Source organism: Blastococcus colisei, from assembly GCF_006717095.1.
Taxonomy (GTDB): Bacteria; Actinomycetota; Actinomycetes; order Mycobacteriales; family Geodermatophilaceae; genus Blastococcus_B; species Blastococcus_B colisei.
Window position 1 is genome coordinate 1,142,784 of sequence record NZ_VFQE01000001.1, and the last position, 57,671, is coordinate 1,200,454.

48 protein-coding genes (2 of these 48 cut by a window edge) are annotated in these 57,671 nt (G+C 72.7%); 26 read left to right on the top strand and 22 right to left on the bottom strand.

The window, feature by feature from the left end; genetic code table 11:
- On the top strand, positions 1-576 hold the 3' portion of the coding sequence (murA, locus tag FHU33_RS05475; RefSeq protein WP_142024444.1) for a UDP-N-acetylglucosamine 1-carboxyvinyltransferase. The gene continues 705 nt to the left of window position 1, outside the view; 576 of the gene's 1,281 nt are visible here — the last part of the coding sequence; its start codon lies beyond the left edge, outside the window; the stop codon is at positions 574-576.
- A gap of 4 nt (positions 577-580) precedes the next feature.
- On the opposite strand, the gene FHU33_RS05480 is transcribed toward murA, so the two are convergent.
- Complete coding sequence (locus tag FHU33_RS05480; protein WP_142024445.1) at positions 581-910, bottom strand: hypothetical protein; 330 nt, start codon at positions 908-910, stop codon at positions 581-583.
- A 97-nt stretch (positions 911-1,007) separates the two neighbouring features.
- Between FHU33_RS05480 and FHU33_RS05485 the strand changes: the two genes are divergently transcribed.
- The 3 genes from FHU33_RS05485 (at position 1,008) to FHU33_RS05495 (ending at position 5,379) form a co-directional block, all read left to right on the top strand.
- Complete coding sequence (locus FHU33_RS05485) at positions 1,008-3,038, top strand: protein meaA (protein ID WP_142024446.1); 2,031 nt, start codon at positions 1,008-1,010, stop codon at positions 3,036-3,038.
- A 19-nt stretch (positions 3,039-3,057) separates the two neighbouring features.
- On the top strand, positions 3,058-3,828 hold the full coding sequence (locus FHU33_RS05490) for an enoyl-CoA hydratase-related protein (RefSeq protein WP_142024447.1): 771 nt from the start codon (positions 3,058-3,060) through the stop codon (positions 3,826-3,828).
- A 198-nt stretch (positions 3,829-4,026) separates the two neighbouring features.
- On the top strand, positions 4,027-5,379 hold the full coding sequence (locus tag FHU33_RS05495; RefSeq protein ID WP_142024448.1) for a dicarboxylate/amino acid:cation symporter: 1,353 nt from the start codon (positions 4,027-4,029) through the stop codon (positions 5,377-5,379).
- A 69-nt stretch (positions 5,380-5,448) separates the two neighbouring features.
- Here the strand turns inward: FHU33_RS05495 and FHU33_RS05500 are convergent, their stop codons facing one another.
- A complete protein-coding gene (locus FHU33_RS05500; protein WP_211355006.1) occupies positions 5,449-6,402 on the bottom strand; it encodes a hypothetical protein in 954 nt (317 codons plus the stop codon).
- Here FHU33_RS05500 and nucS point away from each other — a divergent pair.
- Positions 6,389-7,060, top strand: a complete 672-nt coding sequence (gene nucS / locus FHU33_RS05505; RefSeq protein ID WP_142024449.1) for an endonuclease NucS — start codon at positions 6,389-6,391, stop codon at positions 7,058-7,060. The two genes, FHU33_RS05500 and nucS, sit on opposite strands and share 14 nt — an antisense overlap.
- Here nucS and FHU33_RS05510 read toward each other — a convergent pair.
- From FHU33_RS05510 to FHU33_RS05515, 3 genes are read right to left on the bottom strand one after another with little or no spacing between them, the layout of a single operon-like run.
- A complete protein-coding gene (locus FHU33_RS05510; RefSeq protein ID WP_211355007.1) occupies positions 7,012-8,202 on the bottom strand; it encodes a M28 family metallopeptidase in 1,191 nt (396 codons plus the stop codon). The genes nucS and FHU33_RS05510 overlap by 49 nt on opposite strands.
- 10 nt (positions 8,203-8,212) lie before the next feature.
- The gene (locus FHU33_RS24835) at positions 8,213-8,533 is read right to left on the bottom strand and encodes a hypothetical protein (RefSeq protein WP_170182332.1); all 321 of its coding nucleotides are present in this window, start codon (positions 8,531-8,533) and stop codon (positions 8,213-8,215) included.
- A gap of 8 nt (positions 8,534-8,541) precedes the next feature.
- Positions 8,542-9,552 carry a zinc metalloprotease gene (locus tag FHU33_RS05515; protein WP_211355008.1) on the bottom strand — a complete coding sequence of 337 codons (1,011 nt, stop codon included), beginning with the start codon at positions 9,550-9,552 and terminating at the stop codon, positions 8,542-8,544.
- A gap of 346 nt (positions 9,553-9,898) precedes the next feature.
- Between FHU33_RS05515 and FHU33_RS05520 the strand changes: the two genes are divergently transcribed.
- Entirely contained in the window at positions 9,899-11,680 is a 1,782-nt protein-coding gene (locus FHU33_RS05520) for a 3-hydroxyacyl-CoA dehydrogenase family protein (RefSeq protein ID WP_142024450.1), read from the top strand.
- A 99-nt stretch (positions 11,681-11,779) separates the two neighbouring features.
- Positions 11,780-11,989 (top strand): hypothetical protein, encoded by a 210-nt coding sequence (locus tag FHU33_RS05525; RefSeq protein ID WP_246063285.1) that lies wholly within the window; start codon positions 11,780-11,782, stop codon positions 11,987-11,989.
- Positions 11,990-12,100: 111 nt separating this feature from the next.
- Here the strand turns inward: FHU33_RS05525 and FHU33_RS05530 are convergent, their stop codons facing one another.
- From FHU33_RS05530 to mce, 6 genes are all read right to left on the bottom strand, one after another.
- The gene (locus FHU33_RS05530) at positions 12,101-12,691 is read right to left on the bottom strand and encodes a class F sortase (RefSeq protein WP_142024452.1); all 591 of its coding nucleotides are present in this window, start codon (positions 12,689-12,691) and stop codon (positions 12,101-12,103) included.
- Positions 12,692-12,731: 40 nt separating this feature from the next.
- Positions 12,732-13,589 (bottom strand): DUF4397 domain-containing protein, encoded by an 858-nt coding sequence (locus FHU33_RS05535; protein ID WP_246063286.1) that lies wholly within the window; start codon positions 13,587-13,589, stop codon positions 12,732-12,734.
- Positions 13,590-13,674: 85 nt separating this feature from the next.
- Positions 13,675-14,595 carry a hypothetical protein gene (locus FHU33_RS05540; RefSeq protein WP_142024453.1) on the bottom strand — a complete coding sequence of 307 codons (921 nt, stop codon included), beginning with the start codon at positions 14,593-14,595 and terminating at the stop codon, positions 13,675-13,677.
- A 104-nt stretch (positions 14,596-14,699) separates the two neighbouring features.
- Positions 14,700-15,944: a coiled-coil domain-containing protein gene (locus FHU33_RS05545; RefSeq protein WP_142024454.1), complete on the bottom strand. Its 1,245-nt coding sequence runs from the start codon at positions 15,942-15,944 to the stop codon at positions 14,700-14,702.
- Positions 15,945-16,086: 142 nt separating this feature from the next.
- Entirely contained in the window at positions 16,087-17,418 is a 1,332-nt protein-coding gene (ccrA, locus tag FHU33_RS05550; RefSeq protein ID WP_142024455.1) for a crotonyl-CoA carboxylase/reductase, read from the bottom strand.
- A 105-nt stretch (positions 17,419-17,523) separates the two neighbouring features.
- Complete coding sequence (gene mce, locus FHU33_RS05555; RefSeq protein WP_142024456.1) at positions 17,524-17,982, bottom strand: methylmalonyl-CoA epimerase; 459 nt, start codon at positions 17,980-17,982, stop codon at positions 17,524-17,526.
- A 209-nt stretch (positions 17,983-18,191) separates the two neighbouring features.
- Between mce and FHU33_RS05560 the strand changes: the two genes are divergently transcribed.
- From FHU33_RS05560 to FHU33_RS05570, 3 genes are read left to right on the top strand one after another with little or no spacing between them, the layout of a single operon-like run.
- Entirely contained in the window at positions 18,192-19,397 is a 1,206-nt protein-coding gene (locus FHU33_RS05560) for an acetyl-CoA C-acetyltransferase (RefSeq protein WP_142024457.1), read from the top strand.
- Positions 19,398-19,432: 35 nt separating this feature from the next.
- Entirely contained in the window at positions 19,433-20,500 is a 1,068-nt protein-coding gene (gene meaB / locus FHU33_RS05565) for a methylmalonyl Co-A mutase-associated GTPase MeaB (protein WP_246063287.1), read from the top strand.
- Between the two features lie 53 nt (positions 20,501-20,553).
- Positions 20,554-22,023, top strand: coding sequence for a phytoene desaturase family protein (locus FHU33_RS05570; RefSeq protein WP_142024458.1), 1,470 nt, complete (start codon positions 20,554-20,556; stop codon positions 22,021-22,023).
- A gap of 62 nt (positions 22,024-22,085) precedes the next feature.
- Here the strand turns inward: FHU33_RS05570 and FHU33_RS05575 are convergent, their stop codons facing one another.
- Together FHU33_RS05575 and FHU33_RS05580 are read right to left on the bottom strand one after the other, a co-directional pair.
- On the bottom strand, positions 22,086-22,640 hold the full coding sequence (locus FHU33_RS05575) for a hypothetical protein (protein ID WP_142024459.1): 555 nt from the start codon (positions 22,638-22,640) through the stop codon (positions 22,086-22,088).
- The gene (locus tag FHU33_RS05580; RefSeq protein WP_142024460.1) at positions 22,637-22,861 is read right to left on the bottom strand and encodes a hypothetical protein; all 225 of its coding nucleotides are present in this window, start codon (positions 22,859-22,861) and stop codon (positions 22,637-22,639) included. The genes FHU33_RS05575 and FHU33_RS05580 overlap by 4 nt, the downstream gene beginning before the upstream one ends.
- 203 nt (positions 22,862-23,064) lie before the next feature.
- Between FHU33_RS05580 and FHU33_RS05585 the strand changes: the two genes are divergently transcribed.
- The 3 genes from FHU33_RS05585 to FHU33_RS05595 all read left to right on the top strand — a co-directional run bounded on the left by FHU33_RS05585 (position 23,065) and on the right by FHU33_RS05595 (position 26,462).
- A complete protein-coding gene (locus FHU33_RS05585; protein ID WP_142024461.1) occupies positions 23,065-23,589 on the top strand; it encodes a MarR family winged helix-turn-helix transcriptional regulator in 525 nt (174 codons plus the stop codon).
- A gap of 36 nt (positions 23,590-23,625) precedes the next feature.
- Positions 23,626-25,305, top strand: a complete 1,680-nt coding sequence (gene icmA, locus FHU33_RS05590) for a coenzyme B12-dependent isobutyryl-CoA mutase large subunit (RefSeq protein WP_142024462.1) — start codon at positions 23,626-23,628, stop codon at positions 25,303-25,305.
- A gap of 191 nt (positions 25,306-25,496) precedes the next feature.
- Complete coding sequence (locus tag FHU33_RS05595) at positions 25,497-26,462, top strand: tetratricopeptide repeat protein (protein WP_142024463.1); 966 nt, start codon at positions 25,497-25,499, stop codon at positions 26,460-26,462.
- A 12-nt stretch (positions 26,463-26,474) separates the two neighbouring features.
- Here FHU33_RS05595 and FHU33_RS05600 read toward each other — a convergent pair whose 3' ends face one another.
- From FHU33_RS05600 to FHU33_RS05635, 7 genes are all read right to left on the bottom strand, one after another.
- Positions 26,475-26,864, bottom strand: coding sequence for a hypothetical protein (locus FHU33_RS05600; protein WP_142024464.1), 390 nt, complete (start codon positions 26,862-26,864; stop codon positions 26,475-26,477).
- A 355-nt stretch (positions 26,865-27,219) separates the two neighbouring features.
- The gene (locus tag FHU33_RS05605; protein ID WP_142024465.1) at positions 27,220-28,617 is read right to left on the bottom strand and encodes a neutral zinc metallopeptidase; all 1,398 of its coding nucleotides are present in this window, start codon (positions 28,615-28,617) and stop codon (positions 27,220-27,222) included.
- Positions 28,618-28,753: 136 nt separating this feature from the next.
- Positions 28,754-31,462, bottom strand: coding sequence for a 1,4-alpha-glucan branching protein GlgB (glgB, locus tag FHU33_RS05610; RefSeq protein ID WP_211355009.1), 2,709 nt, complete (start codon positions 31,460-31,462; stop codon positions 28,754-28,756).
- Positions 31,459-31,818, bottom strand: coding sequence for a hypothetical protein (locus FHU33_RS05620; RefSeq protein WP_142024466.1), 360 nt, complete (start codon positions 31,816-31,818; stop codon positions 31,459-31,461). Before FHU33_RS05620 ends, glgB begins: the two co-directional genes overlap by 4 nt.
- Before the next feature lie 46 nt (positions 31,819-31,864).
- Positions 31,865-33,238 (bottom strand): maltokinase N-terminal cap-like domain-containing protein, encoded by a 1,374-nt coding sequence (locus FHU33_RS05625; RefSeq protein ID WP_142024467.1) that lies wholly within the window; start codon positions 33,236-33,238, stop codon positions 31,865-31,867.
- Positions 33,235-35,082 (bottom strand): maltose alpha-D-glucosyltransferase, encoded by a 1,848-nt coding sequence (treS, locus tag FHU33_RS05630; RefSeq protein ID WP_142024468.1) that lies wholly within the window; start codon positions 35,080-35,082, stop codon positions 33,235-33,237. Before treS ends, FHU33_RS05625 begins: the two co-directional genes overlap by 4 nt.
- A gap of 48 nt (positions 35,083-35,130) precedes the next feature.
- Entirely contained in the window at positions 35,131-37,164 is a 2,034-nt protein-coding gene (locus tag FHU33_RS05635) for an alpha-1,4-glucan--maltose-1-phosphate maltosyltransferase (RefSeq protein WP_142024469.1), read from the bottom strand.
- Positions 37,165-37,314: 150 nt separating this feature from the next.
- Between FHU33_RS05635 and glgP the strand changes: the two genes are divergently transcribed.
- Both glgP and FHU33_RS05645 read left to right on the top strand, forming a co-directional pair.
- Positions 37,315-39,864 (top strand): alpha-glucan family phosphorylase, encoded by a 2,550-nt coding sequence (gene glgP / locus FHU33_RS05640; RefSeq protein ID WP_142024470.1) that lies wholly within the window; start codon positions 37,315-37,317, stop codon positions 39,862-39,864.
- A gap of 135 nt (positions 39,865-39,999) precedes the next feature.
- A complete protein-coding gene (locus tag FHU33_RS05645) occupies positions 40,000-40,956 on the top strand; it encodes an FHA domain-containing protein (protein WP_142024471.1) in 957 nt (318 codons plus the stop codon).
- A 91-nt stretch (positions 40,957-41,047) separates the two neighbouring features.
- Here FHU33_RS05645 and glgX read toward each other — a convergent pair whose 3' ends face one another.
- Positions 41,048-43,207, bottom strand: coding sequence for a glycogen debranching protein GlgX (glgX, locus tag FHU33_RS05650; protein WP_142024472.1), 2,160 nt, complete (start codon positions 43,205-43,207; stop codon positions 41,048-41,050).
- Positions 43,208-43,269: 62 nt separating this feature from the next.
- Between glgX and FHU33_RS05655 the strand changes: the two genes are divergently transcribed.
- The 11 genes from FHU33_RS05655 (at position 43,270) to ligA (ending at position 57,111) form a co-directional block, all read left to right on the top strand.
- Positions 43,270-44,082 carry an ABC transporter ATP-binding protein gene (locus FHU33_RS05655; protein WP_142024473.1) on the top strand — a complete coding sequence of 271 codons (813 nt, stop codon included), beginning with the start codon at positions 43,270-43,272 and terminating at the stop codon, positions 44,080-44,082.
- A gap of 64 nt (positions 44,083-44,146) precedes the next feature.
- Positions 44,147-44,932, top strand: a complete 786-nt coding sequence (locus FHU33_RS05660) for an enoyl-CoA hydratase/isomerase family protein (RefSeq protein ID WP_142024474.1) — start codon at positions 44,147-44,149, stop codon at positions 44,930-44,932.
- A 41-nt stretch (positions 44,933-44,973) separates the two neighbouring features.
- Entirely contained in the window at positions 44,974-46,074 is a 1,101-nt protein-coding gene (gene cds1, locus FHU33_RS05665; RefSeq protein ID WP_142024475.1) for an L-cysteine desulfhydrase Cds1, read from the top strand.
- 129 nt (positions 46,075-46,203) lie between these two features.
- The gene (locus tag FHU33_RS05670) at positions 46,204-46,983 is read left to right on the top strand and encodes an electron transfer flavoprotein subunit beta/FixA family protein (protein ID WP_142024476.1); all 780 of its coding nucleotides are present in this window, start codon (positions 46,204-46,206) and stop codon (positions 46,981-46,983) included.
- A gap of 33 nt (positions 46,984-47,016) precedes the next feature.
- Positions 47,017-47,979 (top strand): electron transfer flavoprotein subunit alpha/FixB family protein, encoded by a 963-nt coding sequence (locus FHU33_RS05675; RefSeq protein WP_142024477.1) that lies wholly within the window; start codon positions 47,017-47,019, stop codon positions 47,977-47,979.
- A 126-nt stretch (positions 47,980-48,105) separates the two neighbouring features.
- Positions 48,106-49,569, top strand: a complete 1,464-nt coding sequence (locus FHU33_RS05680) for an MFS transporter (RefSeq protein WP_142024478.1) — start codon at positions 48,106-48,108, stop codon at positions 49,567-49,569.
- 37 nt (positions 49,570-49,606) lie between these two features.
- Positions 49,607-50,797 carry a cysteine desulfurase family protein gene (locus tag FHU33_RS05685; RefSeq protein ID WP_142024479.1) on the top strand — a complete coding sequence of 397 codons (1,191 nt, stop codon included), beginning with the start codon at positions 49,607-49,609 and terminating at the stop codon, positions 50,795-50,797.
- 2 nt (positions 50,798-50,799) lie between these two features.
- On the top strand, positions 50,800-51,867 hold the full coding sequence (gene mnmA / locus FHU33_RS05690) for a tRNA 2-thiouridine(34) synthase MnmA (protein ID WP_281281670.1): 1,068 nt from the start codon (positions 50,800-50,802) through the stop codon (positions 51,865-51,867).
- Positions 51,868-51,963: 96 nt separating this feature from the next.
- Positions 51,964-53,823, top strand: a complete 1,860-nt coding sequence (locus FHU33_RS05695) for a bifunctional metallophosphatase/5'-nucleotidase (RefSeq protein ID WP_142024481.1) — start codon at positions 51,964-51,966, stop codon at positions 53,821-53,823.
- A gap of 62 nt (positions 53,824-53,885) precedes the next feature.
- Entirely contained in the window at positions 53,886-54,902 is a 1,017-nt protein-coding gene (locus FHU33_RS05700; protein WP_211355010.1) for a uroporphyrinogen decarboxylase/cobalamine-independent methonine synthase family protein, read from the top strand.
- A 55-nt stretch (positions 54,903-54,957) separates the two neighbouring features.
- A complete protein-coding gene (gene ligA / locus FHU33_RS05705; protein ID WP_246063289.1) occupies positions 54,958-57,111 on the top strand; it encodes an NAD-dependent DNA ligase LigA in 2,154 nt (717 codons plus the stop codon).
- A gap of 1 nt (position 57,112) precedes the next feature.
- Here the strand turns inward: ligA and FHU33_RS05710 are convergent, their stop codons facing one another.
- On the bottom strand, positions 57,113-57,671 hold the 3' portion of the coding sequence (locus tag FHU33_RS05710; protein ID WP_142024482.1) for an ACT domain-containing protein. 125 nt of this gene lie beyond the right edge of the window; the window shows 559 of its 684 coding nt (coding positions 126-684); the start codon falls outside the window, past its right edge; the stop codon is at positions 57,113-57,115.

Below are 57,671 nucleotides of genomic sequence, written 5' to 3' on the forward strand. Positions count from 1 at the left end.
GTGCCCGACCGCATCGTGGCGGGCACCTGGGCGGTCGGCGCGGTGATGACACGTGGCGACGTCGTCATCGAACGGGCCGTCGCCGAGCACCTCGCGGTGGCGCTGGACAAGCTCGCCGACGCCGGGGCGACGGTCGAGGCGCGGTCCGACGGCCTACGGGTCGCCATGACCGAGCGGCCGCGCTGCGTCGACATCGTGACGCTGCCCTTCCCCGGCTTCCCGACCGATCTCCAGCCGATGGCGGTCGCGCTCGCCGCGGTCTCGACCGGGACGGCCCTGATCACGGAGAACGTCTTCGAGGGCCGGTTCATGTTCGTCAACGAGCTGGTGCGGCTGGGGGCCGACGTACGCATCGACGGTCACCACGCCGTCGTCCGCGGGCGGGAGCGGCTGTCCAGCGCGCCGGTCGTCGCCACCGACATCCGTGCCGGTGCCGGGCTGGTGCTGGCCGGGCTGGTCTCCGACGGCGTCACCGAGGTGCAGGAGGTGCACCACGTCGACCGTGGATACCCGGACTTCGTCCAGCAGCTGCAGGGGCTCGGGGCGCGGGTCGAGCGGACGCAGCGACCCGGCTGACCCGTCAGGGGCCGGGAAAGGTGGAGGCCAGGGAGCGGGCGCGGGCGGCGTCCTCCGGGAACACGAACACGTCGGCCCGGTGCGGAGCCGGGCACCGCACGGTCGACCGGATCCCTGCGTCGGAGAGCACCGCGCGCAGCGCGAGCGCCGACTCCCTGCGGGAGAGAGTGGCCACCAGGGTGAGCAGGCCCTCCTCCACCGGCGGCGTCGGTGCCCCTCGTCCGTACCCGGTGCCGAACGCCCAGCGCAGGAAGAGCGCGATCAGGGCCAGGACGATGAATGCGATCACCGGTCCCACGAGGTAGTGCAGGCTGCTGCCCGCGCCGATCGGCATGCCGACCTCCTGTCCGCGACCCCGTTCGAGTGTGCCACCGGTCACGCTCCCCGGCCGGAGCTGCTACCGGCGGGTAACCGCCCTACACTCCGCCGGTATGCCGTTCCCTTCGTCGCCGGAGGAGCGTGACCGTCCGTGGGTCATGCGCACCTACGCCGGACACTCCTCGCCGGCCGAGTCCAACGCCCTGTACCGGCGCAACCTGGCGAAGGGGCAGACCGGTCTCTCGGTCGCCTTCGACCTGCCCACGCAGACCGGCTACGACCCCGACGACGAGCTCGCCGTCGGTGAGGTCGGCAAGGTCGGCGTCCCGGTCACCCACATCGGCGACATGCGCGCGCTCTTCGACGGCATCCCGCTCGACGAGATGAACACGTCGATGACGATCAACGCGACCGCGATGTGGCTGCTCGCGCTCTACCAGGCGGTCGCGGAGGAGCACGGCCACGACGTCAGCACGCTCGCGGGGACGACGCAGAACGACATCATCAAGGAGTACCTGTCGCGGGGGACCTACGTCTTCCCGCCGGCTCCGTCGATGCGGCTGATCACCGACATGGTCGCCTACACGGTGACGACCATGCCGAAGTGGAACCCCATCAACATCTGCAGCTACCACCTGCAGGAGGCCGGGGCCACGCCGGAGCAGGAGATCGCCTACGCCATCAGCACGGCCATCGCCGTCCTCGACTCCGTCCGTGACTCCGGGCAGGTGCCGCAGGAGAAGTTCGGCGAGGTCGTCGCGCGCATCTCCTTCTTCGTCAACGCGGGCGTCCGCTTCGTCGAGGAGATGTGCAAGATGCGTGCCTTCACCCAGCTCTGGGACGAGCTGACGAAGGAGCGCTACGGCGTCGAGGACCCCAAGCACCGCCGCTTCCGCTACGGGGTGCAGGTCAACTCCCTGGGGCTGACGGAGGCGCAGCCGGAGAACAACGTCCAGCGGATCGTGCTCGAGATGCTCGCGGTGACGCTGTCCCGCGACGCGCGAGCCCGTGCTGTGCAGCTGCCGGCCTGGAACGAGGCGCTCGGGCTGCCCCGGCCGTGGGATCAGCAGTGGTCGCTCCGGCTCCAGCAGGTGCTGGCCTACGAGACCGACCTGCTCGAGTACGAGGACCTGTTCACCGGGTCGGTCGTCGTCGAGCGAAAGGTCGCCGGGCTCATCGAGGGCGCCAGGGCCGAGATGGCGCGTGTCGAGGAGATGGGCGGCGCCGTCGCGGCGGTCGAGTCCGGCTACATGAAGAGCGCGATGGTCGGTTCGCTGGCCGAGCGCCGCCGCCGGATCGAGAGCGGCGCGGACGTCGTCGTCGGCGTCAACAAGTTCGAGACCACCGAGCCCAATCCGCTCACCGCCGACCTCGACACGGCGATCATGGTCGTCGACCCGGCCGTGGAGGCCGCGGCGCAGGAGGCGGTGCGGACGTGGCGCGCCGAGCGCGACCAGGGAAGGTGCGACGAGGCGCTCGACGCCCTGCGAGAGGCGGCGGGCAGCGACGTCAACCTGATGGCCGCGACCCTCGACTGCGCCCGCGCCGGGGTGACGACGGGGGAGTGGGCCGGGGTGCTGCGCGAGGTGTTCGGTGAATACCGGGCGCCTACCGGCGTCGCCGCGGCGACCGGCGGCGGGGAGGCCGACGCCACCCTCACCGAGGTACGCGAGCGGGTCCGTGCCACCGGGGAGGAGATCGGTGGGCGGCTGCGCTTCCTGGTCGGCAAGCCCGGGCTCGACGGGCACTCCAACGGCGCCGAGCAGATCGCCGTGCGGGCCCGGGACGCCGGCTTCGAGGTGGTCTACCAGGGCATTCGCCTCACCCCGGCGCAGATCGTCTCCGCGGCGGTCGAGGAGGACGTGCACGTGGTCGGTCTGTCGGTGCTGTCCGGATCCCACCTCCAGGTGGTCCCGAGCGTGCTCCAGGGCCTCAAGGACGCCGGACTCGACGACGTCCCGGTCGTCGTCGGCGGGATCATCCCCGACAGCGACGCCCGCCGGCTGCGCGAGCAGGGCGTGGCCCGGGTCTTCACGCCGAAGGACTTCGGGCTGACCGAGATCATGGGTCATGTCGTCGACGTGATCCGTGAGGCCCATGACCTCCCCGCCCACCCCGACCAGAAGGTGCCGACGCCGGTCTGACGTCGGCTAGCGTCGGGCCATGACTGACGGCGCACCCCGGGTCGAGCGCAACGGCGACATCGTCTGCATCACGATGACGCGGGGAGCCCGGCGCAACGGGCTCTCGCGCGAGCACGTCGGGCAGCTGCTGGCCGCGTTCACCGACGCCGGTGCCGGCGACGCTGCTGGGATCGTGCTGGCGGCCGAGGGCCCGGTGTTCAGCGCGGGGCACGACTTCCGCGACGTCGTGGACCGTCCGCTGCCCGAGGTGCGCAGCCTGCTCGCGCTCTGCACGCAGCTCATGCAGACCATCGAGAGCGTTCCCCAGGTCGTCGTCGCGCGGGTGCAGGGGCACGCGGTCGCTGCGGGCTGCCAGCTGGTGGCCTCGTGCGACCTCGCGGTCGCCGCGGAGTCTGCCGGCTTCGCCGCTCCCGGTGGCAAGGGCGGCTGGTTCTGCCACACCCCGATGGTGCCGATCGCGCGGAACGTGGGCCGCAAGCGTGCCATGGAGCTCGCGTTGACCGGCGACATGATCGACGCCCGGACGGCGCTGGACTGGGGGCTGGTGAACCGGGTGGTGCCGGACGACGAACTGGACGGTGCCGTCACCGAGCTGATGCGTCGCGCGACGCGGGGATCCCGGACCAGCAAGGCGCTCGGCAAGCAGACGATGTACGCCCAGCTGGACCGACCGGAGCGCGACGCCTACGCGATCGCGGTCGAGGTGATGGCTGCCGCCAGCCAGCTGCCGTCGGCGTCGGAGTGGGGCGCGTCGTTCCTGGAGAAGCGCCGTCCGGTCTGGACCGACTAGCGCGGGATTCCCCCGGGAGCGTGAATCGGCGCACATCCCGGCATGACCGGGCGACGGGTTGCATTGACCCTTCCGTGCAGAACCTGTGGGGCCTCACGCAGCGGCGTGCCCTGGACTACGGACGGATGACGACCGCCGGCTGTTGACGCCGGCCGCGCTCGTCGTCCCCTCCCCATCCTTCGAAAGGCCCTCCCTCTCGTGCTCGCTCGTCTCCGCCGCGTGCCGTTCGCGGCGCAGGTACTCCTCGCCCTCGTCGTGGGCGTCGCCCTCGGCCTCGTCGCCCGTGAGATGGGCGCCGTCTCCGACGGCTCGCCCAACTGGCTGACCAGCACCCTCCAGACCATCGGCAGCACCTTCGTCACGCTGCTGAAGACTCTCGTCCCACCGCTGATCGTCACCGCGGTGATCGTCAGCATCGCCAACCTCAGGCAGGTCTCGAACGCCGCGCGCCTGGCCGGTCAGACCCTCCTGTGGTTCGCGATCACCGCCCTGATCGCGGTCGCGATCGGCATCGGCCTCGGCCTGCTCACCGAGCCGGGCCGCAACAGCTCGGTGGACGCCGCCGCGCAGACCGAGCCGGGCACCACCGGCTCCTGGTGGGGTTTCCTCAACGGGCTCGTGCCGCAGAACGTCTTCGGCCTGCAGGGCTCGGCCGAGGGCGCGCTGTCGTTCAACGTGCTCCAGTTGATCGTTCTCTCGGCCGCGATCGGCATCGCCGCGCTCAAGGTCGGCGAGGCGGCCGAGCCGTTCCTCGGCTTCGTCCGTTCCGCACTGGCCATCGTCCAGAAGGTGCTCTGGTGGGTCATCCTGCTCGCGCCGCTGGGCACCGTCGGCCTGATCGGCAACGCGGTCGCCACGTACGGCTGGGAGTCCCTCGGCTCGCTCGGTGTCTTCGCCGGCGCCGTCTACGCGGGTCTCGCGCTGGTGCTGTTCGTCGTCTACCCGGTGCTCCTGCGCGCCCACGGCCTCTCGCCGCTGCGGTACTTCGCGGGCGCATGGCCGGCCATCCAGCTGGCCTTCGTCTCCCGCTCCTCGATCGGCACGCTGCCGGTGACCGAGCGGGTCACCGAGCAGAACCTCGGCGTCCCGCGGTCCTACGCCTCGTTCGCCGTCCCGCTGGGCGCGACGACGAAGATGGACGGCTGCGCGGCGATCTACCCGGCCCTGGCCGCCATCTTCGTGGCCCAGTTCTTCGGCGTGGACCTGGCGTTCACCGACTACCTGCTGATCGTGCTGGTCTCGGTCATCGGCTCCGCGGCCACCGCGGGGACGACGGGCGCGGTCGTCATGCTCACGCTGACGCTGTCCACCCTGGGCCTCCCGCTGGCCGGCGTCGGCCTGCTGCTGGCCGTCGACCCGATCCTCGACATGGGCCGCACCGCGGTGAACGTCGCCGGTCAGGCGCTCGTGCCGACCATCGTGGCCAAGCGCGAGGGCATCCTCGACGTCGAGCGCTACCGGTCGACCTCCACCGTCGACCCGCTGTCCCGGGTCGAGGAGCGCGCAGGTGTGGACGTCGACCTGCGTCGTCCGGAGCCCGTCACGGTCTGAGCCGCAGGACCGCACGACCCGGCCGGTCCGGTCCTCCTCGCGGGGGACCGGGCCGGCCGTCGTCGTGGATCAATCGGTCAGGTCGGCGCAGCCGGACTCGCCGGGCAGGAGCGGACGGAAGGTCACCGACCAGCGCCTGCCGTCGTCGGTGACCCACGGGGTGGTCGCGTTGGCGTCCCGGGCTGCGGCGAGCAGTGTCTGCGCCCGGTCCCCGGTCGCGGTGACGCAGCTGACGTCGCCGAGGCCGCCGACCGGCTCGCCCGGCAGGTCGGGACCGGGCCAGGGCAGCTCCGGCTGCGGCAGGTCGTCGCCGGGGTCCACCCACGGGGAGACGACCGCCGCGACGGCCTCGGGCTCGTAGGCCTCCGTCGCGCGGCCCAGATCTGTCACCGAGGCGAGGAAGTCGCTGAGCTCCTCCCGGGCTGCCGCCTGCTCCGGCGTGATCCCGGTGTCGGGAGGGCCGGCGGGACCGGGAAGGTCGGAGGACGCCCCGAGCGCGTAGACCTCGCGGACGTAGGTGTCCGATGCGGTCACGAGGGTGAACCGGGTCGACGGGACATCGGCGATCGGCGGGCTGCCGAGGTCGCCGGTCTCGTCGACGCCGGCAGCCAGGGCCCGGTCCACGACGTCGGTCACCTGCCCGGGCTCGATCTCGGCCACCTGCAGATTGGGCAGCGCCGGGCCGGGATAGATCGCCGGCACGGGGCCCTCGGTGATCACCCGCCCGTCGGCGTAGACGCTCACGATCGGCAGCCGCGCGGCGAGCATCATCGGCGTCACGAAGCCACCGGTGTGCTCCACCTGGAGCACCAGGCCCTCCTCCGGCGCCGCCACCGACGACGGGGCCGCCGGGTCGCCGGGACTCGCCGTGCCGCCCCGCTCGGCGCACGCCGTCAGGGCCAGGACCAGGGCGAGTGCCGTGGCCGGCCGCGCCGCCCGCATGATCGTCATGCTCCTGTCGACGACGGGGCGGCGGGCAGGGTTCCCGCGCCCGGTACCGTCGGCGCCCGTGCGCCTGGTCATCGCCCGCTGCTCCGTCGATTACATCGGGCGGCTCACCGCCCACCTCCCCATGGCGACCCGCCTGTTGCTGGTGAAGGCCGACGGCTCGGTGTCCATCCACGCCGACGACCGCGCCTACAAGCCGCTGAACTGGATGACGCCGCCCTGCACGCTCAGGGACGAGCTGGCCGACGGGTCGGGCACCTGGACGGTCACGAACAAGGCCGGCGAGCAGCTGATCATCACGATCGAGGCGGTCGAGCACGACCACTCCCACGAACTGGGTGTCGACCCCGGCCTGCAGAAGGACGGCGTCGAGGCCGAGCTCCAGCGCCTGCTCGCCCTGCACGTGGAGACCTTCGGGGCCGGCTGGTCGCTGGTCCGCCGCGAGTACCCGACGGCGATCGGTCCGGTCGACCTGCTGTGCCGCGACGCGAGCGGGACCACCGTCGCCGTCGAGATCAAGCGGCGCGGCGAGATCGACGGCGTCGAGCAGCTCACCCGGTACCTGGAACTGCTCAACCGCGACCCGCTGCTGGCCCCGGTCAAGGGTGTGTTCGCCGCGCAGGAGATCAAGCCGCAGGCGCGGGTGCTCGCCACCGACCGCGGCATCGAGTGCGTGACCGTCGACTACGCCGTCCTCAAGGGCACCGACGACCCTTCCGCCCGGCTCTTCTGACCCGCCTCGACCGGCTGGAGCCAGCCGGCCAGGGCGGCGGCGTCCATCCGCAGGATCTGCATCGCCAGATCCGTGGTGACCGTCGCGAGGACGTCGCGGTCGCTGTGGATGTTCTTGTTCGCGCTGTCGGCGCCTTCGATGGTGAGCACCGCGGGGATGCCGCCGTCGAGGAACGGCACGTGGTCGCTGGCGAAGGGGTTCAGCGACGTCTCCACCGCGAGTCCGGTCCAGGTCGCGGCCGCCCGGGCCAGGTCGTCGATCAACGCCGCGGACAACGGCGCGCCCTCGAGCAGCACGGTCGGCGCCGCGGTGTTGAGCGAGCCGACCATGTCGAGGTTCAGCACCGCGCGGATCCGTGCCCGCTCGTGCGGGGCCAGTGCCGCGACGTACTGACGGCTGCCGTGCAGGCCCTGTTCCTCGCCGCCGAAGAGGATCACCCGCAGGTCGTGGCGCCACGACCGCCCGGCGAGCACCCGGCCCAGTTCCAGGGCGCCGGCCGAACCGCTCCCGTTGTCGTCGGCACCCGGCGCCGGCGCCGACGGTCCACCCGGGGTGTTGACGGAGTCGAGGTGCGCGGTCACGAGGACGACGGCCCGGTCACCGGTTCCCGTCCCGGGCAGCTCACCGACGACGTTCGCGCTCGACCCGGTGCCCACCGTGATCGAGTGCCGGGTGACCGCGAAGCCGGAGCCGGCCAGCCGGTCCGACGACCAGTCGGCCGCCTCGCCGAATCCGGTGCTCCACGAGTGCCGCGTCGGCAGCCCGGTGAGGAACCGCATCGACTCGTCGAAGGACTGCGGCGAGAGGCCGGCCAGCAGGCCGGCCGTGTCGTCGTCCGCCGGCCCCGCCTCGACGGACGGGCGGTCGACGACGACGACCGCGCCCGCCGGCAGGTGCTCGATCCGCCAGTCGGCGTGCTCGTCGGCCCCCTCGGGCCGCCGGGGAGCCGGCACTCCGCCGGCGACCAGGTCGACGACCAGGTGCCGCCCGTGGTCCAGGAGGACCGGGACCTCCGGGTGCTGCACCTGGAACGACCGGCCGACCTGGGTCACCAGGGCCGGCCGCACCGCTCGCCCGTCCGCCGCCCACTCGAAGACCTGGTCCCCGAGCCGGATCGACGCACCCTCGCCGGGGACGCTCATGCCACTCCTCTCAGTCATCGGCCCTCCGTCGGACCTCGAGCCGGTCCGGCCCCAGGTGCACGACCTCCAGCACCTGCTGGCCGCCCCGGTCCGTGCTCACCGCCACCGTGTCGCCCGCGGCCGTCTCCCACCGACCGGGCACCGGCTCCCGGGCATCCCCCCGGCCCACGGCCCACTCCGTGAACGAGCCGTCGTCGGAGAACTCGATCCCGTCCCGCCCTCGGGCCGGGGGGAACGCGTAGTCGGAGGGCCGGTAGACCGCGACGTCCCCGTGGTCCTCCTCGAACGAGTGCATCCAGCGCTTCGCCAGGCCCGGCAGAGGCGTCGGCATCGCTGGGCCTAGACCGGGGTGGCCATGCTGGAGGTCTGCCCCAGCGAGTTGCGGACGCCGTCGAGGCAGGCGGCCATGCGAGCGGCTTGGCCGCCGGTGAACATCACCATCCCGCGGTCATCGGTGTAGTCCATGTAGTCGTAGAACAGATCGCCGTGCGGACCGTTGCCGCAGGTGACGTGCGGGAACGACGGCACCCCGAAGTTGGGTCCGCCGGCGTTCGGGGTGTCCGCCACCTCGTCGGTGCCCGCGCACCCGGTGCCGTCGTCACCCCAGATGTGGAACAGGTTCAGGTAGTGGCCGATCTCGTGGGTCGTCGTCCGACCCAGGTCGAACGGCGCGCTGGCGGTGCCCGTGGTCCCGAAGCCGGTGTGCAGGCAGACCACGCCGTCGGTCTCCGGCGGCCCTCCCGGGAACTGCGCGTACCCGAGCAGGCCGCCCCCGAGCTGGCACACCCAGATGTTGAGGTAGCGGTCCGCCGGCCAGGGGTCGACGCCGCCGGTGGCTGCGCTCTTCACCCGGTCGTCGGAGTCGAACGCGGTCACGTCGGCGCGCGTGCGGGTGATTCCCGACGTCGGCTGCCCGTCCGGGTCGGTCGTCGCCAGCGCGAACTCGATGCGGGTGTCGGCGATCAGCCTCGAGAAGGGCTCCGGGACGATGTCCCTGTCCGCGTTGGTGGCGCGGAAGTCCTGGTTGAGCACGTCGATCTGGCTGTGCACCTGCTCGTCGGGAATGTTCTGCGCGTCGGTGTTCCAGACGACGTGCACGACGACGGGGATGCGCACGACGCCCCCGAAGCGCTCTGTGCCACCGGCCGCCAGGAAGGCCAGCGTGCCGTTCTCGATGGCCGACCGCGCGTCGCGGTAGGCGGACGACTCGTTGAGCAGCCGGCGGTGGACGGTCATCGCGCCACACCCCCGCCGCGCGGGGACGTCGCCCTGGGGCCGGCGCGGGCTGACGACGTCGGGGCCCCTGGCGGTGCTGCCCGAACCCGGCGCGGTGTTCTCGTTGTCGGTCATGCCTGTCGCCGTCCCTTCGTTCCCCACGGGGCGCCGTGCCCCCCGGGCGGCTTCGCGTCGACCGCCGACCTGCGGGCGGCAACGGTGGGACGGGCCGGGAACTCGCGCTCTGACCGGCGTGGGACCGGCTCCGGGCCGGGGATTGTCGGCCGCGAGGCGGCTCGTCCACGGCGGTCAGGATAGGGCCCGACGACCGGCTGTGGGGCCGTTCCCTGCGTCGTGTGCACGACGGCCGGACGCCGGTCCGCCGGGCGCGACGGGGTTACCGGCGGGTAGCCACCGGGCGTGCGGTGCGGCGCGGGTGAGAGACTGCCCGCGATCACCGCCGGTGGGAGGAGAGGGCAACGTGGCCAGGGAACTGAACGAGGTCGGCGTCGTGGGGCTGGGCACCATGGGTGCCGGCATCGCCGAGGTGCTCGCACGGGCGGGCCTGTCGGTCACGGCCGTGGAGGTCACCGACGAGGCACTGGCGCGCGGCCGCGGGCACGTCGAGCAGTCCACCGACCGTGCCGTGAGCCGCGGCAAGCTCGACCCCGCCGACCGGGACACCATCTTCGAGCGGATCCGCTTCAGCACGTCGCTCGAGGACCTCGCGAACGCCGAACTCGTCATCGAGGCCATCCCCGAGCGGATGGAGCTCAAGGCCGACGTCTTCGCCAAGCTCGACAAGATCTGCCCGCCGGACACCATCCTGGCGACCAACACGTCGAGCCTCTCGGTCACCGAGCTGTCGGTCGTGACCGGCCGGCCGAGCAAGGTCATCGGGATGCACTTCTTCAACCCCGCCCCGGTCATGAAGCTGGTCGAGGTGGTGCGCACCGTCGTCACGGAGCCGTCAGTGGTCGAGGACGTCGAGGCGCTGGCCGATCGGCTCGGCAAGGTCGACGTCACGATCGGCGACAAGGCCGGTTTCATCGCCAACGCGCTGCTCTTCGGCTACCTCAACCACGCCGTCTCGATGTACGAGAACCGCTACGCCAGCCGCGAGGACATCGACGCCGCCATGCGGCTGGGCTGCGGCCTGCCGATGGGCCCGCTCGCGCTGATGGACCTCATCGGCATCGACACCGCCTACGAGATCCTCGACACGATGTACAAGCAGTCGCGCAACCGGCTGCACGCGCCCAGCCCCGTCATCAAGCAGATGATGACCGCGGGGCTGCTGGGCCGGAAGTCAGGCCGCGGCTTCTACTCCTACGCCGAGCCCGGCTCCGCCGAGGTCGTGGCCGACGCGGCCACCCCTGCCGCGGGCGGGGCCGCGGAGGGCGCCCGCGACGTCGCGACCGTCGGCGTCGTCGGATCCGGCACCATGGCCACCGGCATCATCGAGGTCGTGGCCAAGGGCGGCTACGACGTGCGCTTCGTCGCCCGGTCGCCCGAGAAGGTGGACGCGGTCACCACGGCGCTCACCAAGTCCCTCGACAAGCAGGTCGTGCGCGGCCGGCTCGAGGAGACCGTCAAGGACCAGATCCTCGCCCGCGTCTCGGGGACGACGTCGCTCGACGACCTGGCCGACCGCGACCTGATCATCGAGGCCGTCGTCGAGTCGCTGGGGGTCAAGGAGGCGCTGTTCGCCAACCTCGGTGAGATCGCCAGGCCCGGCGCCGTGCTGGCCACCACCACGTCCAGCCTGCCGGTCATCGAGTGCGCCACAGCCAGCGGCCGCCCGGCCTCAGTCGTCGGCATGCACTTCTTCAACCCCGCACAGGTCATGAAGCTGGTGGAGGTCGTCAGCACGATCTCCACGGCGCCCGACGTGGCCGCCACCGCACACGCGGTGAGCGCGAAGCTCGGCAAGCACGCGGTGTCCTGCACCGACCGCGCGGGATTCATCGTCAACGCCCTGCTCTTCCCGTACCTGAACGACGCCGTGAAGATGCTCGAGGCGCACTACGCGACCGCCGACGACATCGACGCGGCCATGAAGGTCGGCTGTGGCTACCCGATGGGCCCCTTCGAGCTGCTGGACGTCGTCGGCCTCGACGTCTCCCTGGCCATCGAGAAGGAGCTCTACACCGAGTTCCGCGAGCCCGGCTTCGCCCCGGCGCCGCTCCTCGAGCACCTGGTCACCGCCGGTTACCTGGGTCGCAAGACCGGCCGCGGGTTCCGGGACTACGCCGGCCGCTGAGACGTGCCCCGCCGCCGGCCGAGCGCCGGTCCGCGATCCCCGGATCGCGGACCGGCCCGGCGGACTGAGCAGGTCGAGCAGGCGGCCGACGGCGACTGGGTGGTCCGTCCGGTCACCGGTGCCGCCACGGGGAAGGCCTACCGCTGCCCGGGGTGCGATCAGGAGATCCGGCCCGGGACGCCGCACGTGGTGACCTGGGCGGCGTACGCGCGCGACTCCGACCTCGATCCCTGGGACACCGAGTCGGCCGCCGACCTGCGTCGGCACTGGCACACCGCGTGCTGGCGGGCGCGGGACCGCCGGCGGTGAAAGAGGGCCACCCTTCCCCCCACGCCTCGCAGGCTCGGCGCGGGGACTGGCGAAGGGTGGCCGATCCAGTGCGCCACCAGACTCGCGACGGACCGTCACGACGCCGTTGCATCACCTCATCAGCACCGCGCTGACGACGACGTTGTCGCGGTAGCTGCGCCTGTCTCGGTCGAACTCACCGCCGCAGGTGATCAGTCGCAGCTCGGCCCGGGGCGTGGGCCCGTAGACGTCCTCGGTCGGGAACTCGTTCTTGGGATGACGTTCCGTGGCGGTGACGCTGAAACGGACCGTGCTCCCGTCGGCGCGGTCGACCAGCACCTCGTCGCCGACGACCAGCTCGTCGAGCCGGAAGAACACCGCGGGCCCGTCCCGTGAGTCGACGTGACCGGCGATGACGGACGGTCCCACGTCGCCGGGCACGGCACCGTCGGCGAACCAGCCGGCCCGATCGAAGTCCTCCGGTGGCACCAGCGTGCCGGTGGCGTCGGTGCGCAAGCGCAGCAGTTCGCTGTCCACCCCCATGGCCGGCACCCGCACTCGAACCGGCGGCGCCGCGGTGCCCACGGTGCCGCGCTCGGCCACCACGGGGACCGGCGTGGCGGCGGCCTCGGTCGCCGGGACGGTCGCGCCCGGATGAACCAGCGCGACCGTGCCGGCGATCAGCGCGGTGCCGGCGAGCAGCCGCCAAAGCAGCGGCTGCACGGGCCGCCGCGGCCGACGGTGGGAGCTCACCGGACGCGCCTCAGGAACGGGCGACGTGCCGGGCCCGACCGCGGCGCGACCGCCGGCCCACCAGCAGGCCGGCGAGGACCGTGAGGCCCAACGCGCCGCCCACGACGGCCGGGTCCAGCTCGCCGGCCGCAGTCCCGCCGGCTCCCGTCTCCACGCCGCCGGTGGGGACCGTGCCCGAGCCCGCGGCGTCCAGGACCGTGCGCACGGTCAATCCGCCCTCGGGCCGGTCCAGGACGAAGAGGCTGTACACCGAGCCCGGGGCCAGGTCCAGCGGCAGGTCGGTGGCCTCGCCGTCCACCGTGAGCTGGAGCGCACCGGCGTCGCCGGGCACGGCGGCGTAGTTCCCGGCCTCCGCGAAGGCCAGGTCGGTGGCCAGACCCGTGCCGCCGACGGAGGCGTCCAGGGTCGGTGCACCGGCAGCGGCGGAGATGACCCGCACTCGGGCCTGGCCGGACGGCGGCAGCGTGAGGTCGTCCTCGAGAACCTCCAGGCCGAGGTCGGCGAAGCGGCCGACCCCGGCGACGGTGCGGGCGTCCTCGGTACCGATCTCCACGGTGGTCGACAGCACGGGCGGGGCGGTCGGGTCGGCGCCGGCCTCCCGCATGCTCACCGTGTAGACCCCCGCGGGCACGCCCTGGTAGTCGGAGATGGTCCCGTAGCCGACGCCAGGCACCGTGAGCAGCGCCGTCCCGTCGCCCGGGTCGGCGACCGAGTCGACATAGACGTCGACCGCCGGGGTGTCCGGCGAGAGGTGGGCCAGGCGCAGCAGTCCGTCCTCCGCGGCGGTGGCCCCCGCCACCGCGGGGGCGACGAGCAGGAAGCCGGCACTCATCGCGACGACGGACAGCACACGGGTCGACCGGACCACAGTTCCTCCAGCAGGTTCGGGAGCGGACCGGAAGAGGCCCTGCGGTCCATTCGGCCACTCCACGCGACTCCTGTCCAACCGAGGGTCACGGGGAGGCCTCGGCGACCAGCGCGTCGGGCGCAGATGCGTAGCGGTAGGACAGCAGAACGCCGTCGTCGGTGACCTCCACGCGGTCGGGGGCGAAGGGCGGCAGCTGGGCCTCCAACCAGGTGCGCAGTTCCGCGGTGGCCGCCTCGCCGGCGCCGACCGGCGCGGTCCCCACGGCGTCGAGCAGCACGGTGCGCGCCGGCCCCTCGGCGCCCTCGGCCCGAGGGAACTCGGCCACGCCGAGGCCTTCCCGGGCGGTGAGCACCGCCAGCAGGGAGAGCAGCCGCATGTCCACGTCGGCCGACCCCAGCACTCCCGCGGCCTCCTCTGCGGCGCGCGTCGTGGGGTTGGCCAGCACCGCCTCGGCCAGCGTCCGCCGCCGGTCGAGGTGGTCTGCCGTCGGGATGCCGGGGGAGGGGTCGACCAGGACGAGGCCGTCGAAGCGGGCGACCACCCGGCCACCGGGCGCTGCGGAGCCGTCGGTCACCGTGAGGACGAGGTCGTCCGGGCCGGTGGGCCGGTCGGTCGCCACCAGGTCGTCGGGCGCTCCGGCGACGATCAGGTCGTCGCGCACGTCGCCCTCGGCTCGCAGCTGTGTGCCAGGAGGCAGCTCGCGGTCGGCCCAGTCCAGGAGGGCAGCCGCAGCGGGAGCCTGCGCGGCGGTGCCGGCCACCGGGGCGCTGTCAGGGGCGGTCCTCGTCCCCGCGGTCATGGTGGCCGCGCTCCCGGTCGGTCGGCTGCCCTGGGCGTCGGACCGGTCCCCCTGCTCCAGCCCCACCAGCAGGCCGGCCGCCGCCGCTGCCAGCATCACGGCGAGCGCCACCACGAAGACGAGCCGTCCGCGTCGGCTGCCGAGTGCTGCGCCGAGCGGACCCCCGGCGCGGTGCCGGGGACGGTGCCGTGCACGGCGGGTCGGCACCGCACCTCCTCCCCGGCGTCCGTGGACGGCTGTGCCCCCAGGATGCCGCTGTCCCGCGAACAGTGGTGCGGTGGCTCGCTACCGCGGGTGGTACGCCACCGGCGTCAGAGCCGGCCGTGGGAGACCGGCTGGACGGCGGTGTCGGCGTTCTCCGCTCGAACCGCCGGCTGGTCGATGGCCTGGGTCGGCGGGCCCTGGACCGGAGCCTGTGTGGCGCCGGGCCGCGGGGGCATGGGGAGCTGGCGGGTCGTCGGCTCCGGACGGGTGGGCTGACGGGCCGCAGCCGCCTCGCCCTCGCCGCGGGAAGCGGTGGGGGATGCCATGGCCGGGGCCGGCGCCGTGACCGGTGCTGTCGCACCGGTCTGCGGAGTGGGCGACGGACGGCGCTCGGTCTCCCCGGCGGGAGCAGCCTGCGACGTGCCGCTCGACGTGGTGGCCGGAGTCTGGCCGGCCGCGGGTGAGGACGGCTGCGCGTCCGCGGGTGCGTGCCGGGGGGGCGCCTGCTGGGGCTGTGCCTGCTGCTGCGGCTGAGGGGACGACTGCCGCGGACGGTCGCCGAGGTCCGGAAGGCTGCTGAGCAGCTGACGGGCCTGCAGGAGCCGGTTGGTGAGCTCGTCCCGGACGTCGCGGATCGCTTCGGCCTTGGCCTCCGCCTCGGCGATGAGCTGCGCCGCATGCTGCTCGGCCGTGGCGATGCGCTGACGGGCGGCCTGGGTGGAGACGCGCTCGCGCTCCTCCTCCGCCGCGGCGGCCTCGGCACGGCGCGCGCGCTGCGCGATGTCGAAGTCCTCCTCGACCTTCGCCCGGCGGGCCTGCGACTCGGCGTCGAGGCGGGCCACCCGCTCCTGGGCCTTGGCGACGAGTTCGTCGGCGCGCTGCTGCGCCTTCTGCGCGATCTGCTCGGCCTGCTGGTGGGCCTCGGTGAGCATCCGCTCGACCTCGGCCTGCCCGGCGGCGTGCCGCTCGAGCAGTGCGCGCTCCTCGGCGGCGGTCTGCTCGCGGACGGCCTGGGCGTCGAGCTCGGCGGCGCGGCGGATCTCGCCGGCCTCCTCCTCGGCGAGCTGCAGCATGTGCTGGATGCGCTCGCTGATGTTCTCGAACGTGGGGGCCGACGCCGTCGCGGCCTTGCGGCGCAGCGACTCGATCTCGCCGTGGAGGGCGGACAGCTGGCCCGCGAGGTCGGCCGAGCGGCTGACTGCGGCGTCGCGGTCGGCGAGGGCGACCCGGAAGTCGGCCTCGAGACGCTCGATCGTGTCGGCCACCTGGCTGCGGTCGTACCCCCGCAGGACCACGTCGAACGAGTGCTGAGCCTCGTGGATCGGCAGCAGATCGCGGCGGGGATCGTTCATGTCTCCCATCCTCGCAGACGCGCGGAGGCACTGTCAGCGTGTCGGGGGGAGTCGCCGGTACCAGCAGTCCCGGCTGTCCCCTGCGCCACGCCCCGGCTGCGGACCGGGGCGTGGCGCAGGGTGCCGTCAGGGGTGGGTGGGTTCAGACTCCACGGAAGCGGTTGATCGCCTCGAGGTGCTGCTCGCGCTTCTCGGCGTTCCGGACGCCGAGCCCTTCCTCGGGAGCCAGGGTCAGCACGCCGACCTTGCCCTGGTGGGCGTTGCGGTGGACGTCGAGGGCGGCCTGGCCGACCTCCTCCATCGGGTAGACCTTGGACAGGGTCGGGTGGATGAGGCCCTTGTCGATGAGCCGGTTGGCCTCCCACGCCTCCTTGTAGTTGGCGAAGTGGGAGCTGAGGATCTTCTTCAGGTTCATCCAGAGGTAGCGGTTGTCGTAGGAGTGCATGTAGCCGGTGGTCGAGGCGCAGGTGACGATCGTCCCGCCCTTCTTGGCCACGTAGACGCTGGCGCCGAAGGTCTCCCGGCCGGGGTGCTCGAAGACGATGTCGACGTCCTCGCCGCCGGTGAGCTCCCGGATCTTCTTCCCGAGGCGCTGCCACTCCTTGGGATCCTGGGTGTTCTCGTCCTTCCAGAACGCGTACTGCTCGGCGGAGCGGTCGATGACCAGCTCGGCGCCCATCCGCCGGACGATCTCGGCCTTCTCCGGGCTGCTCACGACGCAGACCGGGATGGCGCCGCCGTTGAGGGCCATCTGGGTGGCGTAGGAGCCCAGGCCGCCGGAGGCGCCCCAGATCAGGACGGTGTCGCCCTGCTTCATGTTTGCGCCGTTGCGGCTGACCAGCTGGCGGTAGGCGGTGGAGTTGACCAGCCCGGGGGCGGCGGCCTCCTCCCAGGAGAGGTGGCCGGGCTTGGGCATCAGCTGGTTGCTCTTGACCAGGGCCAGCTCGGCCAGGCCGCCGAAGTTGGTCTCGAAGCCCCAGATCCGCTGCTGCGGGTCCATCATCGTGTCGTCGTGGCCGGCCGGGTCCTCCAGCTCGACCGACAGGCAGTGCGCGACGACCTCGTCACCGGGCTTCCACTTGTTCACCCCCGGGCCGACCTTGAGGACGACGCCGGCGAGGTCGGAGCCCACCACGTGGTAGGGCAGGTCGTGCTTCTTGGTCAGCTCGGAGACGCGGCCGTACCGCTCCAGGAAGCCGAAGGTCGAGACCGGCTCGAAGATCGACGTCCAGACGGTGTTGTAGTTCACCGAGGACGCCATGACGGCGACGATCGCCTCGCCCGGGCCGAGCTCCGGTGTGGGGACCTCCTCCACGTGCAGGGACTTGCGCGGGTCCTTCTCCTTGGTGGTGAGGCCCTCGAACATGTCCTGCTCGTCCTTGCGCACCAGCACCGCGCGGTAGGACTCGGGTACTGCCAGGCCACCCACGGCGTCCAGCTGGTCGCTGAGGATGGCGTCCCTGATCTCGTTCACGCGAACTCCTGGGTCATCTGTGGCCATCGTCGGCCGGCTCGGAGGCGGTACGGGCGGTACGGGTGGCGCGATGTTACCGATGGGTAACCGGATGGTCGAGTCGGGTCAGCGGGTCGGGTGGTCCGCCGGCTGCACGAGCTCCACGAGCACGCCGCCGGCGTCCTTCGGGTGGACGAAGTTGACCCGGCTGTCGGCGGTGCCACGCTTGGGGACGTCGTAGAGCAGGCGCAGGCCGCGCTCGCGCAGGGTCGCGCTGACCGCCTCGACGTCGTCGACCCGGAAGGCGAGCTGCTGCAGACCGGGCCCGCTGCGGCCGATGAACTTCGCGATGGTCGACTCAGGGGTCAACGGCGCCAGCAGCTGGATGCGGGTGTCGCCGTCGCCGACGGCGAGCATGGCCTCGCGGACGCCCTGCTCCTCGTTGGTCTCCTCGTGCACCGACCGGACGCCGAAGGCCTGCGCGTAGAACGCGATCGCCTCGTCGAGGTCGGGCACCGCGATGCCGACGTGGTCGATGGTGGTGAACAGCTCGCCGGGCAGCCCGGCACGCGTCTGGTTGGTCACCCGGGCATCTTGCCGCCAAGACGTCTGAGACGTCACACCGATGTGGCAGGCTTCACGGCCGGGTGACCGGCATCCGGCGGGCCGTCGCTCGTTGCACCCAGCGATTCAGCACAGTCCTATCCTGAGGGGCAGTCCGACCCGCGCGTCCGCGCGTTCTGCCCTGTAGACACGGTCGCCGGCGTCGGCGGCCCGGCACTGGAGGTCCCCCTGTGAGCGAGAACAACAGAGCCCGCTCGGTCATCGTCAGCGGCGCCCGCACCCCGATGGGCCGGCTGCTCGGCTCGCTCAAGGACTTCTCCGCAGCCGACCTCGGTGGCGTCGCGATCAAGGCGGCCCTGGAGCGGGCCGGCATCTCCGGCGACCAGGTCGACTACGTGATCATGGGTCAGGTCATCCAGGCCGGCGCCGGCCAGAACCCGGCCCGCCCGGCTGCGGTCGCCGGCGGCATCCCGATGTCGGTGCCGTCGTTCACGCTGAACAAGGTGTGCCTCTCCGGCCTCGATGCGATCGCGCTGGCCGACCAGCTGATCCGCGCCGGCGAGTTCGACGTCGTCGTCGCCGGTGGCATGGAGTCGATGACCCAGGCCCCGCACCTGCTCGCCAACTCGCGCTCGGGCACCAAGTACGGCGACACCACGCTCGTCGACTCGATGGCGCACGACGGCCTCTCCGACACCTTCGACCAGGTGGCGATGGGTGTGCTCACCGAGCAGGCCAACTCGCGGTACGACCTGACCCGCGAGGAGCAGGACGAATTCGCCGCGGCGAGCCACCAGAAGGCCGCGCGGGCGGCCAAGGACGGGATCTTCGACGAGGAGATCACCCCGGTGCTCATCCCGCAGCGCAAGGGCGACCCGATCGAGTTCCGCGAGGACGAGGGCATCCGCCCCGACACGACCGCCGAGAGCCTGTCGAAGCTCAAGCCGGCCTTCGCCAAGGACGGGACGATCACCGCCGGCACCGCGTCGCAGATCTCCGACGGCGCCTGCGCGGTCGTGGTGATGAGCGCCGAGAAGGCGGCCGAGCTGGGCATCACCCCGATCGCCGAGATCGGCGCCCACGGGGTCGTCGCCGGCCCGGACGCCACCCTGCAGAGCCAGCCGTCGCGGGCCATCCAGAAGGCCTGCGCGCGCGAGGGCATCGATCCTGCGGATCTCGACCTGGTCGAGCTCAACGAGGCCTTCGCCGCCGTGGGCATCGTGTCCACCCGCGAGCTGGGCATCGACCCCGAGAAGGTCAACCCCAACGGTGGCGCCATCGCCCTCGGCCATCCGGTCGGCATGAGCGGCGCCCGTATCGTGCTCGACCTGGCGCTCGAGCTGCGGCGCCGTGGCGGCGGCGTGGGGGCCGCGGCGCTGTGCGGCGGTGGCGGTCAGGGCGACGCCCTGATCCTGCACGTGCCCGCCAAGAGTTGAGCGAGCTCGACCGGAGACGGAGCAGTTCAGCGCACGTGGCTGACGAGCGCCAGCAGGGCAGTCACGTGAGTCCGGAAGGACTCGCCGTCCAGACGGACGCCCCCGACGCCACGACGGGGCAATCGCTCACCCGCCGCTCCCGGCGTGCAGCCGACGTCCCCACCTTGGTCGAGCGTGCCCGCGAGGGGGACGCCCGTTCGGTGGCCCGGCTGATCTCCCTCGTCGAGGACGCCAGCCCCGCCCTGCGCGAGGTCGCCGCTGCGCTGGCCCCGCACACCGGCCGGGCCCAGGTCCTGGGGCTGACCGGCTCCCCGGGCGTCGGCAAGTCGACGACCACGACCGCCCTGGTGCGGGCGCTGCGCGCCGTCGGCAAGCGCGTCGGCGTGCTCGCCGTCGACCCGTCGTCCCCCTTCTCCGGCGGTGCCCTGCTGGGTGACCGCGTCCGGATGCAGGACCACGCCGGCGACAGCGGGGTCTACATCCGCTCGATGGCCTCGCGCGGGCACCTCGGCGGGCTCTCCTGGGCCACCCCGCAGGCACTGCGCGTGCTCGACGCCGCCGGCTGCGACGTCGTGCTCGTCGAGACCGTCGGCGTGGGGCAGTCCGAGCTGGAGATCGCCTCGCTGGCCGACACCACGCTCGTGCTGGTCGCCCCCGGGATGGGCGACGGGATCCAGGCGGCGAAGGCCGGGATCCTCGAGGTGGCCGACGTCTTCGTCGTCAACAAGGCCGACCGGGACGGCGCCGACACCACCGTCCGCGATCTCCGCTACATGCTGTCCCTGGGTGGCCGGCACTCCGAGGCCGGCCACTGGCGGCCGCCCATCGTGAAGACGGTGGCCAGCCGGGACACCGACAACGGCATGGACCAGGTGCTCGAGAAGATCGAGGCGCACCGCCAGTGGCTGGAGTCCTCGGGCGAGGCGCACCGGCGGCGCAGCGAGCGGGCGGCGCGGGAGATCGAGGCGATCGCGCTGGCCTCCCTGCGCGAGCGGATGGGCGACGTGCACGGCTCGGCGGCGCTGGGCACGCTGGCCGACCGGGTCGTGGCGGGGAAGTCCGACCCCTTCCGGGCGGCGGACGAGCTGCTCGACCAACTCTGACCTGCGCCCCCCACGTCGGCCCGTGAGGATGGACCGATGAACGGGCTACGGCGATGAACGGCAAGGCAGATGCCGTGGTGGTCGGAGCGGGACCGAACGGTCTGGCGGCCGCACTCCGGTTGTCCGCGGCCGGGCTCCGCGTCCAGGTCGTCGAGGCGGCCGAGCGTCCCGGTGGCGGGATGCGCACCGAGGAGCTGATGCGTCCCGGGTACCACCACGACGTCTGCTCGATCGTGCAGCCGATGGCGGCGGCCGCTCCGTTCTTCCGCGAGTTCGACCCCGAGAGCCGCGGTGTGCGGCTGGCACAGCCGGAGATCAACTTCGCGCATCCGCTCCATGGTGGACGGGCGGCGCTGTCCTACCGCTCGCTCGAGCAGACCACCGCAGGACTGGGCGAGGACGGGGCGGCCTACCGGCGGCTGTTCGGGCCGCTGGTCGAGCACGGCACCGATGTCGTCGACTTCTTCCTGACCAGCCGGCTGCGCCGGCTGCCCACGCGCAGCGTGCCGCAGATCGCCCAGTTCGGGCTCAACGGCCTACCCAACGTGCGCTGGCTGGCGAACCGGTACTTCGACACCGAGGAGGCGAAGGCACTCCTCGGCGGCGCCGCCGCGCACGGCATGCTCGACCTGAGCCAGCCGCTGACCTCCGCGCTCGGCATGCTCCTGACGATGCTGTCGCACCACGTCGGCTGGCCGCTCATCGAGGGCGGTTCGCAGAAGCTCGCCGACGCGATGGTCGCCGCACTCGAGGAGCAGGGCAGCGAGGTGGTGACCGGTCACCACGTCACCGACCTGCGCGAGTTCGACGGCGTTCCCGCGGTGCTGCTGAACACCACGCCCGAGGCCTTCGTCGGGATGGCCGGCGACCGGGTGCACGAGGGCTACCGCCGATGGGTGTCCCGCTACCGGCACGGCGCGGGTGTCTTCAAGATCGACTGGATCCTGTCCGAGCCGGTGCCGTGGACGAACCCCGATGTCCGGCGGGCCGGGACCATCCACGTCGCGGGCGACCTGGACGAGACGATCGCCGGTGAGCGGGCACCCAACCAGGGACAGCTGACCGACAGGCCCTACGTGCTGGCGGTGCAGCCGACGGTGCCCGACCCCACCCGCGCACCGGAGGGCGGGCACATCTTCTGGGCCTACGTGCACGTACCGCACGGGGCCGACGTCGACATGACCGAGGCCATCGAGAACCAGATCGAGCGGTTCGCACCGGGATTCCGCGACACCGTCGTCGAGCGGTACACGAAGAACGCCGTCGCCATGGAGCAGTGGAATCCCAGCTACCTCGGCGGGGACATCTCGAACGGACAGGCGACGCTGCGCCAGATGCTGGCCCGGCCGGTGCCGCGCTGGAACACCTACAAGACCCCGGTGACGGGCGTCTACCTCGCCTCGGCCGCCACCCCGCCCGGGCCGGCGGTCCACGGCGCGTGCGGCGACAACGCCGCGCAGGTGGCCCTGCGCGAGGTCTTCGGCGTCCGGGAGGTCCCGCCACTGCGCCCCGCCCTCCGCTGACTTCGCGCGTCCTTCTCGCCGATCTGCGCATGGATGCGGTCATCCCGGCCGCACAACCGCGTTCAGGCGTATCGCGGCGCGTTCAGCGCCGCCGCGATACGGGCGACCAGGGCGACGGGATCGCGCAGATCCGCGGCGGTCGCGAAGATCACCGTCCACCCGGCCGCGGTGGGCCGGTTCAGCCGCCGTCTGTCCTTGCCGACCTGCTGCGCTTCGCCGTGCCAGACGCTTTCGTACTCCACGGCGACCTTGCGCTCGGGCCAGCCGAATGAAAGGACCTCCCTGCCCCCACCACTCGCAAGCTCGCGGCGGGCCCCTGCAGGGAGGCCGCGGTGCAGCATCAATCGCAGCCGGGTCTGCTGAGGCGACTGGGCGAGCCCGTCGGCACGTGCGGCCGCCAGACGGATCGCTCGACAGCCCGGGCCGGTGGTCGCCGTGGCCGCCGCCCGCGGGTCCGCCGGCGTGACCAGGCGCGAGCGCAGGAACTGGTCCAGGCACACCACCGCCTCGTCCGGGGGCTCGATGCGGGCGAGGTCCAACGCCGTCCGCAGCGGGGTGGTGACGAGGACGCCGTCCCGCCGCACGACGTCCTCCTCGGCAAGGTGGCGGGGGGTCACTTGGAGACCGCGTACCGCGCCGGCTCGCCGGCCGGCGGCCAGGGTGCACTCGACGGGGTCGTCGCGTTGCGTTCCGCCAGGTCGACTCCCCACATCACCGCCGCCCTGCGCCCGCGGAGGACGGCCCCCGGCAGCAGTAGGACCGCGGCAGCACGGGCACGCCGCCGGTGGGTGACGGGCAGCGATGTGCAGGCGTACACGTCGGGGAACAGCCGCCGCACGCAGCTGTGCCGGTCGGACGGGAGTTCGAGTCACCCCGGCACCCTGCCGCGTCCAGCGAGAACACCGCGGGGGCTGTCCACAGCCTGGATCGCGCTCGGACGCACGGCGGCGGTTCTGCCGCGCTGACAACCGCCGTCATGCGCATATCGGCGGCAACCCGCAGTGCAACAGGCGCAGCGCCGGCACCGGTAGCGTTCGATGCATGGTCCGACCGCTGGGGCTGCCCTTCGACCCCATCGAGCGGGCCGGCGAGACCTGGGAGAAGCACTTCGGCCCCGCCTCCTCGATGCGCGCCGCGACGAGCATCTTCCGGGTGCAGCAGATCCTGCTGGCCCGGTTCGACGACGCGCTCAGGCCGCACGCGCTGACCTTCGCCCGCTACGAGGTGCTCGTGCTGCTCACGTTCAGCCGCACGGGGAACCTGCCGCTCAAGGTGATCGGCAGCCGGCTGATGGTGCACCCGACCAGCGTCACGAACGCGATCGACCGGCTCGTCGCCGCGGGGTACGTCGTGCGTCGGCCGAACCCGGACGACGGCCGGGGCGTGCTCGCCTGCATCACCGACGGCGGCCGGCAGGTGGTGACGACGGCGACGGCGGCGCTCACCGACCTGGACTTCGGCCTCGCCGACGTGCCCGAGGACGAGCGGGCGGCGCTCTTCGACATCCTCAAGCGGGTGCGGCTCGGTGCCGGCGACGTGGCAGGTGCAGCCGGCCCGGCCGATTGATCGACGCCGGATAGTTGGACGTCCTACTATCGGACCATGGGACAGGACGCTCGGCAGCGGTGGCAGCAGCGGTACGACGCGGCGCTGGCAGGCGGCAAGGTCCGCGACGCCGACTTCACGACGCTCTCCGGCGTCGAGGTCGACCCGGTCTACGGGCCCGCCGACGAGTCCGCCGTCGAGAACTTCGAGCGGATCGGCTATCCGGGTGAGTTCCCCTTCACCCGGGGTCTGCACGCCACCGGCTACCGCGGCCGGGCCTGGACCATCCGGCAGTTCGCGGGCTTCGGGAACGCGAAGCAGACCAACGAGCGCTACAAGATGATCCTGGCCGAGGGCGGGGGAGGGCTGTCGGTCGCCTTCGACATGCCCACGCTCATGGGCCGCGACTCCGACGACCCGCGCGCGCTCGGCGAGGTCGGGCACTGCGGCGTCGCGATCGACACCGCCGCCGACATGGACGTCCTCTTCGACGGCATCGACCTCGAGGCCACGACGACGTCGATGACGATCAGCGGCCCCGCCGTCCCGGTGTTCTGCATGTACCTGGTGGCCGCCGAGCGCCAGGGTGCCGACATCGGGAAGCTCAACGGCACGCTGCAGACCGACATCTTCAAGGAGTACATCGCGCAGAAGGAGTGGCTGTTCGCGCCCGAGCCGCACCTGCGCCTGATCGGCGACCTCATGGAGTACTGCGCCGAGCACATCCCGGCCTACAAGCCGATCTCGGTGTCCGGCTACCACATCCGCGAGGCGGGCTCGACCGCCGCGCAGGAGCTCGCCTTCACCCTCGCCGACGGCTTCGCCTACGTGGAACTCGGGCTCTCCCGCGGCCTCGACATCGAGCAGTTCGCCCCCGGCCTGTCGTTCTTCTTCGACTCCCACCTGGACTTCTTCGAAGAGATCGCCAAGTTCCGCGCGGCTCGCCGCATCTGGGCCCGGTGGCTGCGCGACGTCTACGGCGCGACGACGGAGAAGGCCCAGCAACTGCGGTTCCACACCCAGACGGCCGGGGTCAGCCTCACCGCCCAGCAGCCGGACAACAACATCACCCGGACGGCGGTCGAGGCCCTTGCCGCCATCCTCGGCGGCACCCAGTCACTGCACACCAACGCCCTCGACGAGGTGCTCGCTCTGCCGAGTGCGAAGGCCGCCCAGATCGCGCTGCGCACCCAGCAGGTGATCGCCGAGGAGACCGGCGTGATGAACGTGGCCGACCCACTCGGCGGCTCCTGGTACGTCGAGGCGCTCACCGACGAGATGGAGCGGCAGGCGGAGGAGATCTTCGCTCGCATCACGGACATGAGCGCCGACGGCACGATGACGGCGGGCATCCTGCGCGGCATCGAGGACGGCTGGTTCACCGGCGAGATCGCCGAGGCCGCGTTCGTCTACCAGCGGGCGCTGGAGAAGGGCGACAAGAAGGTCGTCGGGGTCAACACCCTGACCGGGTCGGTGGAGGCCCACGACACCCTCGACATCCTCCGCGTCAGCCACCAGGTCGAGCTCGACCAGAAGGCCGAGCTCGCCGGGCGCCGGAAGACCCGGGACGACGACACCGCGCGGGCAGCCGTGCAGCGGATGGTGGAGGTCGGGCGCACGGAGGAGAACATGCTTCCCGCGATGCTGGACGCCGTCCGCGCCGAGGCGACCCTGGGCGAGATCTGCGACGCGCTCCGCGCCGAATGGGGCCAGTACACCGAACCCGCAAGGTTCTAGCGAGGATTCGCTGGGCCCGCGACGGAGAAGCCGGGAACGGCACTGGGTCGCGGTACGGGACGTGAGCCGCCTGCGAGGGTCGTGCAGCACGGCGGGGCCGGAGGCTCCCCGGGCTGTGCGACGGAAGGGCTCCGCGCAGGTCGGGGACGGCCCCTGGCCGCGGTGTCGACCGGTAGGGAGACAATAGGTACATGCAGCCCACGCGTCCCGGACGTCCCGACCCACGGGCTGCGGCCCAGCAGGCACAGCTGGCGGCCGCCATGTCCGGCGCCGTCGACCTCGCCGCCGTCAAGGCCCGCTCCGAGGCCGCCGCCCGCGCCGCAGCCGCCCCGCCGCCCGACGCCGAGGTGCCGGGCGGGGCGCCGGGTGCGGCGGTGGTCGACGTCACCGAGGCCACCTTCCAGGCGGAGGTGCTCGACCGCTCCTTCCAGGTGCCGGTCGTCCTCGACCTGTGGGCGGAGTGGTGCGGACCGTGCAAGCAGCTGTCCCCGGTGCTGGAGCGGCTGGCGGCCGAGGGTGGGGGCTCCTGGGTGCTGGCCAAGGTGGACGTCGACGCCAACCCGGCGCTCGCCCAGGGTCTGCGGGTGCAGGGCATCCCCGCGGTCAAGGCGGTGTGGCAGGGACAGCTGGTCGCGGAGTTCAACGGCGCCATCCCGGAGGAGCAGGCCCGGCAGTTCGTCACCGAGCTGGTGAAGGCGACGACCGGGGGTGCGCTGACCGGGGGCGAACCCGGCGAGGCCGACGTCGAGGACCCGCGGCTGGACGCCGCGGAGGCGGCCCTCGAGCGGGGAGACCTGGCCGCTGCCGAGGCGGCGTACCGCTCGATCCTCGACACCGAACCGGAGCACCCGGAGGCGGCCCTGGCGCTGCGGCAGGTGCAGCTCTTCCGCCGCGCAGAGGAGGCCGGGCCCGATGCCCTGGCCGCGGCGGACGCCGCTCCCGACGACGTCACCGCGCAGACCCGGGCCGCGGACTTCCTGCTGGGCACGGGCAACATCGAGGCCGCCTTCGACCGGCTGCTCGACGTCGTCCGGCGCGCCTCCGGCGAGGACCGCGACCGGGCACGCACCCATCTGGTCGAGCTGTTCGCGGTCGTCGGTGACGAGGACCCGCGGGTGGGCGCGGCCCGGCGTCAGCTCATGGCTGCCCTGTTCTAGCAGTCGGTCGGCTCACGTGCCCACGTCGCAGGCGCTGACGCCCTCGACGAAGCCGGCGCGGAAGAGATCGACCAGCTGGAAGGCGGAGAGGTCGGCCGCTCCCAGGACGTCGTCCTCGACGCCGTACACGAGCAGGAACAGCACGCTCTCGTCGAGGTCTCCCGGGGAGGCCTGTACACCCGGCACCTCGCGGTCGAAGACCGCCGCGCTGAACCAGCCCGCGAGGCAGACCGCGGAACGCAGGGCGTCGGGATCTGCGGAACCCAGGCCCAGCTGACTGCGTGCGGCCAGGGCATAGGGGACGGCGATACCGGTGGCCACCGCGTAGTCGCCGATCCGGTAGACGTCCCGGGTCAGGTCCCGTTCGTCGTAGCCGACGAGGTTGCCCTCCTCGCAGTACACGAGGTCCCGGTCATCGGGCGCGCAGCCCGGCGCGGTGCCGACGAACGGCTCGAGCGCCGGCGGGTCGAACGACTCGCCGAAGACCTCGACGAAGGCGCGCTGCCAGAAGGCGGGCAGCGCCTGCTCGACGTAGCCGATCAGGTCGCGGTACGGCGCGTTGCCCTGCCGCCGGAAGTCGTCGTCCCGGCCGGTGGTGGTGGCTGCCGCGCCTCCGGCCGGCCGATGACCACTGTGGCGCAGCCGGTCAACCCGACGGTCGTGACCGCCAGCGCGGCGGACACCGGACGATGCCGGAGCGGGCGGGCCATGCCGGGTGCATCGGCGTTCCGGCGTCGCCGCGAACTCCCGTGCTTTCTCAGCGCTCGAGCTCGCAGGCGTCGCCGCCCTCGAGGAACCCGGTGCGGAAGGCGCCCACGAGCTCGAAGCCCGAGGCGTCGACGTTCGGGAAGACCCGGTCGTCCACACCGTAGGTCAGCAGGAACTGCACGGCCTCGTCGATGTCCCCGGGGCTGATGGCGGCATCGGGGAGGACGTCGGTGAATGCGTTGTTGTACCACTGGGCCTGGTACCAGCCGGTCAGGCAGACGGCCGAGCGGGTAGCCGCCCCGTCGTCGGTGGAGAGCCCCGCCTGGTCGCGGACGGCCAGCGAGTACGGCAGCGAGATCGCCGTCGCCAGGGCGAAGTCGCCGATTTCGTCGTAGGCGGGGGTGGCGAGGTCGGTCTCGTCGACGTAGACGGTGTTGTCCTCGGAGCAGTAGCCCAGGTCGCGGTCCTCCAGTCCCTCGCAGGCAGGGGCGGTGCCCTGGAAGCCCTCGACCGTCGGCGGCTCGAAGTCGCTCCCGAAAGCGGCCGGGAAGACCTCGCCCCAGAAGTCCGGCAGGGTGACGTCCACGATCGCCACCAGGTCCTCGAACGCGGCGTTGCCCTGACTGAGGTAGTCGACGTCGTTGGCGAACGCGGCCGCGGTGAACAGCCGGTCGGCGCCGAAGTCGTCCCTGCACGGCTCCAGCCCGCCGTCGAAGCCCTCGTAGAAGGCCGACACCCGGTCGAAGTACGAGCCGTGCGCCTGGGTGTCGTCGGGGTCGCTGCCGACGTCGTCCCGCAGGAGCAGGAACCCCCGGACGACGTCGTCGAGCTCCGGCGTCCTGATGGACACGTGCTGCGCCTCGCCCTCGGCGACCCAGGCCGTCCACGCGCCGGCCAGGCAGTCGGCCTGGGTCTCGTCCTGGATGCCGCGCTCGGAGAACCCGAACCGGCCCTGCATGGCGTGGCCGAACTCGTGCGCCATGACGACCGGCACGAGGAAGCGGCCGTAGTCGCCGGCGAGCTCCTCCAGGAGGGCCCTGTCGTAGGCGATGAGGTCGCAGGCCGGGTCGTAGAACGCGTTCCCGGCCACCGAGTCCGGTGTGGTGGGCGACCCCTCGCAGCCGATGCCGGTCTCCGGGTAGGCGCCCTCGTCGATCGCGTCGGAGTCGACGGAGAAGTAGCCGTTCCGCAGCGGCGTGTACTCCTCGTCGAAGTACTCCGGGTAGGCCGCGATCCAGAACGTCTCGAGGTCGGCGAGCGCGTTGCGCGCGAACCGGTCGATCGGCTCGTCACTGACCCCGGTGATGGGGAACGCGTCGGCGGAGACGTCGACGGCCTCACCCGCCCCGGGCGAGGCCTGTCCCCGGACGACCTCGGTGCTGCAGCCGGTCAGCAGCAGACCGACGACGACGGCGGCGGGCAGGGCGCGGCGCAGGACCGACATCATCGCCGACGGGCTCCCCTTGTCAGTGGGCCGGACTCGCTCGGGGCGGCCGGCGGGTACGACAGCCGCCCCAGGATGCCCGGTCGAGAGCGCGCGCGGGGCACTCCGGCGCGCCGGAGTGCCCCTGCGGTGCAGCGGCTCAGCCTTCGTGCAGCAGCCAGACCGTGCCGAGCGGGGGCGCCGCCACGGTGGCCGAGTACGGCTGGCCGTGCCACGGCTCGGGCTCGGCCTCGACGCCGCCCAGGTTGCCCACCCCGGAGCCGCCGTAGCCCTCGGCGTCGGTGTTGAGCACCTCGCGCCAGTGCCCCTCGCGCGGCAGGCCGATCCGGTAGCCGTGGTGCGGGGCACCCGAGAAGTTGACGACGCAGGCCAGCGCGGATCCCTCGCCGGGACTCTCGCCGTCGTCGGCCGGCTTTCCGTACCGGAGGAACGACAGCACGTTGCCGGTGGCGTCATTGGCGTCGATCCACTGGAACCCGGCCGGGTCGACGTCCAGCGACCACAGCGCGTCGAACTCCTTGTAGCGGCCGTTCAGGTCGGTCACCAACTGCAGGATTCCGCGGTGCGCCGGGTCGTCGAGGTGCCACCAGTCCAGCGAGCGGCTCTCCGCCCACTCGGCGTCCTGGGCGAACTCCGAGCCCATGAACAGCAGCTGCTTGCCGGGGTGGGCCCACATGTAGGCGAGGTAGGCGCGCAGGTTGGCCAGCTGCTGCCAGCGGTCGCCGGGCATCTTCCGCAGCATCGAGCCCTTGCCGTACACGACCTCGTCGTGGCTGATCGGCAGGACGTAGTTCTCGGAGTAGGCGTACATCATCGAGAACGTCAGCTGGCCGTGGTGGTAGCTGCGGTGCACCGGCGCTCGCTCGACGTAGGCCAGCGAGTCGTGCATCCAGCCCATGTTCCACTTGAAGCCGAACCCCAGGCCGCCGAGATGCGTCGGCCGGGTGACGCCCGGCCACGCCGTCGACTCCTCGGCGATGGTCACGACGCCGGGCACCTCGCGGTACACGGTGGCGTTCATCTCCTGCAGGAACGCGACGGCCTCGAGGTTCTCGCGGCCGCCGTACTGGTTGGGCAGCCACTCGTCCCGCGAGTAGTCCAGGTAGAGCATCGACGCGACGGCATCCACCCGGACACCGTCGACGTGGAACTCCTTGCACCAGAAGAGCGCGTTGGCGACGAGGAAGTTGCGCACCTCGGAACGGCCGAAGTCGAAGACGTAGGTGCCCCAGTCCAGCTGCTCGCCGCGCCGCGGGTCCGCGTGCTCGTACAGCGGGGTGCCGTCGAAGCGGGCGAGCGCCCAGTCGTCCTTGGGGAAGTGGGCGGGAACCCAGTCGACGATGACCCCGATGCCGGCCTGGTGGGCGCGGTCGATCAGGTAGCGCAGGTCGTCGGGGCTGCCGTAGCGCGACGTGGGCGCGTAGTAGGAGGTGACCTGGTAACCCCACGAGCCGCCGAAGGGATGCTCGGCCAGCGGCATGAACTCGATGTGGGTGAACCCCGCCGCCACCACGTAGTCGATGAGCTCGTCGGCCAGCTCGCGGTAGGAGAGCCCCTGGCGCCACGAGCCGACGTGCACCTCGTAGACGCTCATCGGCCGCTCGTGCCAGCCGGCGGCCGCCCGCTCGGCCAGCCAGGCGTCGTCGTTCCACTCGTAGGCGGACTCGGTGACCACCGAGGCGTTCAGCGGCGGGACCTCGGTGGCGAAGGCCATCGGGTCGGACTTCTGCCGCCAGGTGCCGTCGGCACCCAGGATGTGGAAGCGGTAGCGGCTGCCGGCCTGGACGCCGGGGATGAAGATCTCCCAGACGCCGGAAGAGCCCAGGGAGCGCAGCGGGTAGGCGCGCGCCTCCCAGTAGTCGAAGTCGCCGGTGACCTTCACGCCGCGGGCGCTGGGTGCCCACACCGCGAACGAGACGCCCTCGACGGTGCCGCGCGGGGTGTCGTAGCGCCGGACGTGGGCGCCGAGAACCTCCCAGAGCCGCTCGTGCCGGCCCTCACGGATGAGGTGCTGGTCGATCTCCCCGAGGGTGGGCATCCAGCGGTAGGGGTCGTCGACGGTGTAGGTGTTCTGCCCGCCCTCGCCGTCGCCGTACACGACCTCGATGCGGTAGTCGCCGGGCTGCTGCGGGAGGCGCGCCTCGTGGATGCCGCCGCCGTGGAGCTGCCGCGCCTCGTAGCGGGAGCCGTCCTCGTCCAGGACGGCGACCGAGACGGCATCGGGTCGCAGCGTGCGGACCACCCAGCCGTCCCCGGTCCGATGGGTGCCCAGGACCCCGTGCGGGTCGTGCGCCCAGCCCTCGACGACCGCCCGCAGGTCGTCGTCGCTGATCTCGCGCACCTCTGCCGAGGGGGAGGAGTGGCCGGGCTCGGCGTTCTGCAGGTCCGGCGGGGTGCTGGTCTCCAGGGCCGCGGACGGCGCGGCCGCGCGGTCCGCCGTCCCGCCCGGCGCCTGCGGGGTGCTCGGCTCGGCCGGGTCGGGGGAGGGGGCCACCGGCTGCTCGGCCGGCGTCCCGGTGCCGACGCCAGGCTCGGCGACGGGCGCCGGCGCCACCACCGGGGGGGTGATGGCTCCCGCGTCGGAGCCCGGCTCGGGGGTCGCCTTCGACGCCGCGCGCTTGGCGGGTGCCTTCTTCGCCGGCGCCTTCTTGGCGGGGGCCTTCGCGGGCGCCTTCTTCGCGGGTGCGGCCTTCTTCGTCGTCCGCTTGGCGGCCTTCTCGGCGGGTGGAGCGTTCACGACCGGTTCGCTGCCAGCAACGGCGTCTGCCGCCTCGACCTTCTCCTCGACGGCGCGCTGCAGGTCGTCCTTGTCGGACACGGGGCGCGCGCCCCGCTCGTCGCTGGTCATGCGTTCCCCTCGTCGGTCACCTGGGGCGTGTTCGGCTCCGCGGGGTCGGGGCTGGGCGGGCCCGGCTGCGGCGCCGGCGCGGCGGCGGCGTCACCCGGCTCTGCGACCGGGGCGGGTGCGACCACGGGATTGGCCGTCGCGCTGTTGTCCGCGGTGCTCTTCTCCGGTGTCACGCGCTCGGTCGGCGACGCCGTGGCCGCCGGCTCCTCCGCCTGCACCGGCTCGGGGGCGTTCACGATCGGCTCGCTGCCGGCGGCCGCATCGACCGCGGCGACGCGCTCCTCGACGGCACGCTGGAGGTCGTCCTTGTCGGCCACGCCTCCGCTGTCCGGGTTGCTTCCTCGGTCGGTCGTCATAGTCTCGCCGTCCTCTGGGGTGCTCGGGTCTCGTGCGGCGGGCGCATCACTCGTGGCTGGTCAGTCGGCTCAGCGAGTTCAGCGGGATCATCAGCCAGTGCGGACGGTTCCGTGCCTCGTAGACGCACTCGTAAACGCACTTGTCCGCCTCGAACGCCCGAAGGAGTGGTGATTCGCCGCACGGGTCCAGTCCGCTCGCGGTGGAGTAGCCAGTGCAGTACGCCGCCCGGTTGCGGGCCGCCCACTCCTGCGCCCGGTAGGCGCGCTGGGTGTCGTCGGGCTGCTCGACCAGCATGTGCCGGGCCGCGTAGTCGAAGCTGCGGAGCATGCCGGCGACGTCGCGCAGGGGGCTGTCGAGCTCGCGGCGGGAGGCCAGCGGCCGGGCCGGCTCGCCCTCGAAGTCCAGCACGATCCAGCCGGTCGCGGTGCGCAGCACCTGGCCCAGGTGCAGGTCCCCGTGGACCCGCTGGCGGACGACGGGCTCGCGGCTCTCGGCCACCGCGGAATAGAGGGCCCGGATCCGCTCGGCGTGCTCGGCCAGTTGCGGCACGACCTCGATCGCCGCCGTCAGCCGGTCGTTCATCTGGGCGGCGACGGCGCCGTACCACTCGTCGTCGGCCGGCTCGGTGGGCAGCACCGCCGCCATGTCGGCGTGCACCGACGCGGTGGCCGCGCCCAGGCGCTCGCTCTCGCCGGCGAAGTCGCCCCCGACCTCGTCGGCGTGCAGGTCGCCCTCGGCGTAGAGGTCCCGGACGCTGGCGGTGGCCAGGCGCCAGCCGTCGCTGGCGTTGGGCACGAAGGTCTGCAGCATCGCGACGGTCGCGGGCGGGGTCGACGGGTCGTCGTCCTCATCGATCTCGATGTGCCCGAGCAGCGGGGCGATGTGCTCGTTCTCCGTGCTGCGGAGGGCGGCGTGGACCTCGACATCGGGATTGAGGCCCGGTTCCAGCCGGCGGAACAGCTTGAGGATGGCCTCCTGGCCGTAGATCAGCGACGTGTTGCTCTGCTCGCCGGAGACGATGTCGCCGGGCAGCCCCTCGGGGATGTAGGCGACCCCGGCCGGGTGGAAGTGCATCGGGCCGACGGTGGAGGCGTTGACCAGGTGGATGAGCCACGACGGCGTCGCGTCCCGGTCGCGCATCGCGTCGTAGGCGTAGGTCTCCTTGCCGTCGTTGGCGATCGCGCCGACGAACGCCGACTCCAGCTCCTCGGCGGGGTGGTCGCGCCACGACAGCGGCACGAGGTAGGTCTCCCGTGCGCCGTCGGCGTAGGTCACCCGGACGCGGTGCACCGACAGCACCGGGTTGCCGCGGTCGAGGAAGAAGCCGTTCTCGCTCACCTCGGCCCACTCGCGCCCCTTGCCACCGAACCACCGCTGGTGCGGCATCCAGTCGCGGAACAGGTCGGTGAGGGCCTTCATCGGTCGTCTCCCGAGTCGGGGGCGCGGTTGTCCGGAGCGTTGTCGCCGGGGGTCTCCTCGGCGGCCTCCACCAGCCCGGCGGCGAGAAGGGCGTCGGCGACCGAGCTGGAGGTGGCGCTCTCCCAGTCCTCGTGCTCGTCGACGACGGCCTCCGGCGCGGGCCGCGACAGCTCGAACCAGTAGAAGCCGTGCCCGGCGAGGGTGAGCATGTACGGCAGGACGCCGATCTGCGGGAACTCCACGCGGCCGGTCAGCTCGATGGGCGTGTAGCCCTCGAACTGGCGCAGGTCCAGCTCCACCGGCTGCGGGAACCGGGACAGGTTGTTCACGCAGAGCACGACGTCGTCGCCGAACCTGCGCACGAAGGACAGCACCGTCGGGTTGCGCGAACCGATCTCCTCGAAGGATCCGAGGCCGAAGGTGGGGTGCTCGTTGCGGACCTGGATCATCCGGCGCAGCCACTGGAGCAGCGAGTTGCTGTTGCGCAGCTGCGACTCGACGTTGGTGACCTGGTAGCCGTAGACCGGGTCCTGGTTCAGCGGCAGGTACATCCGCTGCGGGTCCGCGGTGGAGAACCCGCCGTTGCGGTCGGGCGTCCACTGCATGGGAGTGCGGACGCCGTCGCGGTCACCGAGCCAGATGTTGTCGCCCATGCCGATCTCGTCGCCGTAGTAGAGGACCGGCGAACCCGGCAGCGACAGCAGCAGGGCGTTGAACAACTCGAGGGTGTTGGTGTCGTTGTCCAGCAGCGGGGCCAGCCGCCGGCGGATGCCGATGTTGGCCTTCATGCGGGGGTCCTTGGCGTACTCGTCCCACATGTAGTCGCGCTCTTCGTCGGTGACCATCTCGAGCGTCAGCTCGTCGTGGTTGCGGAGGAAGACCCCCCAGGTGCAGTTGTCGGGGATGTCCGGCGTCTGCGCCATGATCTCCGAGATCGGGAAGCGCTGCTCCCGACGCACGGCCATGAACAGGCGCGGCATCACCGGGAAGTGGAACGCCATCTGGCATTCGTCGCCGTTCTCGCCGAAGTACTCGACGACGTCAGCCGGCCACTGGTTGGCCTCGCAGAGCAGCACCGTGTCGGGGTAGTCGGCGTCGACCACCTTCCGCACCTGCTTGAGGAACTCGTGCGTCTTCGGCAGGTTCTCGCAGTTGGTGCCCTCCTCCTCGAAGAGGTAGGGCACGGCGTCGAGCCGGAAGCCGTCGATTCCCAGGTCCAGCCAGAAGCGCAGGGCGTCGATGATCGCCTCCTGCACCTTCGGGTTCTCGAAGTTGAGGTCCGGCTGGTGGCTGAAGAAGCGGTGCCAGAAGTACTGCCTGCGCACCGGGTCGAACGTCCAGTTCGAGCTCTCGGTGTCGACGAAGATGATCCGGGCGTCGGCGTAGCCGGTGTCGTCGTCGGCCCAGACGTAGAAGTCGCCGTAGTCGCCCTCGGGGTCACTGCGGCTGGCCTGGAACCAGGGGTGCTGGTCCGACGTGTGGTTCATGACGAAGTCGATGATCACGCGCATCCCGCGCGCGTGGGCCTCGGTGAGGAACTCGCGGAAGTCCTCGATGTCCCCGAACTCCGGCAGGACGGCGGTGTAGTCGCTGACGTCGTACCCACCGTCGCGCAGCGGAGAGGCGAAGAACGGCGGCAGCCACAGGCAGTCGACGCCGAGCCACTGCAGGTAGTCCAGCTTGTCGATCATGCCGCGGATGTCGCCGACGCCGTCGGCGTTGCTGTCGGCGAAGCCGCGCACCAGGACCTCGTAGAAGACCGCGCGCTTGAACCACTCCGGATCAGTGCCGGGCGGCGGCAGTGCGGAGCGGCTGTCGGGGAAGTCGGGGACGGGAACGGTCATCGGCGGGGACAGACCTCGTTCGGTTCGCGGGCGATCAGGAGGGGAGGGTCAGGTGACCGGCGGCGGGAAGTGCGCCTGCCGGGGGAGGGTGACCGCGAAGACGTGGGCCGGCTCCCGGTAGGGGTCCAGCTCCAGGTAGTTGAACTGACCCCAGTCGTAGGAGGCGCCGCTGAGCTCGTCGGTGACGCCGAACCGCTCGTGCCAGTCCAGGCCGAGGACGGGCAGGTCCAGCGACGTCGTCCCGATCTGGGTGTTGTGGCTGGACAGGTTCACCACGACGAGCACCGCGTCCTGCGACCCCGGGTCGGTCTTGGAGAAGCAGATCAGGTTCGGGTTGTCGACGGCGTGGAAGTGCAGCGTGCGCAGCTGCTGCAGGGCCGGGTGCGCGCGACGGATCTCGTTGAGCCGGCGCAGGTACGGCGCGAGGCTGCGCCCCGATGCCTCGGCGGCCGCCCAGTCGCGGGGGCGCAGCCGGTACTTCTCGCTGTCGAGGTACTCCTCGCTGCCGGGCTTCACCGCGACGTGCTCGAAGAGCTCGAACCCGGAGTAGACGCCCCAGGTCGGGCTCATCATCGACGCCAGCACGGCGCGGATCTTGAACATCGGCGGGCCGCCGAACTGCAGCGACTCGTGGAGGATGTCCGGGGTGTTCACGAAGAAGTTCGGCCGCATGTAGTGGCAGTTGGTGGCCAGCTCGCGGCCGTACTCCTCGAGCTCGCCGCGCTCGGTCCGCCAGGTGAAGTACGTGTAGGACTGGGTGAACCCGATGCGGGCCAGCTGGTGCATCATCGCCGGCCGGGTGAACGCCTCGGCGAGGAACAGCACGTCGGGATCGGTCCGCTTGACCTCCCAGATCAGCCAGTGCCAGAAGTTCAGCGGCTTGGTGTGCGGGTTGTCGACGCGGAAGATCTTCACGCCCGCGTCGATCCAGACCCGGATCACCCTCAGGCACTCGGCGTAGATGCCCTCGGGGTCGTTGTCGAAGTTGATCGGGTAGATGTCCTGGTACTTCTTGGGCGGGTTCTCCGCGTAGGCGATCGTGCCGTCGGGCTTGGTGGTGAACCACTCCGGGTGGGCCTCGACCCACGGGTGGTCCGGCGCGGCCTGCAGCGCGAAGTCCAGCGCCACCTCCATGCCCAGCTCGCGGGTCCGGGTGACGAAGGCCGTGAAGTCGTCCATGGTGCCCAGCTGCGGGTGGACGGCGTCGTGGCCGCCCTCGGCGCTGCCGATGGCCCACGGGGAGCCGACGTCGTCCGGACCGATCTCGTGCGGGTTCCCGCCGGGGAACTCCTTGGAGTTCGGCCCCTTGCGGTTCACCGTGCCGATCGGGTGGATCGGCGGCAGGTAGACGACGTCGAAGCCCATCTCCGCGACGGCCGGCAGGCGGTCCTGGGCGTTCGCGAACGTGCCGTGGGTGGGCTTGCCCCCGACGACCGGGCCCTCCGACCTCGGGAAGAACTCGTACCAGGAGCCGTAGAGCGCCTCCCGCCGGTCGACCCACACCTCGTAGCGGGGCGAGCGGGTGACCAGCTCGCGCACCGGGTGCTCGTGCAGGTAGCGCTGCAGGCCCGCGGCCAGGGCGGGCGCGATCCGGACGGTCAGCTCCTGCGAGGTGTCGCGCAGCGCGGCGGCCGCGGCGGCGACCCGGTCCCGGAAGTCGTCGCCGGCATCGGCCGCGACCCGGTCGAGCAACCGCGCGCCCTCCTCGAGGTCGTTGGCGAGATCCTCGGCCCCCTGGCCGGCCTCGACCTTCACCTCGACGGCGTGCCGCCAGGTGGCCAGCGGGTCGCTCCACGCCTCGACGCAGAAGCTCCAGCGCCCCTCGCGGTCGGGCACCACGGTGGCGATCCAGCGGTCGGGCTCCGGGGGGAGCTTCGCCATGCGCACGAACGGACCGGTCGAGTCGTCCCCACCGGGTGCGGTCCACACGACGTTCGCCGCGACGGCGTCATGGCCTTCGCGGAACACGGTGGCCGTGATCGGCAGGTGCTCTCCCACCACCGCTCGGGCGGAGAAGGACCCGCAGGACACGACGGGGGCGACATCGGAGATGCCGAGGCGGAGATCAGCGCGGCCAGTCATCGCGGCCCACGCTACTGAGGTCCCGCCCCACCAGCACCTCGACCACGATCACGCCCCATGCGCCTCACCCGTCGGAGCGGTGGGACAGGTGCCCGGGGAAGTTTCGTCCGTACCCCTGGCGGTGCGCCGTCGGCTGGTTAGTCTCGGCCGGTGCGTGCTCTTCGTCGGTTCACCGTCCGTGCGGCGCTGCCCGACCCCCTGACTCCCCTGTCCCAGCTCGTGATGAACCTCCGGTGGTCCTGGCACCCGGAGACGCGCGACCTGTTCGAGACCCTCGACCCCGGGCTCTGGCAGAGCTGTGGCGGTGACCCGGTCCGGGCGCTCGGGGAGGTGTCGGCCGAGCGTCTCGGTCAGCTGGCCAAGGACCGCCGGTTCCTCCGGCGGCTCCAGGACGCGGTCGACGACCTGGAGGAGTACCTGACGACGCCGCGCTGGTACCAGTCCCTCGGGCAGGAGGCGCCGGCGAGCATCGCCTACTTCTCGGCGGAGTTCGGCATCACCGAGGTTCTCCCGCAGTACTCCGGCGGGCTCGGCATCCTGGCCGGCGACCATCTCAAGGCCGCCTCGGACCTCGGCGTGCCGCTGATCGGCGTCGGGTTGCTCTACCGGGCCGGGTACTTCACGCAGGGCCTGTCGGCCGACGGCTGGCAGCTCGAGCACTACCCCTCCCTGGACCCGCACGGCCTCCCGGTGAAGCTGCTGCGCGAGCCCGACGGGTCGGCAGCGGTCATCACGGTGCCGCTCCCGGAGGGGCGCACCCTGTACGCCCACGTCTGGCGGGCGCAGGTCGGCCGGGTGTCGCTGCTGCTGCTCGACAGCGACATCGAGGAGAACGCGCCGGCCGAGCGGCTGGTCACCGACCGGCTCTACGGCGGCGACGAGGACCACCGGCTCCGCCAGGAGATGCTGCTGGGGATCGGTGGCGTCCGTGCCGTGCGCGCCTACTGCGGCCTCACCGGGACGCCGCTGCCGGAGGTCTTCCACGCGAACGAGGGGCATGCCGGCTTCCAGGGCATCGAGCGGATCCGCGAGCTGACCGAGGCCCACGGCCTGTCGTTCCCCGAGGCGCTGCAGGCGGTGCGGGCCGGCACGGTCTTCACCACGCACACCCCGGTCCCGGCCGGCATCGACCGCTTCCCGAAGGCGCTCATCGAGCGCTACTTCGCCGGCTTCGGCGTGCCGATGCACGAGCTCCTCGTGCTCGGGGCCGAGGAGGACCCGACGAAGTTCAACATGGCGCACATGGGCCTGCGGCTGGGGCAGCGGGCCAACGGCGTCAGCGAGCTGCACGGCCACGTCAGCCGCGGCATGTTCAGCGACCTGTGGCCGGGCTTCGACGAGCGCGACGTGCCGATCGGCTCGATCACCAACGGCGTGCACGCCCCCACCTGGACCGCCCGTGAGCTGGTCGAGATGGGCACGCAGACGACCAGCCAGGGCGACCCGGTCGAGGTCGACGGGCCCGTCCACTTCGACGGCGTGGACACCATCGCGGCCGGTGACCTCTGGGCCGTGCGCCGGACCCTGCGCTCCCGGCTGGTCGACGAGGTGCGCCGCCGGATCCGCGAGACCGCCTTGTCCCGCGGCGCCACGGAGGCCGAGGTGGGCTGGACCGACACCGCCTTCGATCCCGACGTCCTGACGATCGGCTTCGCCCGCCGGGTGCCCTCCTACAAGCGGCTGACCCTGATGCTGCGCGACCCCGCGCGGCTCAAGGCGCTGCTGCTGGACCCGGAACGGCCGATCCAGCTGATCATCGCGGGCAAGAGCCACCCGGCCGACGACGGCGGCAAGAAGCTGATCCAGCAGATGGTGGAGTTCGCCGACGACCCCGAGATCCGCCACCGCATCGCCTTCCTCCCCGGCTACGACATCGGCATGGCGCGCTACCTCTACTGGGGCTGCGACGTCTGGCTGAACAACCCGCTGCGGCCGCTGGAGGCGTGCGGAACGTCGGGCATGAAGGCCGCGCTGAACGGCGGGTTGAACCTCTCCATCCGCGACGGCTGGTGGGACGAGTGGTTCGACGGCCAGAACGGCTGGGCGATCCCGACGGCCGACGGCGTCAGCGACGCCGACCGGCGCGACGAGGTCGAGGCGCGGGCGATCTACGACCTGCTCGACAACCAGGTCCTGCCGCGGTTCTACGAGCGCGACGCCAACGGCGTCCCCGGCCGCTGGGTGGAGATGGTGCGGCACACGCTGCGCGAGACCGGGCCGAAGGTCCTGGCCACCCGCATGGTGCGCGACTACGTGCAGGCGCTCTACGTGCCGGCCGCCGGCTCCGCTCGCGCGATGGCAGGTGACGGATACGCGCCGGCCCGCGAGGAGGCCGCGTGGCGCGGTCACCTGTTGTCCCACTGGCACGACGTCCGCGTGGCGCACGTCGAGGCGACGGGGGCGGGGGACACCCCCGAGATCGGCACGACCCTGGCCCTGCGGGCCGAGGTGGAGCTGCCGGGGCTCGCGCCCGGGGACGTCCAGGTGCAGGCGGCCTACGGCCGGGTGGACGACGCCGACGGCCTGCACGACGTGACCAGCGTGCCCATGGCGCACGAGCACACCGACGGCTCGCGGCACTGGTTCACCGCGACCGTCCCGCTGGAGCGGACGGGCGCCTTCGGTTACACCGTTCGCGTGCTGCCGCACTCCGAGCGCATGGCCGATCCCGCCGAGCTCGGTGTGGTGAGCAGCGCATGAACGTCGTGCACCATGCATCTGACTGCCGCACTTGCACCACGCCAGTCCCATCCACCTCGCGGAACGTGGTGACCGCCCGGCGTGGCGGGCTCGCGGGCGCGCCGAGAGCCCGTGCCGATCACTAGGCTGGAGGCCATGCCTGACCGCTGTGAAGTGCTCCCCGGAGATTCTGTCGTCGCCCGCCGCGGCGGCGGACTGCTGTGGGTCGACGCTCCAGGCTCGCCCGCTCTCGTCGCCGCCCTGCACGCCTGCCTCGGCGTCTCGGGTCCCGGTGCCGACCGCGTGCTCGCCGCCGTTGCCGGCCAGGTGGGCTCGCTCGCCCACGGTGCCGCGTCCTTCGCCCTCGTGATCGCCGACACGACGGGGGGCACCGGCACCGGTGTCGCCCTCTGGTCGGGGAAGGGGCAGCCGGCCGTCGACGGCGTGCCGGTGTCCGGTTCCGCGGTGGAGGGGGGCACCCTCGCCTCCGGCTTCCAGCTCGGCCAGACCCTCTACGTCGGCCCGGGCCAGGCCGCGCCGCAGATGCCGCCGGGGGTCGCCTTCGACCTCGTCGAGGGCACCGTTCCCGGTTCGGGCGCGATGCTGCAGCTGGCCGCCGCGGCACCCTCGTCGTCCTCGGCCGTGCCGGCGTCCGCCCCGTCGTCGTTCACCGCCGGATCCGACGCCGGTTTCAGCTCGGGTGCCAGCCGGGCGAGCGCTGCGCCGGACTCCGGCGAGCAGACGGCCTTCTGGCGCCCGGACAAGGCAGCCGCGCCGGTGCTCCGCTTCGACGATGGCATGGTCGTCACCGTCGACGAGGACATCGTGCTGGGGCGCCGTCCCGACAACCACGAGATGGTCACCAGCGGTGGCGCACGGCCGGTGCCGATCGCCGACACCCAGAACGTGCTGTCCTCCGCGCACGCCGCGCTGCAGCGCTCCGGCAGCGAGGTGGCGCTGGTCGACCTCGGGTCGCTCAACGGCACCCACGTCGCCGGCCCGGAGGCGACCGAGTGGACCCAGCTCGAGCCGGGGGTGGCCCACCCGCTGTCCGACGGCGACCGGCTCCTGCTCGGCTGGACGGTCATCACCTTCGAGCAGCCCCAGGACTGAACCCAGGCATAGGTACCTTTACCTGCGTTGTCGAGGCGAATACGCAGGTAGAGGCACCTATGCCTCGGTGATTCCCGGTGGAGGACGAGCCTCAGGGGCGGCGGAGCACTCGCAGCAGCCAGACGCAGCGGGCGGGAAGCTCGGCGGCGCCGGGCGGGACGACGGTCCACTCCGGCGAGGCGCCGGTCGGGTACTCGGTGGAGAGGACCAGCTCGTAGCCGTCCGCCCACGGTGGTCCGGGCAGCTGCACGGTCACCGGTTCGGGTCCGGCGTGCAGCTGCACCAGGTAGGAGTCGTCCACCACCGGCCGGCCGTGCTCGTCGCGGTGCCGGATGCCGCGGCCGTCGAGGTACATGCCGAGGGTCTGCAGACCGGTGTCGAACCAGTCCTGCGTCGACAGCTGACCGCCGTCGGGCGCGAACCAGGCCAGGTCGCGGGTGCCGCCGGTGCCGGGGATCTCGTACCCCTCGAAGAACGCCTCCTGCCGCAGTACCGGTGCAGAGCGCCGGAGCCGGACGAGGCGTGCGACGAAGGCACGCAGGTCCTCGTCGACGTCCACCCAGTCGATCCAGGAGACCTCGTTGTCCTGGCAGTACGCGTTGTTGTTGCCCTGCTGGGTGCGGCCGAGCTCGTCGCCGGCGGTGAGCATCGGCACACCGGTCGAGACGAGCAGCGTCGTCAGCAGGTTGCGCACCTGCCGCGCCCGCAGCGTCTGCACCTCCGGGTCGGAGGTCTCGCCCTCCACGCCGCAGTTCCAGCCGCGGTTGTGGCTCTCCCCGTCCCGGTTGTCCTCGCCGTTGGCCTCGTTGAGCTTGCGCTCGTAGGTGACCAGGTCGCGCATCGGAAAGCCGTCGTGGGCGGTGACGAAGTTGATGGAGGCGAACGGGCGCCGGCCGTCGGAGCGGTAGAGGTCAGAGGACCCGGTCAGCCGGTAGGCGAGGTCGCGGACGCCGACGTGCGCGCCGGACCAGACGTCGCGCACGGTGTCGCGGTACTTCGCGTTCCACTCCGTCCACGGCGGTGGGAAGTTGCCCACCTGGTAGCCGCCGGGGCCGACGTCCCACGGCTCGGCGATCAGCTTGACGTTGCTGACCACCGGGTCCTGGTGGACGACGTCGAAGAAGGCCGACAGCCGGTCGACGTCGTGCATCGAGCGGGCCAGCGCCGAGGCAAGGTCGAACCGGAAGCCGTCGACGTGCATCTCCGTCACCCAGTAGCGCAGCGAGTCCATGAGCAGCGCCAGGACGGCGGGACGGCGCACGTCGAGGGTGTTCCCGCAGCCGGTGTAGTCGGTGTACCGCGACCGGTTCCCGCCGTCGAGCCGGTAGTAGCCGGCGTTGTCGATGCCCTTGAACGACAGCGTCGGGCCGGTGTGGTCGCCTTCGGCGGTGTGGTTGTAGACGACGTCGAGGATCACCTCGATGCCGGCGGCGTGCAGCTCCTTGACCATCGTCTTGAACTCCAGTACCTGCCCGCCGCCGCTGCCCGAAGAGCTGTACGCCGCGTGCGGCGCGAAGTAGCCGAGCGTGTTGTAGCCCCAGTAGTTGGTCAGGCCGCGGCGCAACAGGTGCGGCTCGCTGACGAAGTGGTGCACCGGCAGGAGCTCGACGGCCGACACCCCCAGCGCCTGCAGGTGCTCGACGAACGCCGGGTGGGCCAGGCCCGCGTAGGTGCCGCGGAGATGCGCGGGGACGTCGGGGTGGGTCGCCGTGGCGCCCTTGACGTGCACCTCGTAGATGACGGTGTCCGACCACGGGGTGCGCAGCGGACGGTCGCCGTCCCACGGGAAGAAGTCGTGGATGACGACGCCGCGCGGCACGTGGGGGGCGGAGTCATGGTCGTCACGGGCGGTGCCGTCGACGGCGTCGTCCGGGTAACCGAACAGCGACGGGTGCAGCCGCAGGTCGCCGTCGACGGCGCGGGTGTAGGGATCGAGCAGGAGCTTGGCCGGGTTGTGCCGCAGCCCTGCCGCGGGGTCGTACGGGCCGTGGACGCGGTAGCCGTAGCGCTGCCCAGGGCCCACGCCGGGTACCCGGCCGTGCCACACCTGGTGGGTCGTCTCCTCGAGGCGGTGGCGGTGCTCGGTGCCGTCGGGGTCGAAGAGGCAGAGGTCGACGGCCTGGGCGCCCGCCGACCACAGCGCGAAGTTGGTCCCGGTGCCGTCCCAGACCGCGCCGAGGGGCGCCGGGCTGCCCGGCAGCACCTCGCGGCCCCGATCGGCGCCGGTGCGGTCGGTCCCTGGTCCGCTCATGCCGCGATCGTGCCAACTCCCTGGTCGATGCACGCGCAGGTTCGCCGCGCGAGGTTGGTTGGATGGGGGGCGTGTCGAGCACAGCCGCCGGCGAGGCGGTCGTCGGGATGACCGGGGTCGACGTCGTCCGGGGGGAGAACCACCTCCTGCGCGGCGTGGACTGGACCGTCGAGGCCGAGCACCGGTGGGTGGTCCTGGGGCCGAACGGGGCGGGGAAGACGACGCTCCTGCAGCTGGCCGCGGCGCTGATGCACCCCACCCGCGGGGAGGTCCGGCTGCTGGGGGAGACCCTCGGCGCCGTCGACGTCTTCGAGCTCCGCCCGCGCATCGGGCTGACCAGCGCCTCGCTCGCCCAGCGCATCGCGCCGTCGGAGAAGACCGGCGACATCGTGGTCTCCGCCGGCTACGCCGTGGTCGGCCGGTGGCGGGAGCAGTACGACGTCCACGACCTGACCCGCGCCGGGATCCTGATGGAGCAGTGGGGGGTGGCGCAGTACGCCCACCGGCCGTTCGGCACGCTGAGCGAGGGCGAGCGCAAGCGCACCCAGATCGCCCGGGCCCTCATGCCCGACCCCGAGCTGCTGCTGCTGGACGAGCCGGGTGCGGGGCTCGACCTCGGCGGCCGGGAGGACCTCGTCGCCCGGCTGTCCGATCTCGCGAGGTACCACTACGCGCCGGCCCAGGTGCTGGTCACCCACCACGTCGAGGAGATCCCGCCCGGGTACACCCACGCGTTGCTGCTGCGCGGGGGAGAGGTGGTCGCGGTCGGTGCCGCGGACGACGTCCTCACCGCCGAGGCGCTGTCGGAGACGTTCGGGCTCGGCCTGTCCCTCGAGCGCCGGAACGGTCGCTTCACCGCCCGCCGGGCAGCCTGAGCACGCCTCGCTAGGGTTCGGACGACGCCCTGGACGACACCGCCCGGCTCCTGGAGGACCGCACATGGCAGCGCCCGAGTTCGTGACCCTGCAGGTGGAGGACGGGGTCGGCACGATCCGCCTCGACCGGCCGAAGATGAACGCGATCGACGAGCAGCTGCACCGGGAGGTGCGGGCCGCGGCCACCGAGGCGTCCGAGCGCGCCGACGTGCGCGCCGTGGTGCTTTACGGCGGCGAGCGGGTCTTCGCCGCGGGCGCGGACATCAAGGCCATGTCGCAGCTCGACGGCGCGGGGATGCGCGAGTGGGGCCGCGAGCTCCAGGACTCCTTCCGGGCGGTGGCCCGACTGCCGAAGCCGGTCATCGCCGCCGTCACCGGATACGCCCTCGGCGGCGGCTACGAGCTGGCGCTGTGCGCCGACTTCCGGGTGCTGGGCGCGAGCGCGAAGATCGGCCAGCCGGAGATCCAGCTCGGCGTCATCCCCGGCGCCGGTGGCACCCAGCGCCTCGCGCGCCTGGTCGGGCCGGCCAAGGCCAAGGACCTCGTGTTCACCGGGCGGCACGTCGGCGCGGAGGAGGCTCTGGAGATCGGCCTCGCCGACGCCGTCGTGCCCGACGACGAGGTGTACGCGACCGCCGTCGCCATGGCGAGGAAGTTCGCCGCAGGCCCGCCCCTGGCGCTCGCCGCGGCCAAGCGGGCGATCGACGAGGGGCTGGACGGCACCCTCGACGACGGCCTGTCCCTGGAGTCCCGCCTGTTCGCCGAGCTGTTCGACACCGAGGACCAGAAGACGGGGATGCGCTCGTTCCTCGAGAGCGGTCCGGGCAAGGCCACATTCTCCGGCCGGTGACACGGGATCCGGGGAAACCGGTGTCGCGCGAGGATGTGCCGATGAGCAGCGGCGACGTCGACCGGTCCGACCCGGTGAGCCGCGCCTGGGTCGACCGTGCCGTCGCCATCGTGGAGGCCGACGCCCGGCGCAGCGCCGACACGCACCTGCTGGTGTACCCGCTGCCACCCGAGTGGGGCGTCGAGCTCTACCTCAAGGACGAGTCGACGCACCCGACAGGCAGCCTCAAGCACCGGCTGGCCCGGTCGCTGTTCCTCTACGGACTCTGCTCGGGACAGATCACCGAGGGCAGCACCGTCGTCGAGGCGTCCAGCGGGTCGACGGCGGTCAGCGAGGCCTACTTCGCGCGGATGCTCGGGCTGCCGTTCGTCACCGTGATGCCAGCCTCGACCAGTCCCGAGAAGGTCGAGCTGATCGAGTTCCACGGCGGCCGCTGCCACTTCGTGGACCGGGCGCCCGACATCTACGAGGAGGCCCGCCGGCTCGCGGCCGAGTGCGGCGGTCACTTCCTCGACCAGTTCACCAACGCCGAGCGGGCCACCGACTGGCGGGGCAACAACAACATCGCGGAATCCGTCTTCAGCCAGCTCGCGCTGGAGCAGCACCCGCTGCCGGAGTGGGTCGTGGTCGGCGCGGGCACCGGCGGCACGAGCGCGACGATCGGCCGCTACCTCCGGTACCGGCGGCTGCCCACCCGGCTGGCCGTCGTGGACCCGGAGGGGTCGTCGTTCTTCCCCGGCTGGCGCGACCAGGACCCGTCGACGGCGACCGGACGGTCCTCGCGCATCGAGGGGATCGGCCGGCCGCGGGTGGAGCCGTCGTTCGTGCCGACCATCGTCGACCGGATGATCTGCGTCCCCGACGCCGCCTCGCTGGCGGCGATGCGGGAGCTCGAGCGGGTGACCGGCCGGCGGGCCGGCGGGTCGACGGGCACCAATCTCTGGGGCGCGTTCCAGCTGGTGGCCGAGATGGTCGCCGCGGGCCGGAGCGGCAGCGTCGTCACCCTGCTGTGCGACGGCGGCGAGCGGTACGCCCACACCTACTACTCCGACGAGTGGGTCGCCGAGCAGCGGCTCGACCTCGCGCCGCACGCGGCCACGCTGGCCCGGTTCGCGGCGACGGGGGAGTGGGCCCCCACCTGATCGGGTCGCGTGACCCTCGTCACCCGCCCCTGGCGCCGCCGCCGCGTTACCTGCCAGTAGCCTCGATGATCGGAGCCAGGCGGGCCCGCGTGCCCGCGTCCTGAACGCGTCCTGAGGAAGGTCAGCGCGATGAACATCGTCGTTCTTGTGAAGCAGGTCCCGGACTCCGGCAGTGAGCGCAAGCTGGACCCGGCGGACAACACCGTCGCCCGCGCCGCGGCCGACAACGTCATCAACGAGATGGACGAGTACGCCATCGAGGAGGCGCTGCTCGTGCGCGACCGGGAGGGCGGCGAGGTCACCGTCCTGACCGTCGGCCCCGACTCGGCCACCGACGCCATCCGCAAGGCGCTCTCCATGGGTGCCGACAAGGCCGTGCACGTCGTCGACGACGCGATCCACGGGTCGTGCGCGGTGCAGACCTCGGCGGTCATCGCCGCGGCACTGGGTCAGTTGGAGTACGACCTCGTGCTCTGCGGCGCCGAGGCCACCGACGCCCAGCTGTCGGTCATGCCGGCGCTGCTCGCCGAGCGCCTGGGCATCCCGCAGCTCTCCGGCGCCCGCAAGCTCACCATCGAGGGCGGGACGGCGAGGATCGAGCGGCAGACCGACGGCGGCTACTGGGCCGTCGAGGCGCCGCTGCCCGCGATCGTCTCCACCTGGGACACGATCAACGAGCCGCGCTACCCCTCGTTCAAGGGGATCATGGCCGCGAAGAAGAAGCCGGTGGAGACCAGGTCGCTGGCCGACCTGGGCCTGGACGCCGGCACCGTGGGTCTGGCGAACGCCACCAGCAAGGTGCTCGACTTCGCCGGTCGCCCGCCGAAGGGCGAGGGCGTGAAGGTCACCGACGAGGGTGACGGCGCCGAGAAGTTCGTCGGTTTCCTCGCCCAGCAGAAGATCGTCTGACCCGGCCCGGATCGAAGGAAGAGGAGAACCCCCATGGCAGAGATCCTGGTCCTGGCCGAGCTCGACCCGGCCGGCGGCGGCGTCCGCAAGACCACCCTGGAGGCTTTGACCGCGGCCCGCGCGCTCGGTGAGCCGTCGGCCGTCGTCCTCGGCGCCCCGGGCACCGCGGCCGGCGTGAAGGACGCCCTCGCCGAGTACGGCGCGGCGAAGGTCTACGTGGCCGAGTCCGACGACGTCGAGGGCTACCTCGTCGCCCCCAAGGCCGAGGTTCTGGCGCAGCTGGTGGCCGACAAGTCGCCGGCCGCCGTGATCATCCCGTCCTCCCCGGAGGGCAAGGAGATCGCCGGCCGGCTGGCCATCAAGACCGGCAGCGGTTTCCTGACCGACGTCACCGAGATCGCCGCCGACGGCACCGCGACCCAGGTCGCCTTCGCCGGGGCGACGATCGTGCACTCCCAGGTGACGGTCGGCACCCCGATCTACACCCTGCGCGGCAACTCGGTCACCCCGGAGCCGGCCCCCGCGGCCGCCGCCGAGGAGCCGGTGACGGTGAGCGTCTCCGACTCCGCCAAGCTGGCCAAGGTCGTCGACCGCGTCGTCGAGCAGAAGAGCAGCCGCCCCGAGCTGACCGAGGCCTCGATCGTCGTCTCCGGTGGCCGCGGTGTGGCGAGTGCGGAGAACTTCGCGATCATCGAGGCCCTGGCCGACTCCCTCGGCGCGGCCGTCGGCGCCTCCCGCGCCGCGGTGGACTCCGGCTTCTACCCGCACAGCTTCCAGGTCGGGCAGACCGGCAAGACCGTCTCGCCGCAGCTCTACGTGGCCGTCGGCATCTCCGGTGCGATCCAGCACCGCGCCGGCATGCAGACCTCGAAGACCATCGTGGCCATCAACAAGGACCCCGAGGCCCCGATCTTCGAGCTGGCCGACTTCGGCGTCGTCGGCGACCTGAACACCGTCGTCCCGGCTGCCACCGAGCAGATCACCGCCCGCAAGTAGAAGGACCTCGCTGCCCCCCACGCCACGCTCCGCGCGGCGCGGGCCCCTGCAGCGAAGCCGTTCCAGCACGTCACCTGAGCGCCGGCCTCCAAGGGGGCCGGCGCTCGACGCATGTACGGAAGAGACATGGCGGGAAGCACCGGCGAGCAGCAGAGGTTGGGCATCGACGTGGGGACCAGCGGGCCGCCGACGGTCTTCGACCGGGCGCACCGGCTCACCACCGCCGGACTGCTCATGCTGGTCACCTTCGTGGCCTTCGAGTCCATGGCCGTCGCGACGGCGATGCCGACGGCCGTCGGCGAGCTGGACGGCCTGGCGTGGTACGGCTGGCCGTTCAGCGCCTTCCTCGTCGCGTCGGTGTTCGGCATGGTCCTGGGCGGTGACCTCGGCGACCGACGCGGTTCGCGCATCGCGCTGCTCGCGGGGGTGTCGGTCTTCGCGGCCGGACTGCTGGCCGGCGGCCTCGCGGGGCACATGGCCGTCTTCGTCGCGGCCCGTGCGGTCCAGGGCGTCGGCGGCGGGATCATCGCGGTCTCGCTCTACGTCGTCGCGGGGCGCGCCTACCGCTCCGCACTGCGGCCGAAGCTCTTCGCCGCCTTCTCCGCCGCCTGGGTGCTGCCCGCCCTGGTCGGCCCGCTGCTCGCCGGCCTGATCACCACGCACGTCGGCTGGCGCTGGGTGTTCCTCGGGATGCTGCCGCTGATCCTCTTCGGGCTGGCCCTCCTCCTGCCCGCCCTCCGGAGGTTCGGCGCACCCGAGGGCGTGACCGTGCCCGCCTCCGCCCGCCGGTGGTGGGCGCTGCTCGCCGGTGTCGGCGTCGCCGCTCTCCAGTACGCGGGCCAGCGGCTGGACCTGCTCGCCCTCGGCATCGCGGTAGTGGGTGCGGGCGTCCTCGTCGTGGGTCTCCGCCCGCTCGTCCCTCCGGGTACCGCCCGGCTCCGGCCGGGACTGCCCGCGGTCATCGGCGAACGGGGCCTCCTGGCCGGCGCCTTCTTCGGGATGGACGCCCTCCTCCCGCTGTCGCTGACCCAGCTGCACGGCTACAGCCCCACCGCCGCCGGCATCCCGCTCACCGCGGGCGCGCTGGGGTGGGCGATCGCCTCGCAGCTGCAGGGCCGCCGGCCCGACGTTGCCCGGGTCGTGCTGCTCAGGCTCGGCTTCGTGCTGCTGGCGGCCGGGCTCGCCGGGACCGCGCTCGTCGTCGTCCCCGGTCTGGAGGGGTGGCCGACCTACGGGACGTGGGCGGTCGCAGGCCTCGGCATGGGCCTCGGCATGCCGAGCCTCAGCGTGCTGCTCCTGGAGCAGTCGCCGGAGGAGCGCCGCGGCGCGGACTCGGCCGCGTTCCAGATCGCCGACGTGACCACGTCCGCCGTGTGCGTCGGGGTGGTCGGGGTACTGGTGGCCGCGGCGGCCGCCGGCCTGCTGGCCTTCCCCACGGCGGTGCTGCTCGCCGTCGCCCTCCTCACCGGGCCTGCCCTCGTGGGCGCATGGCTGGCACCCCGCGCCGGAGCTCCCCAGGGCGCGACGACGCCCGCGTCTACGCTCGTGGCGGTGACCGGGCTTGCGAGATCACGCGGAGAAGGAGCATGACGGTCACGTGGCCGACGAGCGCCAGCGAGGAGGTCCGGTGACGTACTTGGACCACGCGGCGACCACGCCGGTGCTCCCCGAGGTCCTGGCTGCCATGACGCAGCAGCTCGGCCGGGTCGGGAACGCCTCCTCGCTGCACGCGAGCGGCCGCGCCGCCCGGCGCGCCGCGGAGCAGTCCCGCGAGCGGCTCGCCGAGGCCCTGGGTGCCCGCCCGTCCGAGGTGCTCTTCACCGGCGGCGGCACCGAGAGCGACAACCTCGCCGTCAAGGGTCTCTTCTGGGCCCGGCGGCAGGCCGACTCCCGGCGCCGCCGCATCGTGGTCAGCCCGGCCGAGCACCACGCCGTCCTGGACAGCGTCGAGTGGCTGGCCAAGCACGACGGCGCGGAGATCACCTGGCTGCCGGTCGAGCCGAGCGGGCGCGTGCTCCCGCACGCCCTGGCCGAGGCCCTGGGGACCGGCGACGACGTCGCCGTGGCCAGCGTCATGTGGGCCAACAACGAGATCGGCACGGTGAGCGACATCCCGGCGCTGGCGGCGGTGGCCCACGAGGTCGGCGTCCCGCTGCACACCGACGCGGTGCAGGCCGTGGGACAGGTGCCGGTCGACTTCGACGCGAGCGGGGTCGACGCGCTCACCATGACCGGCCACAAGCTCGGCGGCCCGATGGGTGCCGGCGTCCTCCTGCTGCGCCGCGACGCCGACTGCACGCCGCTGCTGCACGGCGGGGGGCAGGAGCGTGACGTCCGGTCGGGAACGCTCGACGTCGCCGCCATCGTCGGGCTCGCCGTCGCCACCGTCTCTGCCGTCGGCTCGCGCGAGGAGCGCGCCGCGCGGCTGTCCGGCCTGCGCGACCGGCTCGTCGCCGGTGTCGTGGACCAGGTGCCCGACGCCCAGCTCAACGGCGCCCCTCTGGACGACCGGGTGAACGGCGGACCGGGCCGGTTGCCGGGCAACGCGCACCTGTCGTTCCCGGGTGCCGAGGGCGACGCGCTGCTCATGCTGCTCGACGCCCGGGGCATCGAGTGCTCGACCGGCTCGGCGTGCAGCGCCGGCGTCGCCCGTCCCAGCCACGTCCTGCTGGCCACCGGCGCCGACGCGGACCGCGCGCGCAGCTCCCTGCGGTTCTCCCTCGGCCACACCTCGACGGCGGCCGACGTGGATGCGCTGCTCGACGTCATCGCGCCGGTGGTCGAGCGTGCCCGCCGCGCAGGGCTTGGCCGACGGTGAGGGTGCTCGCCGCGATGAGCGGTGGAGTGGACTCCGCGGTGGCCGCGGCGCTCGCCGTCGACGCCGGCCACGACGTCACCGGGGTGCACCTGGCCCTCTCGCAGAACCGGCAGACGCTGCGGAGCGGATCCCGCGGCTGCTGCAGCGTCGAGGACTCCCACGACGCCCGCCGGGTCGCCGACGAGCTCGGCATCCCGTTCTACGTGTGGGACCTGGCCGACCGCTTCACCGAGGACGTCGTCGACGACTTCGTGGCCGAGTACGCGGCGGGCCGGACGCCGAACCCGTGCCTGCGCTGCAACGAGAAGATCAAGTTCTCCGCGGTGCTGGACCGGGCGCTCGGGCTCGGCTTCGACGCCGTCGTCACCGGCCACCACGCCCGGCTCGAGGACGGGGAGCTGCGGCGCTCGGTGGACGCCGCCAAGGACCAGTCGTACGTGCTGGGGGTGCTGACGCCCGAGCAGCTGGCGGCGGCGATGTTCCCGCTGGGCTCCATGACGAAGGACCGGGTGCGGGAGATCGCGGCCGAGCGCGGCTTCGGCGTCGCGGCCAAGCCCGACTCGCACGACATCTGCTTCATCCCCGACGGCGACACCCGCGGCTTCCTGGCCCGTCGGCTGGGCAGTCTCCCCGGGCCGGTCGTCGACGCGGCGACCGGCCGGCAGGTGGGGGAGCACGACGGGACCTACGGCTTCACCGTCGGTCAGCGCCGCGGGCTGGGGGTCGCGGTCGGGGACCAGCGCCCGCGGTACGTGCTGGGCATCGAACCGGTGTCCCGCACAGTGACCATCGGGACCGCCGACCTCGCCGGGGTGCGCGAGGTGCGTACCGGCGTCCCGACCTGGTCGGGGACGGCTCCCGAACTGCCCTGTTCGGCACAGGTGCAGCTCCGGGCGCACGCGACCCCGGTGGCCTGCGAGGTGCGCCGCGAGCCGGACGGCGGGCTGTCCGTCCTGCTCGCCGAGGTGCAGCGGGGCGTGGCCCCGGGCCAGTCCGCCGTGCTCTACGAGCCGGACGCCGCGCGCGGGGATCGCGTGCTCGGCCAGGCCGCGGTGACGTCCGCCGGCTGACTCCCTACCGGGCGGGCTCGCGCGCGTCGCCGTCCCGGTCGCCGCTCCGGCCGTCCTGTGGTCGGCTGGCGGAGCAGACGAGTCGGGGGAGCACGGGTGCGCAGCTGGGGCAGGGGGGCCGGGGCCGTATTCGTCTCGCTGTCGCTGACCGCCGCCGGGTGCGTCGGCCGGGTGGCGCCCGAGGGCGAGGAGACGGCGATCGCCGGAGGCCCTCCGTCGGCACAGCCGGTGGCCACCCCGGTCCAGATCCTCGCGATCAACGACTTCCACGGCCGGATCGCCCCGCCGCCGCCCGACGAGACCGTCGCCCTGGTCGACGACGGGCCCGGCCCCGACGGGCTGCCGGGGACGGCCGACGACGGCACCGCCGCCCTCGGCGGCGCGGCCCACCTGGCCGCCACGGCCCAGCGGCTGCGGACCGATTTCGGCGGCCCGGAGGCCGACAGCCTGTTCGTGGCCGCCGGCGACCTCGTCGGTGCCTCGCCCTGGACCTCGGCGGCCTTCGCCGACGAGCCCACCATCGAGGTGATCGACGCGCTCGGGCTGGATGTGGCGACCGCGGGCAACCACGAGTTCGACCGCGGCCAGGACGAGCTGTTCCGGCTCTCCGGTGCGACCGACGGGACCTACCTCGACGACGTCGACGCCTGCGCCGATGTCGGCACCTCCGGCGGGACGTGTTTCCGGGACAGTTCCGGGGAGGTGTTCCATGGGGCCGGCTTCCCGTACCTGGCGGCCAACGTGGTGGACCGGGAGACCGGCCGCCCGGCGCTGCCGCCGTACGAGATCGCGACCACCAGCACCGGTGCGCGGATCGGGCTGATCGGCGTGGTGACCACCGACACCGAGGCGTTCGTGCGGCCCTCGGGTCTGGCGGGCCTCGTCGTGCAGGAGCCCGTCGAGGCGGCGAACCGGTACGCGGCCGAGCTCCAGGAGCTCGGGGTCGAGGCGATCGTCCTGGTCGCCCACGAGGGCGGCATCCAGGGCGCCGGCGGACGTCCCGACACCTGCGTCGGGGACCTGGCCGGGACACGGATGGACGACCTCAACGCGGCCCTGTCGCCGGCCGTCGACGCCGTCGTCGGCGGGCACACGCACAGCTCCTACACGTGCATGCTGCCCGACCCGGACGGGGACCTCCGCCCGTTCACCCAGGCCCTCACCTACGGGCTCTCGCTGACCGACCTGCGGTTCGTCGTGGCGCCGGACGGCGACGTCGACCGGGCCTCGGTCACGGTGGCGGCGGTTCCGGTGTACCGGACGGCGGAGGATCCCCGGGTGCGCCGGATCGTGGACCACTGGACGCAGCGCGCCGCGCCCGAGGGCGACCGCCCGGTGGCCACGCTCGTCGGCGACGTGCCGGCCGCGGCGGTTCCGGAGTCGCAGATGGGCGTCCTGGTCGCCGACGCCCTCCTCGCCGCCGTGCAGGGCCCGGAGTTCGGCGACCCGGTGCTCGCCTTCATGAACCTGGGGATGCTGCGCGGCGACCTCCGGTATGCCGGCAGCGGTCCGGGCGATCCCGACGGCACGGTGACCTACCGGGAGGTGTTCCGCGCGATGCCCATGCGGTTCCCGGTGGAGGCGGTCACCGTGTCCGGTGCCGACATCCGCGTGGCTCTCGAGCACCAGTTCGCCGGTGGCGGCGCCGTCGTCCTGAGCACGTCCCAGGGGCTGTCCTACCGCTACGACCCGGCCCGGCCGCCCGGCGACCGGGTGGACCCGTGCTCCCTGCTGCTCGACGGGAACCGCATCGAGCCCGAGAGGCGCTACCGGGTCGCGATGACCGCCTACCTGCGCGAGGGAGGCGACGGCTACACGTCCTTCGCCGGCGGGACGGACGTCGTCCCCGGCATGACCGACACCGATGCCGTCGCCGCCCACCTCGCCGCGTCGTCGCCGGTGAGCCCGCCGGCCCGCGGCGCGGTCGTGCCCACGGCGGAGCGGCTCTCCTGCTGAGCGGCTCTTCTGCTGGACCAGGGCCGCGCCCGGCGCCGGGTGCGGCGGCTACGGTCGCCGTCGTGACCACCCCGAGCGATCCCGTAGACCCCCAGCCGGTCCCCGCGACCTGGGGGCCCGCTTCCGGTGTCGGGTCCCTGCCCGGGACCGACCCGGTCGAGGCGATGCGCATGGTGGTCGGGGAGCTGCCGGACTTCGCGCACCTGCCGGAGCTGCCCGCCCGCGGTCCCGGTGCCGACCTCGTCGGCCGCAGCGCCGCGCTCCTGGTCGACCTGGCGTTCGACCTGACGCCCGGAGGCTGGCGGCTGGTGCCGCGGGCGGGGATCGACCAGCGGCGCGCGCAGGAGCTCCTCGCCCGCGACCTGGACGCGCTCCACGACGTCGCGGACGGCTGGACCGGTCCGCTCAAGCTGCAGGCCGCCGGCCCGTGGACGCTGGCCGCCGGGCTGGAGCGCACCCGCGGCGACCGCGCCGTCGTGGACGCCGGTGCCCGCCGGGACCTGGGGCAGTCGCTCGCGGAGGGGCTCGCGGCCCACGTGGCCGCCGTGGCCGCCCGGGTGCCCGGCGCCTCCGTCGTCGTCCAGCTCGACGAGCCGTCCGTCCCCGCTGTCCTGCAGGGTGGGCTGCCCACGGTGAGCGGCTTCGGGAAGCTCCCGGCCGTCGAGGCGGCCGTGGTCGAGCAGGAGCTCGCCGACCTCGTGGTCCGGCTGCCGGTCCCGGTCGTCGTGCACTGCTGCGCGCCGCGCGCGCCGATCGAGCTGTTCCGGGCCGCCGGCGCCGCGGCCGTCTCCTTCGACCTCGGCCTCGTGCAGGACCTCGACGCCGTCGGTACCGCGATCGAGGCCGGCATCCACCTCGTCCCCGGCGTCGTCCCCGGCACGGACACGACCCTGTCCGCCCCGAAGGCGACGGCCTCCCGCGTGCAGGCATGGTGGCGCGAGCTGGGGTTCCCGGCCGACGACCTGTCGGCCGCCGTGACGCTGACCCCGTCCTGCGGGCTGGCCGGGGCGACGCCGGCGTACGCGCGGGCGGCGATGGCGCACGTCCGCGAGGCGGCGAGGTACCTCCTGCCGGAGTGATCCACGAGCGGGGAACCCCCGGTTGGCCATCGTACCCGCCGGATACCGTTCGCCCGTGGGCAGCACTCCGATGAGCAGCGAGGCCGGGCTGGACGCACCCGCGGTGGGCGCCGCCCCCGACCGGGAGGACGTCACCGAGGTCCCCGACGACGCGCGGACCCGGCACCGGGACCTGTCGGAGGAGCTCGACCGGTACGCCTTCGCCTACTACGTGCGCGACGAGCCGCTGGTCAGCGACGGCCAGTACGACGAGCTGATGGCCGGGCTGAAGGCCGTCGAAGCGGCTCATCCGGCCCTGGTCACGCCCGACTCGCCGAGCCAGAAGGTCAACGGCGGGTTCACCGCCACCTTCGCGCCGGTGCAGCACCTCGAGCGCATGCAGAGCCTCGACAACGCGTTCTCCAGCGACGAGCTCTCCGCCTGGGCCGCCCGGGTGGAGCGGGAGGGCGCGGCCGGGGCGGACTACCTGTGCGAGCTGAAGGTCGACGGCGTCGCCGTCGCGATCGTCTACGAGAAGGGCCGGCTGGTCCGCGCCGCCACCCGCGGGGACGGGACGACGGGGGAGGACGTCACCGCCAACGTCCGCACGATGGAGGGCGTCCCGCAGCAGCTGACCGGGAACGACGTCCCCGAGCTGCTCGAGGTGCGCGGCGAGATCTACTTCCCGGTGGCCGCCTTCGCCGACGTCAACGCCGGCATGGTCGAGCAGGGCAAGGCGCCGTTCGCCAACCCGCGCAACGCCGCGGCCGGCTCGCTGCGCCAGAAGGACCCCCGCGTCACCGCCTCGCGGCCGCTGCGCCTGGTCGTCCACGGCCTGGGTGCCCACCGCGGTCTCGAGGTCGGCCGCCAGTCGGCGGTCTACTTCCGGCTCCGCGACCTCGGCCTGCCGGTGAGCGGCCGCTCCGAGGTCGTCGACGATCTTTCCGGCGTGTGGGCCTTCATCGAGCGGTACCGCGAGCAGCGGCACTCCGTCGAGCACGAGATCGACGGCGTCGTGGTGAAGGTCGACCAGTACACCCTGCAGCGGCGGCTCGGGTCGACGTCGCGGGCACCGCGGTGGGCGATCGCCTTCAAGTACCCCCCGGAGGAGGCGACGACGAAGCTCCTCGACGTCCGGGTCAACGTCGGCCGCACCGGGCGGGTCACCCCGTTCGCCCACATGGAGCCGGTCAAGGTCGCCGGCTCGACGGTGCAACTGGCCACGCTGCACAACGCGAGCGAGGTCAAGCGCAAAGGCGTGCTGATCGGCGACACGGTGGTCATCCGCAAGGCCGGCGACGTCATCCCCGAGGTGCTCGGGCCGGTGGTCGCGGCCCGCGACGGCTCCGAGCGCGAGTTCGTCATGCCCACCCACTGCCCCGAGTGCGGCACGGAGCTGCGGCCGGAGAAGGAGGGCGACGCCGACATCCGCTGCCCGAACTCCCGCTCCTGCCCTGCGCAGCTGCGGGAGCGGGTCTTCCACGTCGCCGGCCGCGGTGCCTTCGACATCGAGAACCTCGGCTACGAGGCGGCGATCGCGCTGCTGCAGAGCGGGCTGCTGCAGGACGAGGGCGACCTCTTCTTCCTCGACGCCGAGCAGCTGCAGCGCTCGTCGTTCTTCACGAAGAAGGACGGCGCCCTGTCGGCCAACGGGGCCAAGCTGCTGGCCAACCTGCAGAGCCGCCGGGACGTCCCGCTGTGGCGGGTCCTCGTGGCGCTCTCCATCCGGCACGTGGGACCGACGGCGGCGCAGGCACTGGCCCGGGACTTCCGGTCGCTGGACCGCATCAGGGAGGCGTCGGAGGAGGAGCTCGCGGCCGCCGACGGGGTCGGCCCGACGATTGCCCGCTCGGTGCGCGACTGGTTCGAGGTCGACTGGCACCGCGACGTCGTGGAGAAGTGGCGGCACGCCGGCGTCCGCATGGTCGACGAGGGCAGCGAGGCCGGGCCCGGCCCGCTGACCGGCGTCACCGTGGTCGTCACGGGGTCGCTGCGCGACTACAGCCGCGACCAGGCGATCGCCGCCATCCAGGAGCGCGGCGGCAAGGTCACCGGCTCCGTGTCGAAGAAGACCGGGTTCGTCGTGGTGGGTGCCGATCCGGGCAGCAAGTACGACAAGGCCGTGCAGGTCAAGGCGCCGGTCCTCGACGACGACGGCTTCGCGGTGCTGCTGGCCGACGGGCCGGACGCGGCGCGCGACGTCGCGACGATCGGCGACGGCTCGGACTGACTCAGACGGGCGGCAGCGTGGCCACGGTGGTGGCGATGCCGGTGAGGTGCGCCAGCCGCATGAGCTCCGAGCGGCGGAACGCCGGGCCGCCCGACCGGCCGAGCACCACCGCGCACCCTGGGCCGCCGTAGGGGGCGGCCATCATCTCGATGGCCATCTCCTGCCAGCGTTCCGGCAGCCATTCGTCGTCGCTGGGCAGCAGGCGGGGGCCGGTCAGCGGCATCCAGGGCAGCGTGAGCCCCTCGAAGGCAGGCGCGGCGTCGGAGGCCGCCGCCACCTCCCACGGTGGGGCGTCCGCCGCGGAGGGCTCGACCGCCGACAGCACGACCGCCCAGCCGCTGTGGAACACCCGGGGGAGTTCGGCCGCCAGCAGCTTGGCCGACGTGCCTTCCGCGGCCCGCGCCAGGGCGTCCAGCAACTCCAGTTCGCGGTGGGTGTCCAGCGGTCCGGCGAAGGGGCGCAGCGACTCGACCGACACCCCCGGCACCGCCTCCGCGGCCGTGATCAGGCTGTCGGGCAGCCGGCCGGCCGGGAGGTCCACGACGACGTCGTCGACGGCC

What these genes read in the sequence shown, in the direction of transcription:
- icmA (WP_142024462.1), top strand. Translation starts at nt 23,626, where the DNA reads ATGGGACAGGACGCTCGGCAGCGGTGGCAGCAGCGGTACGACGCGGCG.
- FHU33_RS05500 (WP_211355006.1), bottom strand. Translation starts at nt 6,402, where the DNA reads ATGACCAGGCGCACGGGCGCCGACGGTACCGGGCGCGGGAACCCTGCC.
- FHU33_RS05585 (WP_142024461.1), top strand. Translation starts at nt 23,065, where the DNA reads ATGGTCCGACCGCTGGGGCTGCCCTTCGACCCCATCGAGCGGGCCGGC.
- FHU33_RS05645 (WP_142024471.1), top strand. Translation starts at nt 40,000, where the DNA reads ATGCCTGACCGCTGTGAAGTGCTCCCCGGAGATTCTGTCGTCGCCCGC.
- FHU33_RS05670 (WP_142024476.1), top strand. Translation starts at nt 46,204, where the DNA reads ATGAACATCGTCGTTCTTGTGAAGCAGGTCCCGGACTCCGGCAGTGAG.
- FHU33_RS05660 (WP_142024474.1), top strand. Translation starts at nt 44,147, where the DNA reads ATGGCAGCGCCCGAGTTCGTGACCCTGCAGGTGGAGGACGGGGTCGGC.
- FHU33_RS05480 (WP_142024445.1), bottom strand. Translation starts at nt 910, where the DNA reads ATGCCGATCGGCGCGGGCAGCAGCCTGCACTACCTCGTGGGACCGGTG.
- FHU33_RS05545 (WP_142024454.1), bottom strand. Translation starts at nt 15,944, where the DNA reads ATGAACGATCCCCGCCGCGATCTGCTGCCGATCCACGAGGCTCAGCAC.
- FHU33_RS05490 (WP_142024447.1), top strand. Translation starts at nt 3,058, where the DNA reads ATGACTGACGGCGCACCCCGGGTCGAGCGCAACGGCGACATCGTCTGC.
- FHU33_RS05620 (WP_142024466.1), bottom strand. Translation starts at nt 31,818, where the DNA reads ATGACGACCGACCGAGGAAGCAACCCGGACAGCGGAGGCGTGGCCGAC.
- FHU33_RS05510 (WP_211355007.1), bottom strand. Translation starts at nt 8,202, where the DNA reads ATGAGCGTCCCCGGCGAGGGTGCGTCGATCCGGCTCGGGGACCAGGTC.
- FHU33_RS05515 (WP_211355008.1), bottom strand. Translation starts at nt 9,552, where the DNA reads ATGACCGACAACGAGAACACCGCGCCGGGTTCGGGCAGCACCGCCAGG.
- FHU33_RS05595 (WP_142024463.1), top strand. Translation starts at nt 25,497, where the DNA reads ATGCAGCCCACGCGTCCCGGACGTCCCGACCCACGGGCTGCGGCCCAG.
- FHU33_RS05625 (WP_142024467.1), bottom strand. Translation starts at nt 33,238, where the DNA reads ATGAAGGCCCTCACCGACCTGTTCCGCGACTGGATGCCGCACCAGCGG.
- FHU33_RS05655 (WP_142024473.1), top strand. Translation starts at nt 43,270, where the DNA reads ATGGGGGGCGTGTCGAGCACAGCCGCCGGCGAGGCGGTCGTCGGGATG.
- FHU33_RS05485 (WP_142024446.1), top strand. Translation starts at nt 1,008, where the DNA reads ATGCCGTTCCCTTCGTCGCCGGAGGAGCGTGACCGTCCGTGGGTCATG.
- glgB (WP_211355009.1), bottom strand. Translation starts at nt 31,462, where the DNA reads ATGACCAGCGACGAGCGGGGCGCGCGCCCCGTGTCCGACAAGGACGAC.
- FHU33_RS05635 (WP_142024469.1), bottom strand. Translation starts at nt 37,164, where the DNA reads ATGACTGGCCGCGCTGATCTCCGCCTCGGCATCTCCGATGTCGCCCCC.
- FHU33_RS24835 (WP_170182332.1), bottom strand. Translation starts at nt 8,533, where the DNA reads ATGCCGACGCCTCTGCCGGGCCTGGCGAAGCGCTGGATGCACTCGTTC.
- FHU33_RS05570 (WP_142024458.1), top strand. Translation starts at nt 20,554, where the DNA reads ATGAACGGCAAGGCAGATGCCGTGGTGGTCGGAGCGGGACCGAACGGT.
- FHU33_RS05675 (WP_142024477.1), top strand. Translation starts at nt 47,017, where the DNA reads ATGGCAGAGATCCTGGTCCTGGCCGAGCTCGACCCGGCCGGCGGCGGC.
- FHU33_RS05680 (WP_142024478.1), top strand. Translation starts at nt 48,106, where the DNA reads ATGGCGGGAAGCACCGGCGAGCAGCAGAGGTTGGGCATCGACGTGGGG.
- glgX (WP_142024472.1), bottom strand. Translation starts at nt 43,207, where the DNA reads ATGAGCGGACCAGGGACCGACCGCACCGGCGCCGATCGGGGCCGCGAG.
- treS (WP_142024468.1), bottom strand. Translation starts at nt 35,082, where the DNA reads ATGACCGTTCCCGTCCCCGACTTCCCCGACAGCCGCTCCGCACTGCCG.
- cds1 (WP_142024475.1), top strand. Translation starts at nt 44,974, where the DNA reads ATGAGCAGCGGCGACGTCGACCGGTCCGACCCGGTGAGCCGCGCCTGG.
- FHU33_RS05605 (WP_142024465.1), bottom strand. Translation starts at nt 28,617, where the DNA reads ATGATGTCGGTCCTGCGCCGCGCCCTGCCCGCCGCCGTCGTCGTCGGT.